Below are 57,671 nucleotides of genomic sequence, written 5' to 3'. Positions count from 1 at the left end.
GTTCGTCCTATTGATTTAGAACAAGACTACTACCGTATTCATAATAAATATTTGACTTAACAGAAATAACGAATGTTATCCAGAAGCTTCAATAGATTAATAAAGTAGAGGTATTATCATATTCGCTATAATTTAGCGATACTCGCTTCAGATACCGACATATCCCTTTCGATTTGTCGGTTGCTGCCTAAGTTACCGACATATCCTCTTCGATTTGTCGGTTACTGCCTGAGATACCGTCATATCTCCTTCGATTTGTCGGTTGCTGCCTAAGTTACCGACATATCCTTTTCGATTTGTCGGTTATTGTCTAAAATACCGTCATATCCCCTTCGATTTGTCGGTTGCTGCATCTTTTATTAAGAACTGGCAGTTTCTCAATGAGTCACCGCCATTTCCATCAAAATTTAGCAGTCACCCACACCCAGCACCACCATAAGGTCAAAAGCCGAGGCCCCAGCCTCGGCTTTCCTCCTTCTTCACCCAAAATAAGGACGGCGGGCCAGCGCCCGCCAACCCCTTCTTAGCCCAAAAGGAAAAGCACCGCCACGATGGGCGGTGCTTGACACATTACTTATCTTATTTACCTAATGCTGCTTTTGCTTGGTCGCAGATTGATGCGAAGGCATCGGCATCGTTGACTGCAAGGTCAGCAAGCATTTTACGGTTGATTTCAATGCCAGCTTGTTTTAAGCCGTTGATTAATTTGCTGTAGCTTAGGCCGTTAACGCGTGCTTGAGCGTTGATACGGGTAATCCATAGACGACGGAAGTCACGTTTTTTCTGACGACGGTCGCGGTAAGCGTACATATAAGATTTCATGACAGCTTGTTTAGCCATCTTATAATTTACGCTCTTAGATCCGTAATAACCTTTTGCTAATTTAATATATTTTTTACGTCTTTTACGACTAACTGTTCCACCTTTAACTCGAGCCATTCGAAATTCCTCCTTGTTTCTCTAGATTATTGCTTATTTGTAAGTATCTAACATTTGTTGGATACGTTTTTGGTCAGATTGATGAACCATTGCAGCTGGTTTGTGCTGACGACGTTGTTTCTTGGTCTTACCATGGAAACGGTGAGAGCGTTCTGAATGACTACGTTTTAACTTACCTGAAGCGGTAAATTTGAAGCGTTTAGCCGATGCGCGGTGTGTTTTTTGTTTAGGCATAATAATTTCCTCCCATTTTTGTTAATTGGATTATTTGTCTTCTGGCTTAGGTGCTAGCATGAGCTGCATAGACCGGCCTTCCATCTTAGGTTTTTGCTCAACAGTGGCGATATCGCTCATCTCGTCAGCAAAGCGTTCCAGTACTTCACGCCCTAAGTCCTTGTGTGTGATGGCACGACCTTTGAAGCGGATCGATACCTTCACCTTGTCACCCTTCTTGATGAACTTGCGGCCTTGGCGTAATTTCGTATTGAAATCATTGTCATCAATGGCTGGACTCAAACGGATTTCCTTCACTTGGATGGTCCGTTGGTTCTTGCGTTGTTCACGGGCCTTGCGTTGTTGTTGGTAACGGAACTTGCCGTAGTCCATGATCCGCGCAACCGGTGGCTTAGCACCTGGTGACACGAGAACGAGGTCAAGCTCGTATTCGCCGGCCTTATCAAGAGCGTCTTTCTTAGAAAGCACACCCAACTGTTCACCATCAGGATCAATCACGCGCATTTCGCGTGCCCGAATCGACCCATTGACGATGTTATCTTTTTCTTTTGCGATAATTATCCCCCTCCATAGTTCAAATTTGCATTCATCAGTCATTGAGATTTCAGCATAGAAAAAGCGACGAATCCATAAAAGTACCCGTCGCTGCTCGCACAAGGGTCGCCTTGTGCACTTGAATCTATCAACCCGAGGACGTCTTTGTCAACTCAGGTGAGAAACGGGTAGGTCTCTGCTTCTTGTCTCACCTAATCATGATATCATGTCCCCCTCCCTCGGTCAAGCATAAATTCGAAAAATATCACATCCCGATCATCTAAAAGTGGGAGGGATGTACAGTCATTCAACTTAAAAAGGCTAGGAACATTCTCCCAGCCTCATAAGCCTGCTATTTCGGTAATATCCAATAGGCTTGGCCTGATTCTTGGTTGATCTTTTCTACAGCATCTTTGACTTGGTCAGACTTGTAGGCTTGGGACACGGCCTTGACCCAGTCCTTATCCTTGTCTTCTTCTCGGACAACGAGTTGGAGCATGAATTCAGGGGCCACGTCTTCATAGGCCAGGGCAGTCTGGAAGTCGATACCAGCGTCGAATGCCCGAGAGCCCGGGATAGCAGCTATCGCTAAATCTGGTGTCGTCCGCGCAAGATTGGGAGAACTGATGACTTCGATCTTCACATGTTTAGGATTTTCTGTGATGTTTTCTACATTTAAGTTGGCCTTGTCAGCATTCGGATCTAACTTAATTATCCCTTCCTTCTCTAATAAGAGTAGGGCCCTAGACAGGTTGGATGGATCGTCCGGCACACCAACTTTGTCCCCTTCTTCCAAGCGATCGAGACTATCCTTCTGCCCAGGGAAGATAGCCATGGGAACAGTTGGCAGGGGCTGGATATTGGTCAACTGGGCATCTTTCTCCTCGTTAAAATTATTCATATAAAGGGTGTGTTGCTCAATATTGAGGTCAGCTGCCTTCTCTTCGAGGGCCACATCTGCTTCACGCAAGTCGGTGAATTCCACGGTTTCTACCTTATAGCCCTCTTCTTCGAGGATGGGTTTCACCACGTCAAGGAAAAGATCGCTGTAGGGCCCCGGCGAGGTGGCGAGACGGATATCCTGGCTATCCTCGGCGGCTGCCTGGTTCTCTGAGGACTGCTTAGAACCACAAGCTCCCAGCACCAAGAGAGCTAGGGCGGCTAGGATGATTGTTTTAACTTTATTCATACGAACACTCCTGTCTGCTTACTTTTTATAAGTTTGTACTCCTAGCTTAGCACATCCTCCCCGATTTGAGAACCGAAAGCTCCTTTCTACTGATAGTTCTTTGCCATCATTCCTGAACAAGCATGCTATAATGGAAGTAAAGCAAATGGAAAGGATGACGCAAACAGATGACAGCACGCTGCAGCTGGGCCACGACGCCCGAACTTATTGCCTACCACGACCAGATTTGGGGCAGACCGACTCAGGATGACCAGGCCCTCTTCAAAGCCCTGAGCCTGGAAATCATGCAAGGTGGCCTGTCCTGGGAGACCGTCCTTAAGAAGGCGGATGACTTCGATTCGGCCTATGATGGCTTCGACTACTGCAAGATCGCCCGCTATGACCGCTATAAATACCAAGGCCTGCTCCAAGACAGCCGGCTTATCCGCAACCGGCGCAAGATCCAGGCCATTATTCACAATGCCCAGGTCCTTCTTGACCGCTTGGAAGATGGCCAGACCTTCGCTGATTACCTCTGGGACCTGATCGATGACGCCAAAAAGCAAAGTGACTCCAATGACGCAATGAGTCAAAAGGTCCTCAAGGCGATGAAGAAGGACGGCTTCAGCTACATCGGCCCCACCACCATGACCGCCTTCCTCGAAGCCATCGGCGCCTTTAACCCCCACCAAGCAAACTGTGATTTGGCCTAATATTATAAGATTATTTCACTAATTGCATGGATGAGCCTTCGTTTCGTTTTGACTTTGGTCGTTAAAATGCCATGGCACCGGTTCGGGTCAAGGTCCCTCACCTAGCAAGACTCAAACGGCTAGTACGGCTAACGCCTACTAGCCGTAATTCGCTTTGCTTCCTTGTTCATGGCTAACGACCAAAGTCAAACTCCACTACTGCTCATAATCAAAAACCAATAAATTATTTTGAAGATTGCATACTAAAATTAATCAATCTCCAAAACAATATTAAAGCACGATTCCTCAAAGTAAGGCGCCGTGCTTTTTTGTGATATTTAATTATTAAAGTATTAAGCATTCAAGGGCCAACTTCAATAGCGGAACGGATGCTCATCTTACTGCTCCAAAATTAAGCCCACAATCTCATCGGCTGTGATGGTGCCGAAGTATTGGCTGAGGTCGAATTGCTTGAGCTGGTCGAGGAGGTCTTGGCGGCGGAGCGGGGTTCCAACCAGAGCGGATTCGATATCCGAAATCGGCTGGCTGCCGAAGAAGTCGCCGTAGATCTTGCAGTCCTTGATCCGGCCTTGTTCGATGGCCAGGCTGATGTCGAAGGTGCCGCCCTTGAAGTGTTCATTGCGGTTGTATTCGAACCGTGGGGAAGCGCCAAAGATCCAGTCCCAGTTGGCATATTTTTCTTCCATCATTTGATCAATAGCTGCCCAGTCTTCATCGGTCAGCTGGTATTTTTTGATTTGATCGTAGGAGTCAACGCCCGCTGTCTTCACCAGGATGAGTTCCAGGAACTCCTCGCTAGTTAGGTCCTTGTATTCAGGGTCTACATAGTCGCGCAAGTTCCCCACCCGGCTGCGGACCGACTTGATGCCTTTTGACTCGATCTTCTTCTGGTTGGGGCGGAGGGCGTTCACCATATTCTCCATATCCACGTCAAAGAGCAAGGAGTAGCCCCCGTAGACCCGGCCGTTCTTCATGGTCATGGCAGCCCCGGAGACCTTCTTACCGTCCACCATCAAGTCGTTGCGCCCACTCTTCTCGATCTGGTCCACCCCGATCTCACGGAGGATCTGCATCACGGGCTGGTACATCTTATCGAAATTGGAGAAGGCATTGGTGTCCTGACTGTCCATCAAGAAGCAAATATTAATCTCGCCCCGGTCCAGGTAAACCGTCCCGCCACCCGTATCCCGGCGGACCATCTGGATATCATTGGCCTCCACATAGTCCATATTGACTTCCTCCATGGCATTCTGGTAGCGGCCAATCTGGACAAAAGGATCGGTCATATAAGGAAAGAGAATGGGCTCATCCAAGAAGATATGGTTCTGGGCGTAGACCTGCATGGCCATGGCCACCGCCCCATTGTAGATCCACTCGCCATCGCGCTTCATTTCAATAATATACATCTTATCGATCACTTCTTTCGTCTAAATTCTCAAGGTCTGCTAGGAGTTGACGGATGTCGGCTTCCAGCCAGATGGTCTTGGGCCGGATAGCTGGTGGAATCCGGTAGTCCTTTAGGTTAACGGTTAGATAGAGGGCTTGAGGGAAGGCATCGGCCATGGCTTGGAAAGGATGTTTAATGACCTGGGGTGCCATATAGCCACAGCCCATCTCGAGGAGCAGGAGCTTCTTATCCTTGTTCTGGTCGAGGAAACGATCGTAGCGGGCCTTTTCCTCCTTGAAAGCTTCATCTTCCACCATCCAGTCCCAGTGGTTGCGCCGGTTGAGCTCCATCCGCTGGCCGCATTCGGGGCACTGGGGAATCAATTCTTCAGGCACCCGCATGTTTTCCTGGCGGTCCACCATTTCAAGGACCAGGTCATCAATCCGGTAGCGCTTGGGATGGCAGCCGTACATGCACTGCATGAGGATGTACTTGCCCTGGACGTCGAAGACCTTGTCGGGATCATAGTCTGCCTGTTCGAAGGCATTGTCAGCATTAGAGGTAATGATATGGTAGTTCCGCCCCTCCAAGGCCTGGCGCATCCGCACATAGGAGGCCCCCACACCCTGGTCCAAATAATTCAACTTGACAAAACGACTGAAAAAGGCCCAAGATTCCGCCTCGTCGGCAAAAGGAAAGACGCTAGCCTGGAACATATCTAACCAGCCATACTTGGCGATAAAGTCCGGGAAGGCTTCTTGGAAGCGCGGCCCCACATAAGTGAAACCATCTGCCGCCCCCATGCCAGCTCCGACGCCGACTAGAATCGCCTCTGCCTCATCCAAGGCCTCTCGCAAGAGCTCAGCCTGGGAAACCTGGTCTTGTCTCGCTAAAACTTGCCAATTTTGTGTCAAAATTGCCGCCTCCTTCTCTAACATACATCCCCTATTATAACGCATATGAGCGCTTTCTTCATGACTTTCTGCTTGTTCCTTATCTTAATCCAGCAAACTATCTTACGAGGAAGGAAAACTGGCAATAGTTACACAGCTGCTATTTTTGTCACTTGGAGGAACTGATACGGACATAACTATCATCCTTTTGTCACTTACAGGGTCTGATGCAGACACAACCACTACCTTTATGACCGTTACTGGACCAGATACGGACACTACCACTTCCCTTATGGCCGTTACGGGGCCGGATACGGTCACAACCACCTCCCTTATGGCCGTTACTAGCCCTTTGAAGCTCGCTAGCTGAGAGACCGGGGATCGATCCGTGGTGGTTAGCGGTCGGATCGTCAGCGACTTAGGGATACAATACAAGACGGCGCCAGCCATTCTTGATCCTCTTAAATTCAAGGGGCCAATTCAATAGCGCACCGCATGCCCACAGCACCAATCATCTATTATTTTTATAACGCAGAATTTTTTCACAATTCATTTCATGAGCAGGAGTGGAGCTTGAGTTTGATCGTTAGCCATGAAAAAGCAAAGTCAGGGTGTGAAGGCTAGCGGGAGAAATAGACCTCTGGAGCAAAGTCCTTTAGAAGACTGAAAGTCTTCTAAAGGACTTTGTGAAGAGGAGCTATTTCTGCTAGCCTAAACCCGACTAGAAGCGAATTATGGGGCGTAGGCATCAGCCGTACGCTCCGTTTGAGTCTCGTTAGGCGAGAGACCGAGGCTCGAGCCGTTGCCATGGCTCTTTAACGATCAAACTCAAGACGGAACGCATGCTCAAAAATACAGCTTATGAGAAAATCTAAAAAGCCCAGCCAAAGATCAGCTGGACTTCGTGTAAATCAATTATTCGTGGTTCTTAACAGCTTCTTGCAAGTTGGCGAAGAATTCTTGGAAGTCTTGGCTTTCAGTCTTCTTAGAGCCATAGCGGCGGACTGTCACTGACCCTTCTTCAATTTCCTTGTCACCAAAGACTAATTGGTATGGAATCTTATGGGTTTGGGCTTCGCGGATCTTGTAGCCCATCTTTTCATTGCGGTCATCAACCTTCACGCGGAAGCCTTTTGCCTTCATCTCTTCAGCAATCTTGTAGACATAGTCGGCATGCGCATCTTCGTTAACTGGGATCAAGACCGCTTGGGTTGGCGCTAACCAAGTTGGGAAGGCTCCCTTGTATTCTTCAATCAGGTAGGCAACGAAGCGTTCCATGGTTGAGATGACACCCCGGTGAATAACAACAGGACGGTGGGTATTTTGCCCATCTTCACCGACATAAGTGATATTGAAGCGTTCAGGCAAGAGGAAGTCCAATTGAACCGTGGACAGGGTTTCTTCAGTTCCCAAGGCGGTCTTAGTTTGAACGTCTAGCTTAGGTCCGTAGAAGGCCGCTTCCCCTTCTGCTTCGAAGTATTCTAGTCCCAAGTCGTCCATAGCTTCCTTCAGCATAGCCTGTGCCTTTTCCCACATTTCGTCGTCATCGAAGTATTTCTTCGTGTCATTAGGGTCGCGGTAGGAGAGGCGGAAGCGGTAGTCAGTGATGTGGAAGTCTTCATAAACTTCACGGATCAAGTGGAGGACCCGGGTGAATTCATCCTTTATTTGGTCTGGACGGACAAAGATGTGGGCGTCGTTCAAGGTCATTTCACGGACACGTTGGAGACCAGATAGGGAGCCAGATTTTTCATAGCGGTGCATCATCCCCAGTTCCGCGATCCGGATTGGAAGTTCACGGTAGGAGTGGATGTGGTTTTGGTAAACTTCCATATGGTGGGGGCAGTTCATCGGACGGAGGACTAATTGTTCGCCGTCGCCCATGTCCATTGGTGGGAACATGTCATCGCGGTAGTGGTCCCAGTGGCCGGACTTCTTGTAGAGGTCCACATTGGCCATGATTGGGGTATAGACATGTTCGTAGCCTTGCGCAACTTCCTTGTCGACAATGTAGCGTTCGAGAATACGGCGGATAGTTGCCCCTTCAGGTAACCAGAATGGCAGGCCTTGGCCAACTTCTGGTGATACGAGGAAGAGGTCGAGTTCCTTACCGACTTTGCGGTGGTCGCGTTCCTTGGCTTCTTCCCGACGTTTGAGGTCAGCTTTTAGGTCTTTTTCATTAAAGTAGGCGGTCCCGTAAACCCGTTGCATCATCGGACGGTCAGAATCCCCGCGCCAGTAAGCCCCAGCTAAAGAAAGCAACTGGAAGTGCTTGATATAGCCAGTTGATGGCACGTGGCCGCCGCGGCAAAGGTCAGTAAATTCCCCTTGGCTGTAGATGGTAATGGTTTCGTCTTCAGGCAGGTCGTGGATTAATTCCAGCTTGTAAGGATCTTCCTTGAAGATTTTCTTAGCTTCTTCCCGGCTCACTTCGCGGCCTTCGATTGGGAAATCTTCTTGGACAATTTTTTCCATTTCCGCTTGGATAGCTGGCAGGTCTTCTTCTTTGACTTGTTGGCCTTCGCCGTTGTCCGTGTCATAGTAGAAGCCATTCTCAATGGCAGGACCTACACCGAAGTGGATGTTTGGATAGATCCGGCGCAGGGCTTGGGCGAGCAAGTGGGCGCTAGAGTGGCGCAAGATTTCGAGAGCTTCCTCTTCATTGGACTTAGGATCAATTAATTCAATCGCTCCACCCTCTTGGATGGGTTCATCTAGGCCCTTTAATTGACCGTCTAACTTATAGGCCAAGACGCGTTTAGCCAGGCTGTTTGAGATAGATTTGGCAACTTCGCGGCCAGAAACACCGGCTTCAAATTCTTTGACTGCTCCATCTGGAAATGTAATTTGCATGGTTATCCTCCTTGTAAAATAAAAAAAGCCCTAACTGAAGTTTCCTTCAATTAGGGACGTCATCTTAATCAATACGTGGTTCCACCCAATTTTTGCCTATTTAGGCACTCGTTCATGACCGATATCGGGGTTCACCGTTCAACTTCAATCATTGAAAGCCTCCGGAGTGGTCGCCATCTCTGTTTGCGGATCTTCCACCAAACAATCCGTCTCTAGCATTCAAACAAAAACTTTGTCTCCATCACTGGCGCTTAACTAGTCTAACCCTATTAAAGCACTATTCAGATGAAAAAGCAAGTCAAGCTTTTCAAAAAAGTTAACTAGAGCTTACTCTACATATATCAGCTAACATTTGCCTTCAGCTATTCCGAGCGCAATTCGAAAGACCCAACCTGCATTCAGCAGTTCCGAGGTCAAAGTCAAGAGTGCAATTTGAATTCAACGGTTCTGAGTGCAAACCCAATCAGCTATTTAATGAAATCACTTATAAGCCGAAGCCAAATTTAGAGCCGCTAGGTGAGAATCCAAGGATCGACCCGATGCCATGCTTTAGCCGTTGGAGCGTTAGCGACTTACGGATAAAGTACAAGACGGCTTTAGCCAGTGTTGATCCTCTAAATATTTAACGATCAAATTCAAGAGCAGAACGAAAGCCCACTGCACAAGGTTATAAAGTCAAAATAAAAAGCTTGGGCTAGGAGCCCAAGCTTTGCTGGTGTTTCGTAATTATTGAACGCGTGAACCGTCTGAGTATTCACCGTCTTCGTGTGCACGACGACGTTCTTCAGCAGCTTTACGTTGTTCTTCGTTTTGTTTACGTTCCCATTCGCCACGAGTTACAACATCGTTAACGTTCATGTTAACTTCAACAACTTTTAATCCAGTCATCTTGTTAACATTGTCAGAGATTTTCTTGATTGCTGATTCGAAAGCAGCAGGAATGTCCTTGCCATATTCAGCAATAACTTCTAAGTCTAAAGCAACTTCTTTCTTACCTACTTCTGCGCTAACGCCTTTTGTTTCGTCTTCGCCGGAGCCTGAGAAGAAGCCTTTAATACCTGAAGTGAAGCCACCTTGTAATTCAAGGATTCCTTCAACGCCTTGTACTGAATAGTTCGCGATTTTTTCGAGAACCTTGTCAGCGAAAGTTAATTCATTTTCGTGTTGTACTTGGTTTTGTTCATTAGCTTTTTGTTCTGCCATGATTATCATCCTCCAAAAAATTTATTACAATTGCTTGTACTCTAATCATACTGATTTCTCAAATTTTTTCAAATAATATGCCTTCGAATTTTTATAAATTCTTGTCAAAATATTTACCAGCGTAAAAACCAGCTACCGCAAGGACGGCCACCAAAATAGCGGTCCCAATATTGCTTGCCAAACTGATGACAGTAAATAAGAAAGCTGCAGCGGTACAGATAATACGCCATCTATAGGCATACCATGACTCTGGTGGTTGTTTCATTGCAAGGCCTCCTCCTTTAACTATCTCACGCGTGGTGCATTCTGAGCTGCTTGAGCTTGAGCCGCGCGGGTATCAATTTGGTTGACTTTAACATTGACGGACCCTGGCTTGCCGCCGAGCTTACGGCCAACAGCTGCTTCCACCTGTTCTTGGACAGCTTTAGCAATGGTCGCAACGGGTGCGTCTTGGCTAACATCTACGGTAACTTCCAGCTTGGTGTCCCCTGGATGATTGCCCATCTTAGCTTCAGCTTGTGGGTGCTTGACCGCATCAACTGAGCGTGCAGCATGTGTCGCAGCTGCTTCTGCTACCGTGTGGTCAACCCTAACCTCACCATGCTCAGTGTCCACTTGCAACCAGGCCTTCTTCGAGGTGGCAAAGCAAGCATAGAGCAGGAAGATGAGCGCAATTACAGCTACTACAGCCAAGACAATAGCAACCGTGGTGCTGACTTCCGGAATGCCTAAGACATAATAGGCAACAAATTCCGTCAAGTAAGGAATCGGATACAGCACAGCGATAGCTGCAAGCAAGGCTAAGATTGCAATTAAAGCACCTAGAACTTGGATGAATTTAACAAATCCGTTCATAGGAAGGCTCCCCCCTATTCATATTCAATTTAAAAAATAACAAGTATCTCTTATATCCTTAGATTAGCCTTTATTTCCCCTAAATGCAAATTATATGACTTTTAATCCAGAAAAAATCCTAGCTATCCTTCAAAACAAAAAGTCTCCCAACTAGACCCTTGATCTAGCCTAGTTGAGAGACTTTTTGTCAGCTAAAATACACAATATTGTTCTTAATCATGGCGTCGGTTACGCCCACCGACTTCGATTTCTTCAGCGAGGAAGGCAATTCGTTCCATAATCCGCCCCGCCTTGACGTCCTCGATATCTCCAGAATTTGTCCGTGCTAGGTGGGTCTCCAATTCTTCAAAGTTAAAGTTAGAAGAAAAGAAGGTGGGTAGCTGTTCGTTCATCCGGTATTGGAGGATAACCCCCAGGATATCATCCCTGAGCCAGGCGGAATTGCTCTCAGCACCGATGTCATCGAGCATAAGGAGGGGCGCCTTCTGCAGGGCTTCCAGCTTGTCCTGGACAGTGTTACTAGCGATGCTCTGCTTGATCGATTGAGCAAACTGCGGGTAGTGGACCAGGGTCGTTTCATACCCCTTGTCCGCCAAATCATTGGCAATAGCCGCAAGGAGGAAGGTCTTCCCTACCCCGAAGGCCCCGTGGAAATAGAGGCCCTTGTGGAAGCGGTCGGGGGCCTTGAGATAGGCCGTGGTAAAGGTCAAAGCCCGGCTAGCCGCTTCCTGACGGGCAGGGTCATCGACATCGAATTGGTCGAAATTTGCTTCACGCAGAGACTTGGGCAGGTCCACCAGGGTAATCCGGCGGTCGCGCTTGAGCTCCGCTTGCTTGGCCAAATAATCCTCATTAGCCACATATTGGACATCAATATAGTTCACATTCATCTGCAATTGGGGGTGGAAATTAGGGATCTTGGGCTCATAGCCCGCTTGGATTCGCTTCTTTTCTTGGACGAATTCATAGATCTTAGACAAGCTACGCTGGATCATGGCCTCATCCACCTGGTCCTGGTGCTGGTTGATAAAGGCTTGGACGTCGGGATCGCTGAGGGCCTCTGTTTGAATTTCCTTAAGTCTTTCTTTGTAGTCCTTTTGCTCTAGGATTTTTTTGATTTCTGGTCCGATATTTTGCATCTTAACGATCCTCCTTGTGCCTTTGGGCGATTAGGTCGCGCAAGTTTTGAGACTGGTCCGTCCTTTGCTGGTTCGTCTGGTCAGCTGGCTTGGACGCCTCTTCGCCAGCTTTAAACCACTTGGGCTTGACCTCTTCGCGGCCTGGGCGTTTTTGATAATTTCTCTTTTGATAGCGGGCTTGGCGTTTCTGCTGCATACGTTTGATCTTGGCTTGTTTTTGGTGGTCGAGCCGGCCGCGTAGGTAGAGCAAGGCCGATTCGGGTGAGTCCACCTTGTGCTGGCTCCAATCATCTGCCGTGGCTTCTAACAAGGGGCGGCTCAAGCGGTCCTTGCCGTCTTCCACTAGGTAATAGTGAATCATAACATTAAGAGTAGCCGGATTGAGAATGCCCATCTGGAGGATGTCTCCAATGGCCTGGGTCTCATTCTTGGTCAAAAAGCCCCCCTGCTGGTCCTTGATCGACTTGGCAAAAGGCACCGAGGGGTAATTGCGCAGGGTCGCTGTAAAAGCCAGATCTTCATCACTCAAGCCTTGTTCTTTCCAGAGCTTCTGAGCTTCTTCCTGGGCCTGGGCTTGGACTTCCTGGAATTCCTGACTGCGTTCCTTGAGCGGGGCCTTGTTATCGGCTTCAGCCTGGGCCAGGGCAATAGCCTGGTACTTGTCCAGATCAATCTTATTTTCCTTGATATCACAGGCTTCTAGGGCCATACGCTGGAGGCTGACCTCATCGTAGCCAAAAATCTCGTGGAGGGTCTGGGTCATATCGATCACTTCTTTAGTCAGCGCCTTCTCCCCCACAAAGCTACCCTGGAGGAGCTCCTTGAAGGCCTGGAGATCGAACTTAGAGTCCTGGCTCAGGTCAAAATGCTTGTCTCCTTCATTGGTACGGACCAAGTGTTCCCGGGTCTCCTGACTGACCGGGTAGATAGCCTGGGGCAAGCGGTAGACATCACGGAAGGAAGCCGTCACGTCCCGCCAGTCCGCCTGCTCCAAAGCCTGGTAGGGCTGCCAGGAAAAGCGATCAACCAAGCGGTGAAAGCGGTCTTCACCCACATAATAAATGAGCAAGGACGACATCAGTGAATCGGTAAAGAATTTATCCGCCGGCAAGGGTGCTAACAAGTCATAGCGGGTCTGGACCTGTTTGTCGGGATTCTGGTTGTGGAAGACTTGGACCAAGCCCAGGGCCTCCAGCCGCTGCCTAGCCCGGATATACTCTTCCTTGCCCATCACCAATTGCTCCATCAAGTCCGAGTGCCGGAGAATCGAGGAGTGCCAGGCCCCGACTTCAATCTGGGCACGCAAGCTCTGGTAGAGGGCCGCACTCTCCGCCCCCAGCATAGGCTGGTAGAGGTGAAGAAAAACAGCCATATCATTTTCCGAAAGCCATTCTTTCTGGTAGATGATAAGGCCGCTCTGTGGTTCTAAACTTTCCCATGGGATAAAGGCCAAATTAACACTCCCTTCTAGTCTGTGTCTCCATCCAAGTCGAGGTTCTGCTGGCCCTCAACCTGCTTGCGCTGCAGTTGGCGGAGGGATTCAATCTCTTCTAAGAAGACAGTCGGGTCTTCAAAACGGCGGTAGACACTCGCATAACGGATATAGGCCACTTCATCAATAGCAGGCAGGCGGTCCATGACCATCTCCCCAATATCCTGGGAGGAAACCTCATCATGGGGCCGGGCCCGCAATTCAGACTCAATCTCTGACACTAAGCGCTTCAAGTCCTCCAAGGCAACGGGCCGTTTCTCACAAGACCGGACCATGCCGCGCAGTAATTTCTCCCGCGAGAATTCCTGGCGGTTACCGTCGCGCTTAATCACTAGCAGTGGTGGCTGTTCCACCCGCTCAAAGGTGGTAAAGCGGTAGTCGCAGGCCAAACAAGCCCGGCGACGGCGGATAGCACTCCCTTCCTCGGTGGGACGGCTATCCACCACTTTGGTATTATCATGATGGCATTTTGGGCATTGCATAAGATTCTCACCTATTTCTTTACAAGAAGGACGTTTTCATGCCTATTATAGCATAAGCACAGCTATTCAGCGACAGGATTTGGGCTAAAACCGCTGATTCCTAGCCAAGCATCTACTTGTTGGTAGGTATAGGACAGGTCCCTACCGTTATCGATTAGAATATCCGCCCACTCTGCCTTGCGTTCGATAGAAATCTGGGAACATATCCGCTGGAAGGCCTCCCCTTCACTGAGCTGGTCGCGGGCCATCAAGCGTTCCAATTGAACCGACTCGGAACAGTAGACCACCATCACCTGGTCACAGTCTGCCTGGTAGCCTTCTTCATAGAGCAAGGGAATGTCAAGAACAACTAAGTCGTGCCCTGCAGCATCATAGGCTTGGGCCTCTTGGATGATCCACTGACGGATATGGGGTTGAAGAAGCTGGTTCAGCTCTTGGCGGGCCCGGTCATCCGCAAAAATGAGCTGGCCTAATTTTTTTCGGTTAATGGTCTGGTTGGGAAAGATATAGTCCTCCCCAAAATGTTCCCGGATGGCTTCCAGTCCTGGCTGGCCGGGTTCAACCACAGCCCGGCTCCCCAAATCGGCATCGATAATGGGATAGCCTAGGGACTGGAAGTGCTTGCTGACCGAGCTCTTGCCCGTTGCAATGGATCCGGTTAATCCTAAATGAAATGTCATCTTATCTCCTTTCCTTCTTTAAGACTTGGCAGCGTGGACAAAAAGTTGTCCCCCTCTGACCGACCTTGATCTTCTTCATCGGGGTCTGACAGCGGGGACAGGGCAGCCCTGCCCGTCCGTAAGCATTGAGGGTCTGTTGGAAGCCCCCACTGTGGCCCAGGGCATCAGTATAAGAACGAATCGTCGTCCCACCCTTGGCCATGGCCTCCCCAATCACTTCCTCAGCATAATGGACTAAGCGGTTGGACTTCAGCCTAGACACCGTATTTGCCGGCTGCTCAGGGTGGAGACGGGCCCGGTAGAGAATTTCGTCGGCATAGATATTGCCAATCCCTGCCACCACATGTTGGTCCAGGAGCACCAGCTTAATGGCCAACTTCCGCCGCTGGAGCTGCTGGTAAAAAGTATCGGCATCCAAATTCCAAGGTTCCGGTCCCAAGTTAAGCCGGGCTAATTCATCGTCCATCTCTGCCTTGGGAAATAGCCGGATGCGGCCAAACTTGCGAACATCATGGTAGAGGAGGTCGCGGCCATCATCGAGCTGGAGAACGAGGTGGGTGTGCTTATCTACGGCCTGGTCGCTGGGCAGGACCAGCCACTTGCCTTCCATCCGCAAATGGCTGATCCAAGCCCAATCGCCCCAGTCAAAGATTAAATACTTGCCCCGGCGTCCTAAGCCCTCGAGGCGCAGTCCCGGCATAATGGCTTCAAATTCTTCAGGGCTGGGCCGGTCAATTATCTTGGGCCAGCTTAAGCTAAGCCCGGTCACCCTAGCCCCTAGCACTAAGTCTTCCAAACCCTGGCGGACCCGGTCCACTTCAGGTAATTCTGGCATCTTTCATCCTCCCTTCATCTGAAAGCGAAAAGCCTGGCCGCAAAGCTGTCCGCGGCCAAGCATTATCTATATCTTAATACTTTTAAATACAAATTTGCAGTGGTTGGCGCAATAATCGATAGATCTGCTAATGATGAGCAAAAGCGGAACGGATGCTCACCTGCAGCCTCTATATGAGCCTACGATTAGCTATTAAGCGACAAACACCTTATTTGGCATCGTACCAAGTATCGCCATAGTTACTATCCACAATTAGAGGCACGTCCAATTCAACGGCGGATTCCATCACTTGTGGCACTAATTCTTCCAGGCGGGCGATTTCTTCTTCGGGCGCCTCGAAGATCAGCTCATCGTGGACTTGGATGAGCAGTTTGGCTTGGAGTCCTTCCTCTTCTAGGGCAGCCTCCATTTTCAACATGGCTAGCTTGATAATATCAGCGGCTGTCCCCTGGATTGGTGTATTCATGGCTGTCCGTTCGGCGAAGGACCGTACGTTAAAGTTGCGCGCCTTAATATCAGGCAGGTAGCGGCGGCGGTGGAAGAGGGTTTCCACATAACCCTTCTCGCGAGCGGATTCCACAATCTCATCCATGTAGACCTTAACCTTGGGGAAGTTATCGAAGTAAGAATCAATGAAGGCCTTGGCTTGGGGCCGGGAAATATTGAGGTTCTTACTGAGTCCATAGTCGGAAATCCCATAGACAATCCCGAAGTTTACTGCCTTGGCATCCCGGCGCTGATTAGGTGTTACATCTACCTCGTCAATGCCGAGAACGCGGCTAGCCGTGGTCCGGTGAATGTCCCGGTTCTCCTTGAAGGCCTTCTGCAAGTGCTCATCGCCTGAAATATGGGCGAGGACCCGGAGTTCGATCTGCGAATAGTCCGATGAGAAGATCTTCCAACCCGGTTCAGATGGAACAAAGGCTTGGCGGATCTTCCGACCGTTCTCTGTCCGAATCGGAATATTTTGCAAGTTCGGGTCTGCCGAAGACAAGCGCCCCGTAGTGGTCAGGGTCTGGATAAAGCGGGTATGGACTTTGTGGTCCTCTTGGATAAAATTCTGAATGCCCTCGATATAAGTCGATTGCAACTTAGCCAGCTGGCGGTAGTCCAAGATTAAGTCGACGATCTCTGCCTTGCCCTGTAATTTCTCCAATTCAGATTGGGCTGTCGAATAGTGGCCGGACTTGGTCTTTTTACCAGCAGGCAAGCCCATCTCTTCGAAGAGGACATCGCTCAATTGTTGGGTAGAATTGATATTGAATTCATGGCCAGCTTCTTGGTAGATGGCAGCTTCTAGGTCATCCAGCTGGCCTTCGATCGCTTCATGCATGGCTTCTAGGGTGGACCGTTCGACCCGGATGCCGCGAATTTCCATGTTAGCCAAGACCAGGGCCAGGGGCAGTTCCATATCGCGGTAGAGTTCTGTCATCTGGTCTGCTGCCAGGCGTTCTTTGGCTATGGGCACCATCCGGCAGATCACATCAATCTTCCGGGCGAGATGGTCGTGCATCTGGCTTTCATCTTCTGGAACGGCCTGCTTTTTGCCCTTGCCGTAGACCATTTCGTCATAGGCCAGATCATCGATTCCGAATTCACGAGCCGCTTCCGCTAGGTCATTGGAATTATCCTTGGCATGGACCAGGTAGGAAGCAATCAGGACATCTTCTGATACCCCCTTGAAGTCGATCCCTTCCCGGGCCAACATCACCTTGGTCCGCTTGGCATCGAAGACCTGCTTGGTGCGACTTGCATCTTCCGCCCATTCTCGGAAGGCGGACGACGCTAAGGCCACTTCTTTGGGCAGGACATAGACCTGGTCAGAATTCCCCAATGCGAAGGCAATGATCTCCCCTTGGTGGTAGTTCTTGACAAACATTTCACCATAAAAGGCCATCTCTTCCGCTTGAAAAATCTCAGCCGTCACTTGGTCTGCTTCTGTCAAAACTTGGTAAGGAATGTCCCGAGCTTCCGCTTGGACTTGGTCCGAGAGATCGGAATCTTCCAAGAGATCAGTCATAAAGCGGTTGAAGTTCATTTCCTTGTAGAAGTCTAGCAGGGCTTCTTGGTCAAGGTCCCGCTTCTTGATGTCGTCGTAGCCAATTTCTAATGGAGCATCGTCTAGGATCCGGGCAAGTTTTTTGGATAGGAAGGCGGCTTCTTTGTCCTTAATGAGGTTTTCTTTGCGCTTTTTGCCGGAAACCTTATCAATATTGTCGTAAACGCCCTCCATAGACCCAAATTCGTGGAGGAGCTTGAGGGCTGTTTTCTCGCCAATCCCAGTGACGCCAGGATAATTATCGGAAGAATCGCCCATGAGTCCCTTCATGTCCACAATCTGTTCAGGAGTGATTTGCCAGTTTTCCTGGATTGAAGCGGGCGTATATTCTTCCAATTGGCTGACCCCGCGCCGAGTAATGTCCACGCGGATATTGTCGCGGGCCAGCTGAGTCAGGTCTCGGTCACCCGAAATAACCACCACATCGAAGGTCTCTGGATCAGCCTGTAAGGCCAGGGTCCCGATAATATCATCGGCTTCATAATTAGCCAGTTCATAATGAGCCAGACCGAAAGCATCTAATAAGACGTTAAAGAAAGGCATCTGCTCCCGGAATTCATCCGGCGCACTCTGCCGGCCGCCCTTGTAATCATCGTACATCTCCGTCCGGAAGGTGGTCTTCCCCGCATCCCAAGCCACCAAGGCATGGGTCGGTTCTTCCTTATCCAAGACCGTCTTCAGCATGGCATGGAAGGCATAGAGGGCATTGGTATGCAAGCCATTCTTATTGACAAAAGAATCCAAATTTTGAATAGCATAGAAGGCCCGAAAAGCCAAAGAAGAGCCATCGAATAAAAGTAATTTATTTTTTTTAGTCACTGTTTACATCGCCTCCATCAACACGCTTCAATTCACTCGAATCAATAATTTTGGGTTGGTCAGTCAGGGCTTCTTCGGGCGGAAGGACCATCAGCATGGCATCCAAAACCCGGTCCTCCCCGGTGGTTTCGTTATTGCCGATGACATGGATGGTCACATAACCCCGCCATTCCTCAATCCGAATCACTTCAAAATGATAGGTGATGGTCGAATCGTGGCGGATAGCCTTATTAATAGTGAAGTTCATCTCCACCAACATGGAACCCGGCCCCGGGAAATGCATGGAAACCGTCCGCGTAATCGCCCCCATCAAGGCAATCGGCGGAATCACCGTCTCCAGATCAACCTCCTGGTGGGCCTCCTCCGTCTTCAAATAGCGGGGATTAATATCATTGGTTACCCCCATATAGAGGAGAATATCCCGCTCCCGAAAACGCTCCGTCATGGTAAACGTATCCCCCACATCAATCGCATGCAGAGGCTTGCCAAAAGACAAACCATCATCATTATTATAAGCCACCATAACACACCCTCACTTCCTAATTATCTCTATATATTCTATCAAATCCCCAAAAGAAACACAAAAAAACCAGGGTGTGAGGGCGCGCGGGTAGCTTCCTTTCACTGGAGCAAGTCACCAGAGCAGTCTGCAAGACTGCGGCGGAGACTTGTGAAGTGATAAGGAAGCTGCGCGACCGAACCCGACTACACAGGGTGTGAGGGCGCGCGGTTAGAAGTGGAGCTCTGGAGCAAAGCAACAGAGAAGACTGAAAGTCTTCGACGGCGCTTTGTGAAGAGGAGACACTTCTGCGCGACCGAACCCGACTAGACAGGGTGTGAGCAGAGGCGGTAAGAAAGGAATGACTGGAGGCGAAAGGGATAAGAGCGGCTCCAGCCGGTCGTTCCCTTTCGCTGAAGTCACTTCCTTTCTGCATCTGCGAACCCAACTAAGGGTGTGAGAGGATGCGGGAGAAAGGGAGCTCTGGAGCAAAGAGCCAGAGAAGACTGCAAGTCTTCGGCGGATCTTTGTGAAGAGGAGCCCTTTCTGCATCCTCGAACCCGACTAGCCAGGGTGTGAGGGCGCGCGGGTAGAAATTTAAAATAATAAATAACCTAGTAAGGATAATTGCCTCCTTACTAGGTTATTTTCATTCTTAGACCTGGAGCAACTTTCAAATGAGGCTCCATTAGCAAGTAGGATCAGGTTAACTTTCAAATGGAAGCTTTAATAAAAAGTAGCCAAACAAAAACTCCCTAGCTATCCACACGCCTGGATTTCTAGAGAGTTTGTTCAATTGCATGCTAATTAGTCATCGGGAAATTGTTTGTAGTGGACCTTGCGATAGTCTTCTTCCGTCATGATATCGCGGACATTGACATTCACTTCCACAACTTCTAAGCCCGTTGCTTCATGGATGCGTTTGCTGACATTCTCAACAATTTCATCAAAGATCTTAGGGATTTCCTTACCGTAAGCAACGACAATATCGAGGTCCACGGCAACTTCCACATTGCCAACTTCAGCGTTCACGCCGTCTTGGTAGTGGTCCCCTTCTTCATGTCCCTTGTCCTCTTCCTGGTCTTGACCTTCTTTCTCATCCCCTTGGTCGTCATCAGAGAAGCTTTCTTGAGCTTTTTCTTTAACTTGGTCAGCGAAGTTAGCAGCTTGGGACAAAGCCGTATTGAAGGCGTTCCCTTGAGTGGTTAGGACCCCATCGACTTCTAGAACGGCACGGCTCGCAATTGTTTCAATCGCTTGCGCATCAAAATTTAAATCATTTTCTCGTTTGATTTCTTCAGCCATTTTGAATCACTCTTTTCTCTCTTTAATTAACTTGGTAGATTTATGTTTACAATAGCATAAAATCATTGAAATACCAAAGTATAAGCCTTCAAGAAAATCTTGAAAGAGAGCCTTGTCAAAAGTCGCTTATCTAAAACTTAGATGAAACTTTTGTTCCAGACGGTATTAATCCTCTCAGAATTTAAAAATCAAATTCAAAAGCGGAAGGCATGGTCATCCGCCCAATTCTAGAAGAAAAGCCCAGGACCTCTCGTCGCTGGGCATCCTGCTATTCGTAAATCCGCACATCCGCCTTCTCTGCTTCAGGCAGGGCATCACGCAAGGCTTGGATGGTCTGACCCGTACCAGGTAAGACAAAATCCGCTGCAATCTCTGCTATGGGGAAGAGGACGAAGGCGCGCTCTTGAATTCGAGGATGGGGTAATTCCAAGATTTCATGGTCAATGATTTGATCTTCGTAGGCGAGCAGGTCCACGTCAATAGTTCGTGGCCCGTTCTTAATTGTCCGCACCCGGTTGAGATCATCTTCAATCTGCTGGGCAATCCCTAATAAGGCGAAGGGATCGCAGGTGGTTTCGACTTCGAGAACCATATTCAAGAAGTCTGCTTGATCGGCATAGCCCTTGGGTACCGTTTCATAGACATGGGACTTTTGGACAACGGAGGTAGACTCATTCCGGTCCAAAGCCTTAATCGCCCGGTTCAAGAACTCCCGGCGTGGCTCAATGTTAGACCCCAGGGCAATGTAGGCATGGTGGGTTTCAACTGGCATAACAGCTCTCCTTCCTAATGGCGTTCACGGTAAATCTCGACAGCGACTGAATCGTAATGGCCCGGAATCGGTGGATCGGGTTTGGTGACCTTGACCTGCAGGGCGTCCACCAAATCTTGGCTAGCCAGAATCTCATCGGCAATGGCTTGGGCCAGACGTTCAATCAACTTGAAAGGCTCCCCTTCGACAACCCGCTTGACACTGTCATAAACTTCGCCATAGTGGGCACTGTCAGTCATTTGGTCCGTCTGCCCGGCCCGGGTCAGATCCAAGTAGAGGGCCAGGTCAACAATGAAACGCTGGCCGAGCTTGGTCTCTTCCGGAAAGAGGCCGTGGTAGGCATAGAAATTCAAACCATTTAAATAAATGCAATCTTCTTTCACAAGACCCACTCCTAAGCTCGGATCATCGATAGGACTTCTTTACGCAGTTCGGAGTTTTCCTTAAAGCAACCCAGAGCGGACTTGGTTACGGTAGAAGCTCCTTCTTTATGGACGCCCCGGATGGACATGCACATGTGCTCTGCTTCAAGAACGACAAAGACACCTTCCACTTCGAGATTATCAGCAATCGTATGCGCCACTTCTGTTGTGATCTGTTCCTGTAATTGGAGTCGGAGGCTGATATCCTCTAAGATTCGCGCCAGTTTGCTTAAGCCAACTACCTTGTCTGCTCCGGGTACATAGGCAATATGGCCAACCCCGTAGAAGGGCAAGAGGTGGTGCTCACACATGGAATGGAAGGGAATATCCTTGACTAAGACTAGTTCACTATCTTCAGCCGTGAACTGTTTTTCCATGTGTTGGGAGGGGGTTCTTTGGTAACCATCCAAGAGTTCAGCATACATCTTAGCCACCCGTTTCGGCGTTTCCTGCAAACCTTCCCGGTCGGGGTCTTCCCCAATTCCGATTAATAAGTCACGAATTGCTTGTTCAATCTTTACTTTATCCATTTAAATATCATTTCCTAACTTCTTATTGATTAGATTCCTCATGTAGCCCACATAATAGAAACTCCCGAAAATGACTAAGACATCATCCTGGCTTAAATATTTCATCGCTTTATTGAAGGCGTCTTCATAAGAATCAGATGGAACTATTGTATCATATTGTTCAGGGTATATGGAAACGATTTTATCCCTGAGTTCTTGAGCACTTAAAGCTCGGGGCGTATTTGGGCGAACAGTAACAATCTGATCCAAGATCGGAACAATCTCGGCAACTGCATGGGTCACGTCTTTATCCGCCAGCATGCCCATAATGGCAACGATTCCTTGGTCGGGAAAATAGCGCTCTAAGTTGAGCTTAAGCTGACTGACCCCATCTAAATTATGCGAACCATCGACAACAATGGTAGGCTGGTCGTGCATAATTTCAAAACGAGCTTGCCATTTCACTTGGTCCAGGCCTCGGGCAAGCGCTTGGTCAGTAACAGGATAGCCCTGCTGGCGCAAGCTCTCGACAGCTTCCAGGACCACACTAGCATTCTGCAATTGGTGGGCCTCCAGGAGGTTGAGCTGCCAGGTCTGTCCTTTATAACTAAAGACTTGCTTACGGGCTTGGTCGCTAGGCAAGTCTCGGATGTCATCAGGATCAACTTCTAAATACGGTGCGCCCATTTCTTCCGCCTTAGCTTGGATGACAGTCTTGGCTTCAGGATCCTGAGGGTAGGAAATCACGGGGCGGCCGGCTTTAATAATGCCTGCTTTTTCGCCAGCAATTTCGCCTAGACTGTGGCCTAAGATACCGACATGATCGAAGGCAATCTTCATCAGTAAAGTGACTAAGGGAGCCTTCACCAGGTTGGTCGCATCCAAGCGGCCCCCCAGTCCTACCTCCAGAACAACCAGATCGCAATCCTTGTCGGCAAAGATTAACCAAGCCATAGCGGTATAGACTTCGAATTCTGTCAGGTGGAGGTCTAAGCGCTCACAGGACCCCTTGATAGCCTGGGCTGCCCGGATAATCGCTTCATCGGAGACAGGCATCCGGTTGACCATGATCCGCTCATTGAAGGACATGATGGAAGGCGAGGTATAAAGTCCCACCTTATAGCCCGCTTCTTCTAGAATCGTTGCTAGCATCATGGCTGCTGACCCCTTGCCGTTAGTCCCAGCAATGTGGATGGTGGGCAATTGATCTTGGGGATTGCCCAAGTCTGCCATTAATTGAGCCATAGTATCCAAGCCGAGGACCATTTTCCCTTCTTCAGCTAGGGGTAAGAGCTCTTCTAATGTTTCATAATCCATAATTTTCTCCTATTGGTAGTTTTCTAAATAAGTTTGCCCTTCGTGGACAAAGGCACGGACATCTTGGAGGGCTAGCGCGACGCCTTCCTGCCAGAAATCGATCTGGGTCAGGTCAACGCCTAAGTGTTTAGCCGCCAGGTCTTCGACAGTCATTACCGCTGTATCCCTCAAGAGAGCCACATAGCGTTCAGTGAAGTGGTCCGGATCTTTCATCAATTCGGCCAAAATTCCCTGGCTAAAGAGATAACCGAAGCTATAAGGGAAGTTGTAAAAAGGCACATCTGAAATAAAGAAATGCAGCTTGCTGGCCCAGAAATGCGGGTGGTAGCTATCCAGCGCTCCCGCAAAGGCTTCGCGCTGGGCTGACACCATCAGCTGGTTCAGACGCTCTTCCCCCACATAGCCGGCTTGACGTTCACTGTAAAAATTCTTCTCAAAGAGATAACGTGCTCGGATATCCATAAACATGGCCGTCGTGTTCTCCAGCTTGGCGTTGAGCAACTGGAGGCGCTGGCCAGGATCTTTGGCTTCCGCTAATTGACTGCTAGCAATCAAGTTTTCTGCCAAGGTAGAAGCGGTTTCCGCCACATTCATGGCATAGCCCTGCTGCCAGGTCGATAAGTCCCGCATGACATAGGAATGGAAGGCATGGCCTAGCTCATGGGCTAGGGTACTGACATCTTGGGCAGACCCGGTAAAGGTCATAAAGATTCGCGATTCGCCATTGGCCAGGGGCTCCGTGCAATAACCGCCTGGACGCTTACCTGGCCGGTCTTCCGCTTCCACCCAGCCTGCCTTGAGGGCTTGGTCCGCAAAGTCCGCCATTTCTTCACTAGTCTTCCGGAAGTGGTCGACAACAAATTGGCAGGCCTCTTCCCAAGTATAGCGCTGAACCTGGCTGTCATTTAGGGTCAAGGGTGCAGCGACGTCTTGCCAATTTAACTTATCCAGTTGCAATAATTTTTGTTTGGTCTTAAGGAATTGCAGGAGGTCCGGACGAGCCGCATCTACCGCTTCCCACATGGCTCCTAAAGTATGGTAGGTCATCCGGTTCTGGCGCAGAGGCTCCTCGAGAAAGTCATCCCCATGGGCCTTCTGCTCAGTCATCCGGTAGCCTGCCAGGTGGTTTAGAAGGCGAGCAAAAACTGGCCCCATTTCAGTAAAGGCGGCTTCCCAGGCCTTGAAGAAAGCTGCCCGTTTCTTAGATTCCGGATCGTCCAGCATATGGTTCATAGCCTGGCCGACTGAATATGTAGTCTTGCTGCCTTCAGGTTGGATATGGAGGCAAGCAACCAGGCTATCATAGGTCTGGGACCAAGCTTCGATACCATCGCGATCCAAGGCCAAAAGCAAACGTTCTGTTTGCGGGTCCAGGGCCTGACTAGCTTCTCGGCGACGCTCTTCTAAGTGGAAGCGGTAAGGAGCAAGCAAGGGACTCGCCAAGACTTCTTGCCATTCAGCCTCAGACCAAGCAAGGAGCTTCTGGTCAAAGTTTAAAGCAAGCCCATCGAAGCTTTCCAGGAGCTGGCCAACTCGGTCGAGGGCTAAGACTGGTGCCTCAGCTTGGATATCGGTGTCTGCTGCCATTTGGGCAAAACTATCCAGGGTCACTAGTTCCTCTTCCAGGCCCTCCAAGTCTTGGATGAGTTGGTAGAGGGCTTGGTCCGCTTCTTCGCCTTTAGCTTCGAAGGCTTTCACTTTTTTACTTAAAAGTTCTTTTTCAATTTTGGCAGCTTCAAGGCTTTCCTTAAAAGCTGACCCTGCCACCCCGCCTGGGTAGAGGTCGTCGAGCTGCCAAGTGTTTGGATAAGTCATTGAATCCTCCTTAATTGTTGTTTGTGCGCTTAAACTAATGGTAAGTGTTTCTTGAAAATTGATTTGATTAGGCTCGCTATTTGCCTTTTGGTCGAAAAGTATGTTTTTTATTGGCATACAGGGGCATTGCGTGTCGATTGATACTTGCTACCTGCCTTTAGAGCCTCCGAGTGCAGAGCGGACACTTACTATCTGTACTCGAACCCTCTGAATGCAAATTGATCACTTGCTATTTGCACTCAGACCCTCCGAGTGCAAATTGGGCGCTCGCTATCTGTATTCAGACCTTCCGAATGCAGACCGCACACCTGCTACCTGTATTCGGGCTCTCCGAATGCAAATAGGCAATGCGCTAGGCAGTTAGAATTATACGCCTACCTTCACACCCTAGTTGGGTTCGGTCGCGCAAAAATAGCTCCTCTTCATAAAAATTCGTCGAAGACTTTCAGTCTTCTCTGTTGCTTTGCTCCAGAGCTCCACTTCTAACCGCGCGCCCTCACACCCTTTCTAGTCGGGTTCGGTCGCGCAAAAGTGGCTCCTCTTCACAAAGCGCCGTCGAAGACTTTCAGTCTTCTCTGTTGCTTTGCTCCAGAGCTCCACTTCTAACCGCGCGCCCTCACACCCTGTTTTTATAATATTTTTTCGCGGATGAGGCGTTGGCAGATGGGGACTAGGATGAGCATGAAGGCGAGGTTGCCTAGGGCGTGGCCAGTGTCGTATGGGAGGCCAGCTAGGTAGTAGGTCCAGAATGGCATGCCTAGGCCGAAGAGGATGAGCATCATGTAGCTGACAATGAGACCGTAACAATAGCCTGCGACTAGGGACCAGGCGAGAACAGCTAGGGGGTATTTAAAGAGGCCTAGCTTCATTAAGAGGTAGCTGATCAGGACGACCGCCCCATAGGCTAGGATCTGCCCCAGGGTCCAAGATCCCATACCGAGGATAAGATTGCTGAGGAGCATGATGAGAGTAGCGACAATTAAGCCCCCTGACAGGCCAAAGAGCGGCACGGCCAGGATAACCATATCCGTCACAGGTTGGACATTAGGAACACCACTGACCAAGACCCGCCCCACCACAGCAACCGCTACCCAGAGGCTCAGATTGGTCAAGCGCCGGGTTAATGAGAGCTGCTGAAAATTTGGATAGCGGACCAGGTCTAGGTCTAATTTAGGTATTTTCATTTTTGTTTTTCCTCTTCTACTTTAGAACATATTTTTGATACTTTCAATATTCTTCAATTCGATGCCAATGGTCCCATCCGGATTATTCTTAATCTCCACCACTTCAGGGTCATTGAAGAGCTCAAGGGGAATGGTCAATTCGATGCCATTATCGAATTTAAGTTTTTGCCGCTGCATCTTGGCCGATAACATGTCTGGGCTGGCAGCTTGTTGGTGGATCATTCCCATTTCTTCAGTTTCCCGCAAGTAAGTTTGTTTTTGGCTGATATTGTCGCCGTAGAGCTGGTCAGCCAGTTTGCGGTTATCGAATTCTTGGTCGTCATAAACCGCGTGGTAGAGAATATCCTTAGCCTCTGCCAAAGCTTGGTAGTCTGCTTCATTATAGTGTTTAGCCGTCTTTTCAACGCCTTTTCTTATAATTTTAATGTTTTCATTCATATTGAGATTGGCTTCGATGCCCAAAAAGACTTCGCTCAAATAAGGCATCCGCTCGCCCGTTTCTTCCATCAAATGATTTTTTTCAATCAGGAAGTACTCGCTTGTCGTAGGGCAATAGAGGAAACCCTCATCAATGGCTTGTTTGGCCTTGGGCAGGATGGACCGGTGGACAATTAAATCATTGCGCAGGACCTCCTCATCCGTGGCGACGAAGTGGGTAAAGGATTCATTGTGGTTCAACTTGAACATCCCAACGAAGGGAAAATCATTGAGCACAAGCGATACCCAGAGCAGGTCTGCCGGTGGGATGTCCGGATTTAGGCGTAGGATCTGGAAGAATTTAGAGGTCATGGGTCGGGTCGTTGCTTGGAAGTCCCTAGCCAGGCTCTGGAGATTCTCATAGATGGGTGCTGTTTCAGGAATCACACCATTCTTCTGCTTGCCTGTCTGCATGACCTGGTTCACCTTGCAGTCGACATAGTGAATAATCGTCTCATCCCGAAAGTCTAAAGCCGCTTGGGAGAGGATGGGTTCACTGGTGTTGACATCGTATATATGGAGGATAGCATCCCGAATTTGAATCATGGTCTTCCCTCTTTCTAGATAAATTACACCCCTTCATTTTAACGAATTTACAGCTAAAAAGCGAATCAAATTCGCCAGGCTCGAAGCAGGACCCCTATCCGATTTTATGCTATGATTGAAGTAAAATTAAAGGAGGCCAACGATGTCAATCGAAGCAGTTTTAAATTTTTGGTTTGAAGAATTGGGCCCGAAGAAGTGGTTTAATGGTGGCCAAAGTGTCGACCAAGCTATTGCCGACCGCTTTATCCAGCTCCACCAGGAAGTCAAAGATGGTGAGCATGCAGATTGGCGGGAAAGCCTGCGCGGACGCTTAGCAGAAATTATTGTCCTGGACCAGTTTTCCAGAAATCTCTATCGGGGGAGCGACCAAGCCTATGCCCAAGACAATATGGCGCTCGCCCTGGCCCAAGAATGCATCCGGCTGGAAGACCTCTCTTCGCTCAGTCCAGAAGCCCGCTCTTTCATCTACATGCCCTTCATGCACTCCGAATCCCTCGTCATCCACGACCAAGCCATGGAACTCTTCTCCTCAGAAGAAGCCCTAGCCAACAATCTAAAGTATGAAAAAGCCCACTATGAAATCATTGAAAAATACGGCCGCTACCCTTACCGCAACGAGGCACTAGGTCGGAAAAACACACCCGAAGAAGAAGAATATTTGAAACATAATAAGGGTTTCTAAAATACCAAGTAAGATAAGCCCCTCCATTAGATTTTTTGCTGATGGAGGGGGTTTCCTATTCTGGGATTTTTTGTGGGGGCTACTTGCTAATGAAGACGCTATTTGAAAGTTAGGTCGGTTCTACTTGCTAATAGAGCTCCTATTTGAAAGTTGGCACGGTTCTACTTGTTAATGGAGTCCTCGTTTGAAAGTAGAAGGCCGGCTGCTTACAAATGGAGGTCCCATTTGAAAGCTAGCCCAAGTTTAATAACGAAAATAACCTAGTAAGGAGGCAATCATCCTTACTAGGTTATTTAATATTTTATATTTCTAACCGCGCTACTTCTCACCCTATAGTCGGGTTCGACTTGGCAGGCTTGGAGTGATTTCACAAGTCAGAAACGAGCGAATACTTCGCTCTTATTCTGACTTGCTCCAATCATCCAAGCCTAACCGCCAAGTCTCTCACCCTTTATAGTCGGGTTCGGTTGCGCAGAAGTGGCTCCTCTTCACAAAGATCCTCCGAAGTCTTTCAGACTTCTCTGGATCTTTGCTCCAGAGGTCCACTTCTAACCGCGCTCCCTCTCACCCTTTAACTTAGGGATTATTTCGTTTTTGAGGTAGTCTTTGAATTCGGGACCGGTTTGTTTGTGGCGGAGGGCGTATTGGATGCTGGCTTTGACCATGCCTAGGGGTTCGCCGACTTCGTACCATTCACCGTTAAAAATGAGGCCGTTGACGCCCTGGTCTTGGGCGATTTGGCTGAGGGCATCACTGAGTTCGATTTCGCCTGATAGGGGATTGACTTCTTGTCCTTCTAGGGCGCGGAAGATGCTTTGGTCTAAGACATAGCGGCCACAGATGGCGTACTGGCTGGGGGCTTGGTCCTGAGGCTTTTCAACGACATTCCGGGCTGGCAGCATGCCGTCTTCAGCTTCTTGATCAGGATCTAGGATACCATAAAGTTGGGTCAATTCTTTGTCAATTTCTTGGACTAAGACAGAACTCTTGCCGGTCTTGTTGTAGGCTGCCATCAAGGCTTGAGAAGCTGGTTCTTCGCTCACCAAAATGTTATCGCTCAGCATCAAGAGGAAGGGTTCTTCCCCCACAAAGGATTCGGCTAGGGCAACCGCATCACCAAGGCCCTTAGGATAGTGCTGGCGCTTGAATTGGATGTTCTCTAATGTGGAATCTTGGACCATGGCTAGGAGTTCATCTTTGCCCTTGGCTTCCAAGTTCTCTTCCAGTTCAATATTAGCATCGAAGTGGTCTTCTACCGAGCGTTTGTGACGACCGGTAATCACAAGAATTTCTTCAATGCCAGCTGCTAAGGCTTCTTCAACGACAAATTGAACGGCTGGCTTATCCATAACGGGAATAATTTCCTTGGCCATAGACTTGGTTGCGGGGAGAAAACGGGTCCCTAAACCAGCCACTGGAATAACAGCTTTTCTAATCTTTTTCACTTGCTTGGCTCCTTTCAGCACAGTTTACGGCTCAGTCTCTAACGTGATTTCAAGGCTTCAGCGTAAGCTCGACCATACTTAGGCACATCCCCTGCTCCCATGAAGAGGACAACGGCATTGTGGTAGCCCATGAGTGGTCCCATATCGTCTAAGTTAAGAATTTGCACAGGCTTGGTCACTTTGGCAGCCAGGTCTTCACTGGAGACTTGGTGGGTATCCTGTTCGCGGGCTGAAGCGAAGATCTCACACAAGAAGACTTCATCAGCTTGGTCGAGGGCTTGGGCAAATTCATCCATCAAAGCCAGGGTTCGGCTATAGGTATGGGGCTGGAAGACGGCAATGATTTGCTTATCAGGATAGCGCTGCTTGGCGGCGTCTAGCGTGGCTTTAATTTCTGAGGGATGGTGAGCATAGTCGTCCACCAGGGTCATATCAGCCACTTCCGTCACATTAAAGCGTCGTTTTACGCCCGCAAAGCTTGACAGGGCTTCTTGGACCTTATCTGCTGGAAATTCTTCCAAACAGCAGAAACCAATTACAGCCAGGCTATTGAGGATATTGTGCTCCCCGCAGCCCTTGATCCGAAACTGGCCGTAATGCTCACCTAGAACTTCTACATCAAATTGGCAGCCGGTCGTATCGCGGACCACATGATGGGCGACAATATCATAGTCCCCGTCAATGCCGTAGTAGAGCACATGGTCCTTGTCCGCTAATCGTTGGAGATAAGGGTCATCCCCGTACATGATGGCTTTCTTTTGCACCTGGTTAGCGAACTGGCTATTAGCATCAAAAACCTGTTCAATATTTTGGTAGTAGTCGGGATGGTCGAAATCAATATTGGTAAAGATAGCATAGTCGGGTTCATAGGCGAGGAAGTGTTCCCGGTATTCATCCGCTTCTAGGACAAAGTATTCTGCCTGCTCATCGCCATAACCTGTGCCGTCCCCAATTAGATAAGAGCTGGGAACATTGAGGGAGAGGACATGGGACATGAGCCCAGTGGTTGAGGTCTTGCCGTGCGAGCCGGTAATGGCCACACTGGTATAATTCTTGATAAATTGTCCTAAGAACTTATGGTAGCGGGTAACTTTTAACCCGAGCGCCTCAGCCTTCTTCACCTCAGGATGGTCATCGGGGAAGGCGTTGCCTAGGATAATTTCCATACCTTCATGAATATTATTCGGATCGAAATCTAAGATACGAATATCTGCCGCTTCTAAACCTTGTTGGGTAAAGAAATAGGTCTCCACATCTGAGCCTTGTACCTTATAGCCTGCTCCGTGTAAAACGAGTGCCAGGGCACTCATCCCTGAACCCTTAATTCCTGTGAAGTGATAGATCGTTTCTTTATTCATGGTTATGCTTATCTCCTGTTCCTTGGTGTTTCGAATAATAAGGGGTCTGCTCACTGTCCTCATCGCTCAGGCCAGCAAAGACACTCCCCTTGGCGTAGCGTGGTCGCTCTTGGGCCATAATCGCTTTAAAATCTCGGTTAAGGCCCCCCTGACGTGGCTTGGTCTGGGCCGGCTTCTGTTCACTCGACTTAGCCGGTTGACTAGCTGCCTTACGCGTAGCATTGGCTTTGTTTAGCTGCTGGCTAACCGAATTTGACTGGGCCTTGGTCCTCCCCTGCCTTCGCTTCTTGTCTCGTTCATGGTCATTTTTTTCCGAGCTCTGGACTGCATGTGACTGGGCCTTCTGCTGGATCGAAGGGACTTCCGAGGGGCGAAAAGGCCGCCGGAATTGATAGTTCTCGTAAGCGCGCAAGTCTCGCCGAATCTTCTCATAGCGAGCTTCCCGGTCCTCATCCCGGTAGAGGGCATAGTCTTGCTGGCCCTCATGTTGGCGATTGGGCCGGCGATGATTCGAAGTTGGCCTTTGTAAATTATTGAGCGGCTGTTGGCGGGCCTGGTCGAAGCGGTGCTGGCGTTTAGCTTCCTGTTGATGGCTTTGAGGGGTCCACCAATTCTCATAATTCTGTGGCTGACGATCGCGCTTCTGCTCATTGAGGTCAGACCGCCAGTTCATATAATTTGGAAAGTAGGGTTTCTTCACGTCATCGGCTAAGAGCTTGTCGTCCTTCTTTTGGTAGAAGGGCTGAAAATGCTCTTCACGCTCACGCTTCAACCGTTCATCATTCCATTTCAAGGCTCCCCCTCCTTAGCTTCTTAGGTCTCTTCTAATCGGTCGTTAAACTTGATAGGTCAAGTTCTGAAAATGGTGTTCCAATTGGCACATCGTCTTTAATTTCAATAATGCCTTGGAGCTTATGTTCAGGGTCAACGCCCAATTCATAAGCTGAACACAGCATACCTGAACTCTGCACGCCGCGCAATTCGCTTGGCCAAATCACCAAGCCATCTGGCATCACGGCACCCGGCAAGGCCACAACTACCTTCATGTCTTGGTGGACATTGGCTGCCCCACAGACAATCTGATAAGTTTGGTCTTCGCCAACCTGGGTTTCCGTAATATGGAGATGGTCCGAATCCTCATGATCAACGCAGGACTTGACATAGCCCACCACAATCGCTGGGTCATTATTGGTACTGATTGTTTCAAAGCCCTTCTCATAGAGCAATTGATTAAGGGTATCGAGCTGCTCATCGCTCAAACGAACTTGGCCTGAGCCCTCTAATTTAATATAGTCAGAGATGGAATGGAAGTTATAGCCCATGGTATTATCCGTCTCTTTGTTATAAATCCGTGTAATTCCTGCAATAGTTTCCGTTGCAATTTGGTCTTTTTGTAATTGGCCGCGTGTCACCATCAAGACATCGCCGACGCCCTTCGGATTGTAAAAACAGATCCACATGAATAATTTGCTCCTTTTCTTCATTTACTGGCAGCACTTGCTGCCTTGCTTTGGCTTCATCCCTAGATGAAAAAATAGTCTAGTTAATTTCTAAACTAGACAAGCCTTCTCAATATAAAGCATCAGATCATTCCTTTCAAATTATATACTTTTTACCTAAAAAAGGCAACGCCCCTCCATCATAGGCTGGAATTATTCAAGAAATTCGCCAAATTTCAGCTTTCCTAGACTTTCCATCTGTTAGCGTTTTAATTTAAGCTTTTTCTTGCTATAATAGGACTAATAGAAGAGAGGAGTGTTTCTTTTGGTATTTGATTTAAAAGATAATTTAAAAAATAAGGCCTATGCCCTAGCTGGTACCTTATTCGTCTGTGGCGCTGTCATTGGGGCTGTCTCGACTGCCCTCTACATCGATAGCCGGGACAAGAATGAACGGGCCAAAGTAGACGGTCAGAGCGTGATTGAAGAAGTCAAGGCCCTCTTAGCTCAGGATGGCGAGATTGAAGGCTCTTGGATTGAACTCCAACCCCTGAAGAAAGAACGCTACGGCCAAGAACAAGTGCTCTACTTCGGTGGCGTCTCTCGCCAAGAAAAAGGCCACTTAGTCCAATATGAATTCATTGCAGACGCCCAAAGCGGTCAAATCATCGACCTCTACCAAGTTTAAAAACAAAGAAAAGATTTTAAAAAAAGTTCTTGGTTTAAAAAGAAGCAGAAACTTTTGTACCAGCCTCTTCCCGCATCAATAAAAAAGTTCGGCAGTTAAAATGCGCCGAACTTTTTTGTGTTTTATTTAACTTTCATGTTGAGGATAGTAAGCCTCCAAACGATAAATCGGCTGGCCCTTAGCCGCAAACTTCTCCTCATACTCCGTCATGATATTGCCTTCAAAATCACTGGCATGGAGGTCTAACCAAACTTGGCGGAAGGCCATGCCGTATTGGGACATACTGGCCAAGGAATATTCAAAAAGTCCCTGGTTATCCGTCTTGAAGTGGATCTCCCCTTCTGGCTTGAGGACTTCCTGGTACTGGGCTAAGAAATTAGGGCTGGTCAACCGGCGCTTGGTGTGGCGGCGCTTAGGCCAGGGATCAGAGAAATTCAAATAAAGACGGTCTAGGCTGCGGGCTTCAAAAAAGTTGGAAATCTCACGGCCATCTGACCGAATAAAGCGCAGGTTAGGCAAGGCTTGGTCTTCATCCAAGACCTTCTGCAAGGCCATGACAAGGACGTCTGAATACATCTCAATCCCTACATAGTTAATCTCTGGATGGGCCTTGGCCATACCAATCAGGAATTGGCCCTTGCCCGTCCCCACTTCCACGTGGAGGGGCTGGGCCTGGTCAAAGACCTGGTCCCACTTGCCCTGGGCCTGGTCTGGTTCTGGAATCACAATATTAGGGTAATCCTTAATCATATCGATTGCCCAAGGTTTATGTCTTACACGCATAGTGCGCCTCCTTATATCTCTTTCAATCCTAGATCTATTTCTCAAATGCTATCTAAGTAGCTACAAAAGCTAGCCTTATAGCCTCTCTTAATGACAAAATAAAAGCGGGCCAAGCGCTCTAAAAGAACCTGCCTGCTTCTATTCCGATCTAAAGTTAATACTGGTCTTGGAAATACCGGTTATCGTAAATATGTCTCAATTTTAAAATTGCTTCATTGACATCCACTTGCCGATCCTTGCGGTAGCTTTCCTTAATTAAGAGTAACAGATTAATTAAAGCAAACCACTCGATCCGCAGATAAGAACTTTCATCCACCTGGAGGCCATAGCGCTCCCACCAGCTCTCCCAGTCTTCACTCGGGATATATTGGACAAGAACCTGGGTCAAGTCCGAGATGGGATCCGCAATCCGAACCGATTCCCAGTCGACCAGGTAGAGGCGGTTCTGTTCAGATAGTAAGAAATTCTTACGGTTGAGGTCGCCGTGGCAAACCGTCTTAAGGGATTGCTTAATGAAGGGAGCGGTCTCTTCTAAATAGGTCAAAACCTCATTCAAGAGGCTATGGGAAGCCAAGTGGTGGTGGAGCTGGTCTTCATAGTCAGCGATAAAGTCGCTGCACCCCCATTCCTGGCCCCCAATCTTCACTAGCATCTTATAGAGATGGTCCGAGTGTTGGTAGCGATGGATGAGCTTGATAACCTGGCTTTGGTGCATCTCTTGTTCCGTCAGAGTGTGGCCGCGCAGCCATTCTTGGGCCGAGAAGGTGTCTCCCGTACTGGTCCGTTTTGACCAGATCAAGCGCGGCGTAATTCCCTCCATGGAGAGAGCAGCAAGGAAAGGAGAAGAATTGCGCTTGAGGAAGACACGTTCCTGCTTATGGGTGCCCATGAAAGCCTGGCCCGTATCCCCACCAATCGGATGCAAGGTCCACTCCTTGTCAAATTGATATTCCAATGCTGTTCCCTCCTTTTTCTTTAAGATGATTTTCCTTTCTCAAACAGCGAAAAAGAAAAACTAAAGCATTCATTATTGTAGTCATTATTTTCCATATAGTCAATCATTTCGTTGGATCTTTTAGCTCTTTCTACCGCGCCGACGTCCTGTCTTTTTCTTTTGGAGCCTAGCCGATAAGTAGAAACGGATAAAAAGAAATTCTAAGATGAGACCAGCCACTAGGTAGAAAGCAGCCAGAAGCCCAAAACCTGCTAAGAAGAGAGCCAGACTCAAAGCGAGCACTTGGAATGTGTACACTTGCCAGAGTAAGCTTTGGAAGGCCTGGTGCCCTGCTTCTTCTGCTTCTGGGTAAATCTTCAGCATAGTCTGCCCCTGCTTGAGGCTAGCCAGGGGTAAGAGTTGGAAATGGCTAGCGTAATTTAAGAGGAGGAAGACGAAGAGGCTTAAAGGATGTTTAGGAAGGGTGAAGGCCAGTAAGAGGCTCAGCAGGGTCAAGCGCCGCCAGATAGGAAAGAGGTCCGTCGACCGCCAAAAACTGCGGCTATAGAGATAAGCATGGGCAGAAGGCGCCTTAGTCAAGGGCAGGGTCAAACCATCGAGATAGGCCCGGCGCTTGGTCTGTTTTTTGCCAGCTTTTAAATCGACGAATAAAGACAGGAAGGCAGTCATGGCTTGCTTACTCTGTCCTTCGCTCACGAGGAGACTCTGCCAATCCCAGCGGTCGCCCCAAGTCAAATGACCGCCTTGCCAAAGACAGAAAAGAGTCGCCAAGCCCAAGGCCCAAGCAGGATGGTCGGTAAAGGCTAAGAGATAGGTCAGGAGGGGGAATACCAAGCCTAGCCCATTTGCTTGCTTGCCTTGGTCCTGGAAGCCACGGATTGTCCTCATCAGACTCGCCGCCTTCAAAAGCACAAAACTTGCGCCGAGAGCTAAGACTTCCCAGCCTGTCCAGTGCTGGCCCCATTTAAGATAAGGCCAAGCAAGCAAGCAGACCAGGGGTGCCAGCAAAGCTTGTTTAAGAAGTGATGACTTGAACGCTTCTTTAAAATAATACCGCCATTCCCTTTCTAGGGGCAGGAGGAATTGGATATCCGCCTCTTTTAGATAGGTCCTAACCCCCCCTGCCCAAGTCAGCAGGGTAAAGGCTAGGACCAGGATGCCATCTGCAACCAGATCCCTGCCTTGGAGTTGGTGGACCCAGGTTGAATAATTGAGTGAGAGGGCCCCAACAAGGAACATCAGGGCAATGACAAAGTGGTCATTAAAGATATAGCGACTGTAGTGGAGAAAATCTTGAAAGGCTTTTTCTTGACGTTTTTTGAAGAGTTCTTTCAAATTTAACCCTCCCTTGCCAGTTGGATATAGAGTTCTTCTAGGCTAGCCTCTTCTTGGCCGAAGACCTGGCGGATGTCTTCCAAGCTCCCCTGGGCGCGCAAATAGCCCTCATGGAGGAAGAGGAAGCGGTCGCAATAAGATTCTGCATTGGCGAGAACGTGGGTAGACATCAAGACCATGGCCCCAGCTTCCCGCTTGGCCTCCAGGATTTGGATAAAGTCATGGGTAGCTAAGGGGTCCAAGCCCAGGAAGGGTTCATCAATAATATAGAGGTCAGCTTCAACCATCATGGCACAGACAATCATCAATTTCTGCCGCATCCCCTTAGAGAAGTGCTTGGGCATCCAATCGAGTTTCTCATCCAGGCGGAAAGTCTTCAACATGGGCATGGCTCGGTCTAGAATTTCCCCCTTTTCGATCTGGTAGGCGAGGCCAATCATATTCAGGTGTTCGCGCAGGGTCAGCTCATCATAGATCATCGGCATCTCCGGAATATAGGTGAAAGCCTGGCGATAGGCCCGGTTATCTTCTTCCAAAGTCTGGCCATTAAGACGGATTTCTTCGCTCTGAGCTTTAAGTAGGCCAATAATATGCTTGATCAGAGTCGATTTGCCTGCCCCGTTCAAGCCAATCAGGCCGATAATCTCCCCCGCTTGGATATCAAAACTTATGTTATGGATGACGGGCCGGTTGAGATAACCGCCTGTCAGCTGCTTAACGCTGAGACTCATCTTGTCTTCCTCTCCTCTTTTTTCAATTTAAGTCTAGTTTATCAAAGTTTGCTAGTGAATTTAACTTTAAAGTTTAAAATTTTAGCTAAGACAGGGGCCTTGCTGGGTCGCGCTTCAATTGTCCCATTCCCTAGATTATGCTAAAATGAGCCTAGTATACGAATTAACAATTGAAAGTGGTGGATCAAATGACTGATTGTATCTTTTGTAAGTTAGCCAATGGGGAAATCCCGACCAATATCGTCTATGAAGATGAAGTTGTGACTGCCTTCTTGGACACTAGCCAAGTAACGGAAGGCCATACCCTCATTGTGCCTAAGAAGCACCTTAAGGATATCTATGACTATGACATCAAGGATTCTGGCGCTATCTTCCGTCGTATTCCGATTGTTGTTCAAGCCCTTCAAGCTGCCTTGCCAGATATGCAGGGGGTCAATATCCTCAATAACAATGGAGAAGTCGCTTACCAAAGTGTCTTCCACTCCCATATCCATCTGATCCCTCGCTATAGCCGCGATGGCGATGACTTCAAAGTTGTCATGCCGGATAATGGTGACCAATACACGGACGAAGACCTCGCTAAACTCGCCCAACGCATCCATGAAAAGGTTGAGGTGTAGGATGGCCATGAGTTTTTTTAAAGGTTTATTGACCGGTGCTCTTCTGGGCGGTGTCACAGCCCTGCTCAAAAACCCTAATACTGGTGAAGAGAACCGACGCAAGTTACGCGCCTACAGCCAAGATATTACCGCGGCTTCCCGGAAGCTGGAAGGCAGTCTTGCCGAAACCCAGATTGCCCTGTCAGACCTAGCCAACCAAGGTTTGTCGACGGCTAAAGTCGCTCGTGACGACCTCAGTGAAGCCATTCGTGACTTCCAAACCTCTACCCTTCCCCATCGCAATGCCATCCAGGAGAAACTTGCCAAGATCAATGCGGACCTTGAACAGACCCAAATGAGCCTAGAAGACCTAGAAGAAAGACTCCAAGCTGATAAAGAGTAAATTTCTTTAAAGGATCCTAGAATACTGCTCAGCATGAGTCGACTTATGTTATATTTAAGCTACAAAAAAAGAATTTTGATCAAGGAGTCATCGCATGAATTGGAATAAAAAATTAAGCTTAGGCGCCCTTACTTGCGCCGCAGTCCTCAGCCTCGCCGCTTGCTCCAGCCAGAATGAAGCAGGCCAGAATGTTATTGCCAAAGGTGAAGGCATCGAGGTAACGGAAGATGAATTAGTTAAAGAACTTAAGGCTTCAGCCGGCAATGCCGCTGTCCAACAATTGGTTTTCGGCGAAATCTTTGAAAATGAACTAGGCAAGGACCGGGTTAAAGAAATCGAAGATGAAGTGGACGCCGATACGGTCAAACTCGTGGCCCAGTATGGCAATGAGGACAAGTTCAAAGAAGTCGTTGCCGCTAATGGCTATAGCAGTGTGGATGAATACAAGAAAGCCCTCCGCTACTTCAAGCTATTAACAGAAACCATTTCTAAGAATATCAATGTTTCTGACGACGAAGTGAAGAAAGCCTATGAAAACTACGAAGCCCCTCGTAAGGTCTCCCACATCCTGGTCAAGGACGAAGACAAGGCTAAAGACCTGATTAAACAAATTAATGAGGGCGGCGACTTCGCCAAATTAGCAGAAGAGAATTCTGAAGACAAGGGCTCAGCCAAAGAAGGCGGTAGCCTGGGAGAAGTCACTAAGGGTATGATGGTTAAAGAATTCGAAGAGCCTGCCTTCAAGCTCAAGGCCGGTGAAATGACCCAAGAACCTGTCAAAAGTCAATACGGCTGGCACATTATCAAGGTAGACGAAGTTGGCAACAAGGGATCTTTCGAAGAGGAGAAGGAGAAACTTGAAAAACAACTCCGTAAAGAAAAGATGGATGACCCTAAACAAGTCCAACAAGTGCTTAAAGATGTCTTGGATAAATACCAAGTGAAAATTACTGACAAGGACTTCAAGAATGCTCTAGACACCTTCCAAACTTCGAATGACCAAGAAGCCGCTAAAAAACAGGCTGAAGCTGAAGAAGCTAGCGAAGAAAGCAAGTAACTCTATATATAAAAAATATAATCTAGCTAAAAGCCAGGAAAACAAGCTCATTGAGCTAGTTCTCCTGGCTTTTTTGCTTGGAATGATGACTTCGCACTTTCTAATGAGGGGGATTCTACTCATATACCTTGGCAAGTTGCTTATAGCGTTGGTATTAGCAACTAGGGTATTGGCAACTTGCGAATGGCGCCGCTGTTTGCGAGTAAGACATCGGCTACTTGCTAATGATGGCCCCGTCTGCGAGTTAAGCAGAGTCTAGTTTCAAATAAGGATCCCGTTAGCAAGTAGGACAAGGGCTACTTGCAAATAAAGGCCCCGTTTGTGACTTGCCGATCAGGAACTCTCAATTGATCCCTCAATTCACAACTTGCTCATTTAAATTCCCTTCTTTTCCAAGAATGAAAACACTCTAGCCCGGCTGTACTGCGCCGAGCTAGAGTGTTAGTCAATTATTTATGTATTATGAGCTTTTGCTCACATCCTAGTTGGGTTCGGGCTGGCAGCTTTCCTGTCACTTCACAAGTCTCCGCCGCAGTCCTACAGACTGCTCTGGCGACTTGCTCCAGTGAAGGAAAGCTAAACGCCAGCCCTCTCACCCTTTTCTAGTCGGGTTCGGTCGCGCAGAAGTGGCTCCTCTTCACAAAGCGCCGCCGAAGACTTTTAGTCTTCTCTGTCGCTTTGCTCCAGAGGTCCACTCCTACCCGCGCGCCCTCACACCCTGTATAGTCGGGTTCGCAGTTGCAGACTTGAAGTGACTTCACCCAACCGGAACGAACGGCTGGGGCCGCTCTTTTCCGTTTGGGCTCCAGTCATTCAAGTCTGGACGCAACTGCTCACACCCTGTCTAGTTGGGTTCGACTTGGCAGACTCGGAGTGATTTCGCAAGTCAGAAACGAGCGAATGCTTCGCTCTTATTCTGACTTGCTCCAATCATCCGAGTCTAAACGCCAAGTCTCACACCCTGTTATCCCCAGACTTCTTCTGCGATGGAGCGGACGAGGGCGAGTTTTTCCCATTGTTGGTCTTCTGTTAGGCTGTTGCCTTCTTCTGTTGAGGAGAAGCCGCATTGGGGGCTGAGGCAGAGATTGTCTAATGGAATATATTTGGCTGCTTCGTGGATACGCTTGATGACCGCTTCCCGGTCTTCTAATTCCCCTGTCTTCGAGGTGATTAGACCGAGGACGACTAAGCGGTCATCACCCACCTTAGCTAGGGGTTCGAAGCCACCAGCCCGGTCTGAGTCGTATTCCAGGTAATAGGCTTGGGCGTGTTCCTTAGCGAAGAGTTCGTCTGCTACGGAATCATAGCCACCTTGGCCAAACCAGTGTGACCGGTAGTTCCCCCGGCAAACGTGGCTAGTGATAGTTAGGCCTTCAGGTGCCCCGTCGATCGCCAGGTTATTGACATAGCGGTAGAGGCCTGCTAAATAGGCTTTTTCATCAGCCTTAGCCTGACGTTCGTCTTCTGGATAGTCTTCGAGATGAATATCCACCAAGCGTCCCCAGGTGCAGTCATCGAACTGGATCACTTTAGCGCCTTCAGCTGCGAAATCTTCTAAGACATCGATATAAGCCTTGGCGATGGCTTGGGCTAATTCGCGGTGCTCATTTTCTCCATAGAAAGCTTGGGTGGTCTCTTGGTTGTGTGGTTTAAGTAATTCTTGTAACAATTGGGCAGGTGCTGGAACTGTTTGCTTCACTTCACAGTCGGCCGACTTATGGTCGCGGACGAATTTGAAGTCTTCCACAAAAGGATGCTTATGGCCATCTAATTCGCGGCTCGTTAGGGAAGCAGTTTCTGCCCGGGTCTTCATGTCGTGGAATTGGCCACCTTCATCGATAAAGCGCTTTTCAATCCCATTTAAGCCCCACATGAAATCGTAGTGCCACCAGCTGCGGCGGAATTCACCGTCGGAAACAGCTTGTAAGCCTGCTTCTTCTTGTTTATGGATTAATTTGATAATTTCTTCATCTTCAACCTGACGTAAAGCTTGGCCATCAATTTCTCCTGCTTCATAGGCTTTGCGTGCTTCTTTTAATCGAGCTGGGCGCAAAAAGCTCCCCACGGTGTCAAAGCGATAGGGTTGTTGTTGACGTTTTGTAAATTCTCCCATTTTGAATCCTCCATTTTTGTTCGTTAGAACCGATCAAGTGGTTCAATATAAATTCTAGTATACGGCTAATTTGACCGATTTAAAAGCTATCTCTCGATACAGCTTATAGAACAAGTGTGTTCGCTTTTATTGATCACTTAAGCGGTCATAGCTCTTTACTTGACGAACTTGGTAGTGGGCCAGGATATCGTTGAGATCAGACAGGTCGGAAATGAAATTAATCCGCTCATAGTCCTCCTGGGCCAGAAATCCTGCCTGGCACATATTCATGAAAAGCTCCTGCATGGGCCGGTAATAGGCAGCTACATTTATAAAGACGCAAGGCCGGTCCGATTGGCCTAAACGAGCCAGAGATATGGCTTCCGAAATTTCTTCCAGGGTCCCTGGTCCACCAGGTAGGGCCAGGCAAGCATCGGATAGGTCCAGCATCCGCGTCTTCCGCTCGGCCATGGTGTCCACAATTTCTAATTGCGTGAGGCCTTGGTGGGCAATTTCATGGTCCTTAAGAAAGGCTGGCATCACGCCATAGACCTCTCCTCCCTGGGCCAGGACCTCATCTGCTAAGATCCCTATGAGCCCTGTCCGGCCGCCACCATAAACTAAGCGGTGGCCAGATTGGGCGATCCATTGCCCCAGTTCACGTGCAGCCTCTGCATAGATGGGATCTTTCCCAGGATTGGCCCCACAATAAACAAGTATATCCATTGATTATCACTTCTTTCTCTTAGAAGAAAACAGACCCAGCACCCCTTCAACAGGGACTTAACTGGGTCCTCTTTTCTGTTTATTTGTTTTAATTTATTAAAATCGCTGACCAAGGTCAATCAAATATACTAAGCTAGCAAGGCTGCTGACGCAGCCTTGAACTTCATCTCTGGCCAGCATACGATATCTGTAATCTCACGCTGTTCGAACAGCTATCACATAAGTCGCTTCGCTCCAAGAGCTGAAGCTGCTCGAGCCGGTGGTGTTTAGCTATCCGAGATTTAGTGACGTACGGATAAAGTACGAGACGGCACTAGCCGTTCTCGATCCCCTAAAATTCAAGGCCTAAATTCAAAAGCGGAACGGATGCTCATCAGCACATTGCTTAGTCTTGGTCTAACTTAGGCCGGTAGAAGGGCCGGCCGTCCATCCCTGGAATATAGGCCGAGAATTCACCCGGAGCGGTCTTCTCCAGAGCGGCGCTAACCATGTACATGGAAGCATCCAAGTCATCAATGCGGTGGAGAACTTCTGCTTCTAAGACATGGGGTGTTACAGGACTCCCGTACTCCTTCTTACCGTGGTGGGCAAGGACCATATGCTTCAAGAGCATGAGTTCTTCGCTAGTCTGGTCTAAGCCGAGTGCCTGGATGGCCAAGCTCAATTTCTCTGCCACTAAGGAGATATGTCCTAAGAGATTGCCTTGGACCGTATAATTACCGCTGAGCGGATCGGAGAGCTCGCTCGTTTTGGCGATATCATGGAGGATAACGCCGGCATAGAGGAGGTCCGCATTGAGAATAGGATAGAGCTTCTGGATAGCCTTGGCCAGGGCCAACATAGAAACCGTATGATAGGCCAAGCCCCCGACAAAGGCGTGGTGGTGCTTCTTCGCGGCTGGATAATAGTAGAAGTCATCCCCTACTTCATCGAGGATATAACGAACCACTTGTTGAATCTCCAACAGCTGGAAGTCAGCCAGCGTTTCTTCGATTTCTTTTTGCATCTCTTCCTTAGTCATAGGCCCTTCTGGCATATAGAGCAAGGGGTCATTGGGTTCGTGCTGGTCGGCCAGGCGCATCTGCTCAATCCGAAATTGTGGTTGACCATTGAAGAGCTCCCGCCGGCCGTAGAGGTAGACCACTCGTCCGACTTGGAACTTTTCTGCGTCGGCGTCCGTCATGCCCCAGAGCTTGCCATCTAGGATGCCTGACCGGTCCTGGAAAGTCAAAGCAAGGTAGTCCTTGCCATTCCGGTCTTGTCGAATATCAGCATTTTTAATCAAGGCAAAGCTTTTAAAGTTGGTATCCATCGCAGCGTCAAAGAGTCTTATCGTTTCCATTCTCCCATCCTTTCACAACTAGGTCTTCGTAGTTAAATCCGGGTAACTTCCTTGCTGGCACGGTTGAGGGCTGCACTCTCATCAATTGTTAGCAGGATGATTTGTTGGTCCTGGCTCCGTTCATCGAGGAAGCGGTAAATATTTTGCCGGTAGTAGTCATCAATATGGGCAAAGGCTTCATCAATTAAAATCGGCATATTCAACTGGCCAAGCTGGGCATTCAAGAAGGCAAAACGCATGGCGACAAAGAGTAAGGCCTTCTCTCCTCGTGAGAGTTGGTCCACAGCAAGCCAGAGATTGTCTTCGCTAAGGACTTCCACCGTTTCATTCTGATAGCGCAGTTTCTCCAATTCTCCATTGGACAGGTCATAGAGATAGCGGTTGGCATGGCCTAAGACACGTTCTAAAGCCTCGCCTTCCTCACCCACACTGGCCTGTTCGAAGGTAGATACAGCCATCTTATTGGCTGCCCACTCGACCGCTGAATCATAGGCTTGGTCGACATCACTGGCATGGTCGGCTTGAAGCTTGCTGACTAGGCCACTGGCTTCGAGTTCGCGAATCTGCATTTCTAACTGGGCATTACGTTGGACCAAGTCTTGGATGCGCTGGGTCAATTGCCCCAGGGTATGGACATTATCCTCTAATTGTTGGTCGATGGTCTCATCCTTGTCATGCAGCTGAGCAGCTTGGGGATTGAGCGAGTGGTTGAGGAGGTCGAAGCGTTCCTTCTTCGCCAACATTTCCGCTTCCTTAGCCAGCACATCTTCCACCTCATCCGCTGATTCGAAGCCATAGCGGTCCAAGAAGTCTTGACGGGCCCGACGTAGGCTTTGGATGCTTTGATGGAGTTCTTGCTTTTGGTTCTTCTCAGCTTGGTAGGTCTGAGCCGTAAAAGCATGGTCCATTTCCAACTGACGCAGGCTATGGTAGTCATCCTCAAAAGCTTGGAAAACAGAATCCTGAGACAGCGGATTGTTGGAAATAGCCTGGGCATAATCTTGCCATTCCTGGTCATGGGCGGCTGCATACTGGGCCGCTCCTGTCGCCTGGATTAATTGGTTGCTTTCGGCTTCCAAGGCATTAATTTGAGCCACATAGTCATGGTCCAACCAGATCAAGGGCTGGATATATTCGGACCCACCCTTTTCTTGAACGAGGGCTTGGAGTTCCGCCATAAAGTTCTGTGATTCATTCTCTAATTCCGCTAACTGGTCGTTTTGGATATCGATCCGGCGTTGGATTTCTGCTTGTTCGCTTTCAATATCGCGCAAGTCGAGGTCGAAAGCCTGGGATTCTTTCTTCACCGAACGTTTGCCCAGGCCACTCTGTAAGAAACCAATAATGGTAAAGAGCGCCCCCAAAGCCCCTGCTGCAAGGCCTGATCCCATCATGAAGGGTTTATCGGTTACAAAGTAGAGGATAGCGAGGATCAGGGCAAGAACAATTAGAATTAAGCCAAAAGTCTTCAACCATGAACTGGTCCGCTCTTTAATGGTCCCCTTGAAGCTATTGTATTCCGATTGGACTTCATCGTACTCATCATGGAGGTCCTGGTTTTCGGCCATGAGGTCCTGGAGGTCATGCTTGGTATTCTCATAGAAAATCCGGCGATTATCCAATTCCTGCCGGCGATTTTGCCATTCCTGACGCTCACTTGCCGTTAACTCTTCCGGTAATTCATCAATAGATTCAGCACCCAGGGCAGCCAAGAGCCGGTGCTCTTCATAGCGCTTCTGGATGAGCTGTTCCTTGAGCGCCTCATCACTGTTCAACTGTTCCCGGTAAGCCCGGGCTTCAGCTAACATCTGGTCAGAAACATGGTCATGGTTCAATACCCACTCTTGACCAATCGTCAGCAAGCTATCCTGGGCTGGCTCTTCTTCCGCCTGGTCTTCATCGAGAACCAAGAAACCATCCGTTTGGTCCATCTGGTCTTCATAGCGGGCCAAGTCTTGGTTCAAGTCATGCCAAGTCTCTGCCGCTCCTTCTGGGAAATTGTGGAAGTCATAACCAGCCAATTCAAAGCCTAAAGCATTTTTCTCTTCCACCGAACCGGTCTCTTGCGAAGCAATCTGCAATTTAACCTGTTCATCTTGGGCCTGGGATTCTTGCTGGCGCAGATCTTCGAGCTCGGCTTGGTTGGCTTGGAGCTCTTCTTCTAAGGCAAAATAATTCTGCTCATTAGCTGCGGCTTGGTCCAGGCGTTGGCTGCTCGCAGCGACTTGGTTGAGTTCTTGGTTCAGCTGGGGCTTTTGACCATTAGGCAGGTAAAGGTCTGCAGCTTGGGCTTCCAATTCTGGCGTAATGCCGTTGAGGACTTGGCGACCGCTAACCCCCAAGCTGACCAAACTCTTAGCGAACTGGTCTTCATCCTCCCAAACAAAGGCCATCAAGTCTTCCTCATCAAAGCCAAAGTAGGTCAGGTAGTCTTCCTTGGACAGGCCTTCAAAGAGTTCATCGAAAGAAGAGACCTCCTCACGGGGATTGTCATTCACCGTCATAAATAATTGCTGGCGGCCTTGTTGTTTAATCCGTTCAATCATCACCTGGCCGTAGATGGTATCCGTCAAATAGAGACGTCCCCCGTAATTCACATTTGGGTTAACATCATAATTGCGGCTGTGCTTGCGCCGCATATTCGGAAAGCCAAACATAATCGAGAGAATAAAGCTCATCAAGGTCGACTTACCTGAGCCATTCCCACCAATAAAAACATTCAAATTTGGTTCCAAGTAGAAGGTCTGGTCAACCCACTTTCCGTAACCAAAAATTTCAATTTTTTGAATTTTCATTTTTTACCCTCACTTAATTTTCTTTTTGTTCCACCGCTTGGCGAACGATAATCTTTTCGACAGCTCGGTTGAGTACATCCGCCTTGAAGGTCTCCCCGTCAATCTGGGGCAGCATATAGCGTTGCCATAGCTGGTTTTGCATCAGGGGCTGGATTAATTGTTCCCATTCGCCCTCTGCTTGCAAGCGATGGAAGCTCTGCTGGAGCGCATCCTGGAAGGCCTTGGAATAGGACCAGGTGCTCCTTTCATCAATGACAAGCTTCAGGTCTGCCAGGTAGATCTCTTGGTCGCGGTACTGGTCCTGGTTACTCAAGCTCCACTGCAACTGGTCGCGCAATTCTTCAGCATAACGGTCCCACCAGTAGAGGCTCTCCTCATCACCATCTGTACGGAAGGCTAAACGAATCACCAGGTTCACCGCCTCGTTCTTCGCATACATGACTTCTTCATGGAGGGCACGCTCCACCACATTGCGCAAGTCTTCAATATTTTCAAGTTTTGGTAGGTCTCTTAAGGGAGAACTGAACTGCCAATCGGTGGTTTCGACAAACTCGAGTTCCGCTTCTTGGTACTTCTGCAAGCTAACCAAGTAGACCCCCTTAGGTCCGCTTTCCTTGAAGCTAGAGCCTTGGATGTTCCCCGGATAAACAACCGGTGGATGGTCGGCTAAGATTTGCCGTTTATGAATATGGCCGAGTGCCCAATAATCATAGCCCAGGGCCGTTAAGTCAGAGACATTGAAGGGCGCATAGTGGTGCTTGCCTTCATGGCGCTGGTTTTCCCCGTGGATGACCCCGATTTGAAAGTCAATACCCGCTTGGCGTTGGGGGAAGTCTTGGACCATATCCCGCTCAATCCAAGCTTGACCGTAAGAAAAACCGGTCAGCATCACGTGCTCGCCTGACTTAGCCTGGAAGTGGTAAGAATCAACATGGTCGGGGAAGATATAGACATTGTCTGGCATGGCCAAACGATGGGCATCTCCTTGAACATAATCGTGGTTACCATGGCAAACAATGGCTGGAATTCCCGCTTGGTCCAAACGTTCCATTCCCTGGCGGAAGGTAAATTGGGCTTGGAGGGAAGCCGGTTCATTGTGGTAAATATCCCCACTCACCACCACAAAATCAACGGTCTCATTTATCGCTGTTTCAATAATATTATTGAAGCTAGCTGTGGTGGCCTGGCGGAGTTTTTCATATAAACTGGGATTCGTCTTTGATATTTTCTTAAAAGGCTGGTCTAAGTGCAAGTCAGCCGCATGTATAAATCGTATCATTGTATTTGATTCTCCTAATGGCTTGAACTGGGAATAGTTATTTTTATATTCTTAGATCTTTTTCTAGCTAGGGCAAAGTCCCCGCTAGCCTACTACTCCTACCTTACAAGTTTACCATATCAAAAGCCCTGCTTACAATAATTCCGAACAAACTTTCGTTCTTCGCTAAGCCAGAAGCAAAGCACCAACTAGCTGATCTCAGACAAGAAAAAATGCCCCCACAAGCTCTTGCTGAGCTAGGGGGGCACTCTCTAATTCTTAGGCTTGGTCGCCTTTTTGTTCATTGGCTTTTTGGTAGACTTCATAGATTGGTTCAGTGACCACCTTGTTAATTTCTTCCACCAACTGGTTCAATTGCTTCTCAGCTTGTAAAAGTTTGCTGATGGTTTCATTCGCACCCATTTCTTTCTCCAAGTCTTGGGCTTCTTTGATTTCTTCTTGGCTGATTTCATTGCCTAACTGCATCTTGGTTTGGACATCCACTTGGAGTTGGCGGAATTTATTATAAAGGGCGAAGGCCTCTTCGTCTTTAACAACTGCCTCCATGGCATTTTTTAAGCCCTGGTAGTCCTCATGGGCCCGCACTTCACGTTCTAGTTGGTTAATGGTGTCATAAATATTGGCCATTCCATTTCCTCCTTTATTTGTCTTCATTGGCTTAATATATCACGTTCAACCAGTTTTGAAAAGTGATTTGGCCGGAAAATGAAGAAATCAGGTCGCGGGCCCCTTCCATCAAGCGGTCTAAGAGGCTGGCCGCATTATCTTCAATCGTGGCCTGGTTGTTGGTGGTCTCTTCCCCATCATTGGACGCAATCCCGTTCACTTCATTATAGTAACGGGTCGAAGCAGCCTCCAGGTTGAAAGGCGTATTAGGGCTGTTGACCAGGAGTTCCGCCATAATATTTTGGAAGGTATTGCCCGATTGGACAGGCGAACTATTCCAGAGATAGTTTTCTGAGCTTGTTTGGTCAAAACCATACCAGCTAGCAACTACCATGTCTGGCGTATAAGCAACATACCATTCATCATTAACTCCGTCGCCGGCCCCGCTATTACCAGCCTGGCTGAGTTCAACTGTTCCGGTCTTACCCGCCAGTTCATAGCCTGCTGGTTCAACGGCCGCCCCGGTGCCGCCATCATTATAGACATCGAGCATCATCCGGGTCATTTCCTTGGCATCGGACTCAGAGAGGGCTTGGTTCTGTTTGGGTTTCTGTTCTCCGACAATGACATTACCGGAGCTGTCCACAATTTTTTGGATAAAGACGCCTTCTGACCGCTTGCCCTTATTGACAAAGGCCGTATAGGCGCTAGCCATTTCCATGGGCGAGGCCCCCTTAGACAAGCCACCTAAGGCAGAAGATAGGGTCTTATCGCCATCGCTATAAGGGATGCCAAAGTCATCCAACTTGGCCATAGCGGTATTGACACCGATCTTATTCATCAGCCAAACCGCTGAGGTGTTCTTACTCTTAGCCAAGGCCTGCCAGAGGAGAATTTCACCCTGGCTCTGCTTGTCGTGGTTTTCAGGCTTGTACTTGTCTGTCCCGTACTCTTGGACTTCATCTGGAATCACATCATTGGCTTCAAAGCCATTCTCTAAGGCTGGGGCATAAACGTTCAAGGGTTTCAAGGTAGACCCTGGTTGGCGCTTCATCTGGGTAGCCCGGTTAAAGCCCCTAAAGGAGTGGCCCCCAGTGCCGCCAACTGTAGCCAGGACGCCCCCACTATAAGGGTCCATAACAACCGTTGCCGATTGAGCAGTATTCCCCGCTGGTGAGACAGGGAAGAGATGGCTCTGGTCATAGATACCTTGGAGGCCTTCTTGGTAGTTGGGATCTAAGTTGGTATAGATCCGGTAGCCCCCCTTCATCAAGTCATCCTCACTGAGCCCGTGCTTGTTAATAGCTTCTTCAATCACCGCATCGAAGTAGTAAGGGTACTTGTATTGGTCGCTGCCTACATCATTATTCTGCTGGGGCATGTCAGAGGCCATGGCAACTTGGGCATCGTCTTGAGAAATGAAACCATTATCAGCCATCAGTTGAAGAACCGTATTGCGCCGGTTGAGGGCTTCATCATAATTATCAACCGGGTTATAGATACTCGGCCCCTTCAAGGCCCCCGCTAGGACTGCCGCATTGGCTAAGTCCAAATTAGCAGCTGAGGTTCCAAAGTATTTCTGACTGGCATCTTCCACCCCATAGACCCCGTTCCCGAAATAAGAGTGGTTCAAATACATTTCCAGAATCTTATCCTTGGGGTAGGTTTTTTCGATTTCAAGGGCAATAAAGAGCTCCTTAAACTTCCGCATCAGACTTTGCTCATTGGTCAGGAAGGAATTCTTCACTAATTGCTGGGTCAAAGTCGACCCCCCACCGACGACCGAACCGCCGTGGAGGACATAGCCGACCGCTGCCCGGGCAATCCCAATGGGGTCGAAGCCCCGGTGCTTATAGAAACGCTTGTCTTCCGTTGAAACTACCGCGTTTTTAACATTATCTGAAATCTGATCGATGGTTACATAGGTCCCGTGGTCTGACGACAGGGTCCCCGCTAGGTTGCCTGAATTATCATAGACCTCAGTCGTAACCTGGAGTTGTTTTTCCAGATTATCAACATCGGTCATCTTGGCACTAATTAATAAATAACTTTCAAAAATCAAGGCAAAAAATAAGCCAATAAAGATAAGCCATTTGGTCAGGCGGAATTTTTTCCAATAGGCTTTAAACTTCTCCTTAAAGCCCTGGCGCTCTTCCCCCTTTACTGGTTTCGCTTGGCCTTTATCACCGCGCATAAATAATCTCCTACTCTCTCTTCTATTGAACTAAGGCGGATTAAACCACTCTCCTATTCTCCCATGTTGGGCTTGGAATTGCAATTTCTGCTGGGGGAACTTAAACGAAACTTATCCTCCTAGTCCAGCTTATCATGGTCGTAATGGTGGCTCTTCTCCAGCTGGTTGAAGTCTTGCTGGCGGAGCACTTCGTAGATCACAATGGCGGCACAATTCGACAGGTTCAGGGCACGAACATGGGTATCATCCATGGGCAGGCGTAAACATTGAGCCTCATGGTCGCGCATGAAGTCTTCAGGAAGGCCTGTTGTTTCCTTACCAAACATCAAGAAGAGGTCCTCATCCGCTTGCTGGCGGTAATCAACTTCTGTATAGGTATGGTGGGCAAACTTAGTGATTAAGTAGAGCTTGCGGTCTCCTAAATAAGCCATAAAATGGTCTAAATCCTTGTGCAAGGTCACATCCACACTATGCCAATAGTCCAGACCGGCCCGCTTGAGGTGCTTGTCATCCAAGGAAAAGCCCAGGGGTTCGATGAGATGCAGGTGGGTGTCAGTCGCAGCACAGGTCCGGGCAATATTGCCAGTATTTGGTGGAATCAGGGGTTCATATAATACAATATGGTTGGTCATCTTGATCGCTTCCTTTGTCTTTTATTTCTTTTCTTTTTGAGCCTTTCAACGGCTTGGCTGAATTCAACCACTGTCTCTTGGTCGGGGGCCGGCTCAGCCTGCTCAGCCTCCAGCCTCTCTTCCATGAAGCTCAGCAGTTCTGGGTTAAAATGCCGCTCGATGATGCTGACCGCATAGGCGGCTGTTCCTCGGATCATGGGGCGGGGGTCTTTCTCAATCAATTCCAGTAAGAGTGGAATCGACGACCGGTCCCGGTAATTGGCCAAGGCTAGGATGGCATTGCGCTGGAGAGGTTTCTTCCCCCGCCAAGCACCTGCTAGGTGGCCAAACTTGTCCTTAAATTCCCGGTTGGACATGGTCAGCATGGGTTGAAGCAAAGGCTCCACTTCTTCGCGCTCGGGTTCCATGGCCCCATGATAGTGGCTGTCCACATCTTGATTGTAAGGACAAACCTGCTGGCAGATGTCGCAACCATAGATTTGATGGCCCACTTGACGCCTGAATTCTTGGGGAATATAGCCCTTGGTCTGGGTGAGGTAGGAAACACAGACCTTGGCATTCATCTTGCCGTCCCCGATCAAGGCCCCTGTCGGACAGAAGTCCAAACACCGTGTGCAGTCCCCACAAGCATTGACCTTGGGCGTATCTGGAACTAAGGGCAGATTAGTAATAATTTCACCCAAGTAGATAAAAGAGCCAAATTTTTCATTAATGATCAGACCATTGTGGCCGATAAAACCAATGCCTGCCCTCTGAGCAACCGCGACATCAGGCAGCTCTCCCGTATCGACCATGGTTTTAGTCTCGATATCAGGATAAAGCCCTTCTAAACGCTGGACCAAATCGCTAGCCGCCCGGTGGAGGATACTGTGATAGTCTTCCCCCCAACTAGCGCGAGCAAATTGCCCCCGCCGTTCACCGCGGCTATGTTCCTTAGGGTAGAGGGGCTTATTGGGATAGGCCATAGCAAAACTAATAATCGAAGCAGCCCCTTCCATCAAAGCTTTAGGGTAGAGGCGTTCCTCAATCACTGGGTGTTCAAAGCCCGTGGTCCGCCCTTCTTCCTTAGCTTCTATTAGGGACTGGCGGATATGGGTAAAATCATCGGCAGTGGTAAAGCCGACAAGGTTCATGCCGATTTCATCTACAGCCAGCCGGCGAATTTTTTCGGTTTCAACTTGCCAATCCATTGCCATTTGTCCTCCTCCCTTCTAAATGAGCTTGCTGATCTTTACAATTATAATGGATTCCCTATATTTTGCAATCTAACCCAGGTCTGATTTTCATGAGAATTCACTAAAAAATTGAGGCAATTTGATAAAAGATCGATTTTTTTACCTTTTTAGGGGGGCTTTGTGCTATGATAGAGTAACACTTAATGTCCATACAGGCAATCGATTCAATAAATTATCTATGAGGGGAGTTCTGAAAGTGAATATTTTACAGCAACGAATTATTGATGATGGCGAGGTTTTTCCGAATAATGTCTTGAAGGTTGATTCCTTCTTAAACCATCAAATTGATCCGCACATCATGTACAGCATCGCCAATGACTTCTACCAACACTTCAAGAGCGCAGGCATCACTAAGATCCTAACCATTGAAGCCTCCGGTATTGCACCCGCTATCTTTGTGGCCCAGAAGTTTGATGTACCGATGCTCTTTGCTAAGAAAAAAGAACCTTCTACCCTACAAAACCAAGAAGTCTATACCGAATTAGTCCATAGTTATACAAAAAACACGGACAGCAATATTATTGTCTCCAAACAATTCCTCAATGCAGATGATAAGGTCCTTGTTGTGGACGACTTCCTCGCTAATGGCGAAGCAGCTATGGGCTTGATCTCCATTGCTGAACAAGCAGGAGCAGATGTCGCCGGTGTCGCTATCTGTATCGAAAAATCTTTCCAAAATGGCCGCCAACGCATCCTAGACCACGGCTACGAAGTCTATTCTGCTGCCCGCATCGCCTCCCTTGAAAACAATCAAGTTCGCTTTAATGACGGGCATTAATCTCGGTTCTTTACAAAAAAATTACAAAGAGGCTGGAATACAAGCTCCAGCCTCTTTTTTTGCGCATTCTTTTTCTTATTTTATTACATTCTGTGGCTGTCCTTCCGCAAAGGCTAAGGCATTCTCAAAAGCCGTGTTCGCCCGGAGGACCATGGCTTCATCGGTCAGATAGCCGATATGGGGAGTTAGGATGGTATTCTTCGCTGACAACAAGGGCTCATCTTCATTAAGGGGTGGTTCCTGGTCGAAAACATCAATGCCTGCCCCGGCAATGGCTCCTTCATTTAGCGCGTCTGCCAGTGCTTGACTATCTACGATCGGGCCTCTTGCCACATTGATCAGGATGGCCTCTTTCTTCATTTTACTGATCATTTCTTTAGAGATGAGGCCCTCTGTTTCAGGAGTAGCTGGCAGGTGGATGGAAATAATATCGGATTCCGCCATGACTTCCTCTAGGCTAGCATAAGACATGCCCAAAGCCTTGGCTTCTTCCTTCTCTGAACGATTATAGCCCATAAGCTCAGCCCCCAGAGCATGGTAGAGCTTAGCTGTTGCTAAACCAATAGCCCCCGTCCCAATAATACCTACCTTAGCTTGGCTAATTTCCCGTCCTTGGATAGGACCTGGAAAATCAGTCGTTTTGCGGGCATCCTGGTTACTGGCTGGCAGCTGGCGGAAGAGCGATAAGGCAAGACCAAGAGACAATTCCGCAACAGCCTGGTTGGCATAGCCAGAAGCATTACAAATGGCAATTCCCTTGTTGGCTGCTGCCTCTTGGTCGACATGGTCCACACCCGTAAAGGCCACATCAATCAACTGGGTTTGGTCTAATTGTTCAATCACTTCTGCTGGATAAGGGGTGTTGCCGATAATGACAATATCAGCGTCCTGGCTGCGGGCGAGGAGTTCATCTGGATCCGTGGTCCGGTCTTTATAATAAGTAAAGTCATGCCCCGCTTCTTTCAGCTTTTGAGCTAGTTCTTCGATATAATTGTCGTCAACTTTTAAATTTTCAAGTAAATTAATCTTCATAAGGGCCTCCTTCGTAGCTTCTTCACTTGCTTATTCTGCTTCCATTATACCCAAAAAATTCCATTAAAAAAAGCCAACCCCCTTGAGTTGGCTTTTCTTGTGTGTTATCTAGTTGGGTTCGGTTGCGCAGCTTCCTTGTCACTTCACAAGTCTCCGTCACAGTCCTAAAGACTGCTCTGGTGACTTGCTCCAGTGAAAGGAAGCTAACCGCGCTCCCTCACACCCTTAATAGTCGGGTTCGCAAGAGCAGACTTGAAGTGACTTCACCCAATCGAAACGATCGGCTAAAGCCGCTCTTTTTCGTTTGGCTTCCAGTCATTCAAGTCTAAACGCTCTGGCTTACACCCTATCTAGTCGGGTTCGAGGATGCAGAAAGGGCTCCTCTTCACAAAATCCCTTCGAAGACTTTCGGACTTCTTCGTGATTTTGCTCCAGAGGTCCACTTCTACCGCGCTCCCTCACACCCTTAATTAAATACTACGACTGGCATGCCGACGTGGACAAGGGAGTATACGGTTGGCATGACGGAGGGTTGGACGTTGATGCAGCCGTTTGAACCGTTTTGGTGGTACCAGCCGCCGCCGAAGACGGGTTGCCAGTTGGCGTCGTGGATGCCTTGGCCGACATAGTCAAAGGGTACCCAGTAGGAAACGGGAGAGGCATATTTGTTGCCTGTCTTTGGATCGTAGCCGCGGAGGACTGATGGTGACTGCATGTTGTTCACTGCGAAAGCCCCTGGATTAGTTGGGGTCATGTCGTGTCCAGATACAATATCCGTGCTCAATTGCAATTCGCCATTGAGATAGATGAACATCTTTTGGTTAATCATATCGACTTCCACATAGTCCTGACCAAAGAAGTTATCTTGGCCGTAACCGGACCCAGCAATAGATGGTTCAATGACAGTATCTTTACCTTTTAAGGCTGCTTGGGCAACTTCATCAGCTGCTTTGGAGCGGTCGATATACCAGCCATAAGTTCCTGGCTGAACCGTCACGACGCCGGCCATGGTGGATTGGAAGTCATGAGAAGTTAAAAGACCAGAAATTTCTTGGTTTAAGCCTTGGAGATAAACGTTAACCTGGTCCATATCAACAGCGGGTTCACCTTGGTCATCAATATACAACCAGCTAGCAATTTCTTCTTCAGGAATCTGGTGTTCCTTACCATCAACTTTAAGGACCAATTTTGAACCCTTAATATCATCGAGTTTTTTGATCTTAGATTGCAAGCTCGGGTCATCTTCTTTAAGGGTTGGCTGGATATAGGCATCTGCTAAGTTAACCTGGTAATTGCCGTTATCGATATTCTTATTGAACAAATCTTGCAAGGCATCTGCTGAAATTTGATTCCCTTGGACCGAGTCAACAACTGTGAAACCTTGGTCTGAAGAATTCTCCAAGCGAGCATTTTCGGATTCTTTACGTTGAGAATTATCAATCCCTAATTGGTTCATAATCTTATCAATAGTTGCCCCATCCAAGTCTCCATCAACATACTTACCTTGAAGTTGACGGTCTGTAAAGAAGGCGAGCGGCCAAGCCCATTGATTTTGTTCATCGAGCATTTTTTTCAGTGCGATTTGGCTTTCAATCGGCAGTCCCAAACTATCGATTGGGAGTTGGGCAACTTCCTTGTCCCCTTCTTTCACATCAATGGTTTGACCCGCAATTTTTTCTGAAACTTTTTTATCCGCTTCTTCTAAGTTCATATTTGAAACCTTCGTAGCGGAAACCTGGGTACGGGGAAGAAAATGCTGACTATAATAGTAAGCTCCCCCACCATATAGTCCCAATACAGCCACAAGGGCGATAACTAGTCCCCACACTAGTCCCTTCGAAGACTCATTCTGCCTAGACATATATTTCCCTCCATTTTCTTCGATAAATAAAGGACCTCCTTTTAAGGATGTCCTCATGAATAAACTTTCAGTTATTTCTACACTTTATAGAATACACGATTTAGTGGTCTTTGTAAAACATATTAGACCTTCTGAATAATTTTTTAAACTTTTAGCTTGCCTTTCCTAACAATAAAGGTCATCATGAAAGAAAAGCTATAGAAAGGAAGTTTCCATGCCTCCACAGTCCAAATTTCAAGAATTTCTACTCATTCTATCCAGTATTATATTAATGGTTACTGCTGTTTTTTCAGGTCTATATATCCTCAGCCTCCAACCCAGCCTGGGTGTTCGTCTACTGGTTTACCTGATGTTTCTTATCATTTTCCTCAGTGCTGGCCTCTCCATTTACTGGTTCGCCTTTCGCAAAAAATCCTAATCTTGGTCTTCTAAGTGCTGCTCATACTCATTAAGAGTCATCCCATCATGACTTTCAATAAATTCTTCCCGTCTTTCCTTGCGGTAGACATCCATTTTCTTTTTGAAGAGCTCACCTGTCGTAGGTGGCGTCCAAGAAATGGCATTGGCCCCCGCCGCAATGACTTCGCGAATGCTGTCATCAGTCCTCCCCCCTGTCGCAATGATGGGAACATCAGGATAGCGTTCACGGATCCAGGCTACCAAGTTAGGGGTATCCTTGCCACTCGCAACATTAAGAATATCCACACCTGCTTTGAGACGGGCATCGATATCATTGTAGGCAGACACAATCGTCGCGATGATGGGAGAATCAATGGTTCTTTCAATCATCTCGATGGTTTCAACTGGCATTGGGGCATTAACAACGACACCCATAACGCCCTCCGCTTCTGCAAATAAAGCAATATCTGCGCTGCGCTTACCACTAGTTAAGCCGCCACCAACGCCTGCAAAGACTGGGGCTGTGCTGACAGTTGAGATGGCTGAGACAATAGATGGATGCGGCGTTTGCGGATAAACAGCCAGGATGGCATCCGCATTGCTATAGCAAATTGTCGCAACATCCGTTGAAAAGAGAAAGGATTTTAAGCGACGCCCATAGATCCGGATACCAGAAGCGTCACGAGTCACATCAGGAACTTTGAGGGTATCTTTTCTTAAAGCCGAGCTCACACTCGGTGTTTTTTTGGGTATTTTCACGTCTAATAGCTCCTTTTTTAAATTCAGTTATATTTTATCATCTTTTAGAAGACAAAGAAAAGCTTTTTGACTAGTAAAATAAAATGATATTCTTTGATTCTTTTTGATTTTCCTAAAATAAAGAACATCCTAGAAACATTGATTTAACAATATTTCTAGGATGTTCTAAATTTTCTTTGACGCTCTTATTTGAGCTTAGAATGCCGACGGTGGGGGTCGAACCCACACGTCCGGTAAAGGACATTGGATTTTGAGTCCAACGCGTCTGCCAATTCCGCCACGTCGGCATATCGTATGAAGGCAAAGAAAGGCGGTAGTCGGATTTGAACCGGCGATCAAGGTTTTGCAGACCCATGCCTTACCACTTGGCTATACCGCCATACTTTAAAATATAAAACTGGGGTAGCTGGATTCGAACCAACGCATAACAGAGTCAAAGTCTGTTGCCTTACCACTTGGCGATACCCCAATAATAAGGGCGAATGAGGGGAATCGAACCCCCGAGTGTCGGAGCCACAATCCGATGCGTTAACCACTTCGCCACATCCGCCATATTAAAATGGATAAAACAGGGACAGTAGGAATCGAACCCACATTGACGGTTTTGGAGACCGTAGTTCTACCGTTAAACTATGTCCCTATTCAATTAAATCCCTGACAACCTTTAAAAAGATTGTAATGGTGGGAATAGGATTCGAACCTATGAACCCGAAGGAGCGGATTTACAGTCCGCCGCGTTTAGCCACTTCGCTATCCCACCAGAGTGGTCCAAGACAGAGTCGAACTGCCGACACCTTGAGCTTCAATCAAGTGCTCTACCAACTGAGCTATTGGACCTTTTTTTAAAAGTTGTACGGTCCCGACGGGAATTGAACCCGCGATCTCCTGCGTGACAGGCAGGCGTGATAACCCCTACACCACGGGACCCTAGTAGCTTTAAGAAACTACTTATGGAGAATGAGGGGTTCGAACCCCCGACATCCTGCTTGTAAGGCAGACGCTCTCCCAGCTGAGCTAATTCTCCGGTGTATTGACAACTTTTAATGACCCGTACGGGATTCGAACCCGTGTTACCGCCGTGAAAGGGCGGTGTCTTAACCGCTTGACCAACGGGCCAATACACTTAATATTTAAATGTTACGGAGAGTAAGGGATTCGAACCCTTGAAACAGTTTCCCGTTTACATGATTTCCAATCATGCTCCTTCGGCCTCTCGGACAACTCTCCAGGCTGGATTGCAGGATTATCCTCACTCACCAACTCCGCAAGTAGGACTCGAACCTACGACATCTTGATTAACAGTCAAGCGCTACTACCAACTGAGCTATTGCGGAA

General features: G+C 48.3%; 53 protein-coding genes and 12 tRNA genes (1 of these 65 running past the window's edge). 8 read left to right on the top strand and 57 right to left on the bottom strand.

What is annotated here, in order from left to right; genetic code table 11:
* A protein-coding gene (locus QP339_RS05135) for a nuclease-related domain-containing protein (protein ID WP_284910664.1) crosses the window boundary here: on the top strand, positions 1–60 show its end. It extends 921 nt beyond the left edge of the window; 60 of the gene's 981 nt are visible here — the last part of the coding sequence; its start codon lies beyond the left edge, outside the window; the stop codon is at positions 58–60.
* A gap of 519 nt (positions 61–579) precedes the next feature.
* On the opposite strand, the gene rplT is transcribed toward QP339_RS05135, so the two are convergent.
* The 4 genes from rplT to QP339_RS05115 form a co-directional block, all read right to left on the bottom strand.
* A complete protein-coding gene (gene rplT, locus QP339_RS05130; RefSeq protein ID WP_284910663.1) occupies positions 580–939 on the bottom strand; it encodes a 50S ribosomal protein L20 in 360 nt (119 codons plus the stop codon).
* A 33-nt stretch (positions 940–972) separates the two neighbouring features.
* Positions 973–1,173, bottom strand: coding sequence for a 50S ribosomal protein L35 (gene rpmI / locus QP339_RS05125; RefSeq protein WP_067975318.1), 201 nt, complete (start codon positions 1,171–1,173; stop codon positions 973–975).
* Positions 1,174–1,203: 30 nt separating this feature from the next.
* Complete coding sequence (gene infC / locus QP339_RS05120; RefSeq protein ID WP_502869654.1) at positions 1,204–1,770, bottom strand: translation initiation factor IF-3; 567 nt, start codon at positions 1,768–1,770, stop codon at positions 1,204–1,206.
* Positions 1,771–2,059: 289 nt separating this feature from the next.
* Complete coding sequence (locus QP339_RS05115; protein ID WP_284910662.1) at positions 2,060–2,896, bottom strand: MetQ/NlpA family ABC transporter substrate-binding protein; 837 nt, start codon at positions 2,894–2,896, stop codon at positions 2,060–2,062.
* 167 nt (positions 2,897–3,063) lie between these two features.
* On the opposite strand from QP339_RS05115, the gene QP339_RS05110 reads away from it, so the two are divergent.
* The gene (locus QP339_RS05110) at positions 3,064–3,588 is read left to right on the top strand and encodes a DNA-3-methyladenine glycosylase I (protein WP_284910661.1); all 525 of its coding nucleotides are present in this window, start codon (positions 3,064–3,066) and stop codon (positions 3,586–3,588) included.
* A gap of 377 nt (positions 3,589–3,965) precedes the next feature.
* Here QP339_RS05110 and lplA read toward each other — a convergent pair whose 3' ends face one another.
* The 21 genes from lplA to QP339_RS05005 form a co-directional block, all read right to left on the bottom strand.
* Positions 3,966–4,994: a lipoate--protein ligase gene (gene lplA / locus QP339_RS05105; RefSeq protein ID WP_284910660.1), complete on the bottom strand. Its 1,029-nt coding sequence runs from the start codon at positions 4,992–4,994 to the stop codon at positions 3,966–3,968.
* A 1-nt stretch (position 4,995) separates the two neighbouring features.
* Positions 4,996–5,889, bottom strand: coding sequence for an SIR2 family NAD-dependent protein deacylase (locus tag QP339_RS05100; protein WP_284910659.1), 894 nt, complete (start codon positions 5,887–5,889; stop codon positions 4,996–4,998).
* An 894-nt stretch (positions 5,890–6,783) separates the two neighbouring features.
* A complete protein-coding gene (gene thrS, locus QP339_RS05095; protein ID WP_284910658.1) occupies positions 6,784–8,721 on the bottom strand; it encodes a threonine--tRNA ligase in 1,938 nt (645 codons plus the stop codon).
* 726 nt (positions 8,722–9,447) lie between these two features.
* Positions 9,448–9,924, bottom strand: coding sequence for an Asp23/Gls24 family envelope stress response protein (locus QP339_RS05090; protein ID WP_070430420.1), 477 nt, complete (start codon positions 9,922–9,924; stop codon positions 9,448–9,450).
* A 91-nt stretch (positions 9,925–10,015) separates the two neighbouring features.
* The gene (locus QP339_RS05085) at positions 10,016–10,189 is read right to left on the bottom strand and encodes a DUF2273 domain-containing protein (RefSeq protein WP_083272369.1); all 174 of its coding nucleotides are present in this window, start codon (positions 10,187–10,189) and stop codon (positions 10,016–10,018) included.
* Positions 10,190–10,209: 20 nt separating this feature from the next.
* Positions 10,210–10,779, bottom strand: a complete 570-nt coding sequence (amaP, locus tag QP339_RS05080; protein ID WP_284910657.1) for an alkaline shock response membrane anchor protein AmaP — start codon at positions 10,777–10,779, stop codon at positions 10,210–10,212.
* A 212-nt stretch (positions 10,780–10,991) separates the two neighbouring features.
* Positions 10,992–11,918, bottom strand: a complete 927-nt coding sequence (gene dnaI / locus QP339_RS05075; protein WP_284910656.1) for a primosomal protein DnaI — start codon at positions 11,916–11,918, stop codon at positions 10,992–10,994.
* A gap of 1 nt (position 11,919) precedes the next feature.
* Positions 11,920–13,371, bottom strand: a complete 1,452-nt coding sequence (locus QP339_RS05070) for a DnaD domain protein (protein ID WP_284910655.1) — start codon at positions 13,369–13,371, stop codon at positions 11,920–11,922.
* 14 nt (positions 13,372–13,385) lie between these two features.
* Positions 13,386–13,892: a transcriptional regulator NrdR gene (gene nrdR / locus QP339_RS05065; RefSeq protein ID WP_067975287.1), complete on the bottom strand. Its 507-nt coding sequence runs from the start codon at positions 13,890–13,892 to the stop codon at positions 13,386–13,388.
* A 62-nt stretch (positions 13,893–13,954) separates the two neighbouring features.
* Positions 13,955–14,572, bottom strand: coding sequence for a dephospho-CoA kinase (coaE, locus tag QP339_RS05060; RefSeq protein ID WP_284910654.1), 618 nt, complete (start codon positions 14,570–14,572; stop codon positions 13,955–13,957).
* 1 nt (position 14,573) lies between these two features.
* A complete protein-coding gene (gene mutM, locus QP339_RS05055) occupies positions 14,574–15,407 on the bottom strand; it encodes a bifunctional DNA-formamidopyrimidine glycosylase/DNA-(apurinic or apyrimidinic site) lyase (RefSeq protein WP_284910653.1) in 834 nt (277 codons plus the stop codon).
* A gap of 208 nt (positions 15,408–15,615) precedes the next feature.
* A complete protein-coding gene (gene polA, locus QP339_RS05050) occupies positions 15,616–18,285 on the bottom strand; it encodes a DNA polymerase I (protein ID WP_284910652.1) in 2,670 nt (889 codons plus the stop codon).
* Entirely contained in the window at positions 18,278–18,808 is a 531-nt protein-coding gene (locus QP339_RS05045; RefSeq protein WP_070617165.1) for a hotdog family protein, read from the bottom strand. The genes polA and QP339_RS05045 overlap by 8 nt, the downstream gene beginning before the upstream one ends.
* Positions 18,809–19,591: 783 nt before the next feature.
* Positions 19,592–20,089 carry an Asp23/Gls24 family envelope stress response protein gene (locus tag QP339_RS05040; protein WP_284910651.1) on the bottom strand — a complete coding sequence of 166 codons (498 nt, stop codon included), beginning with the start codon at positions 20,087–20,089 and terminating at the stop codon, positions 19,592–19,594.
* Positions 20,090–20,357: 268 nt separating this feature from the next.
* A complete protein-coding gene (gene folK, locus QP339_RS05035) occupies positions 20,358–20,861 on the bottom strand; it encodes a 2-amino-4-hydroxy-6-hydroxymethyldihydropteridine diphosphokinase (protein WP_284910650.1) in 504 nt (167 codons plus the stop codon).
* A gap of 14 nt (positions 20,862–20,875) precedes the next feature.
* On the bottom strand, positions 20,876–21,244 hold the full coding sequence (folB, locus tag QP339_RS05030; protein ID WP_284910649.1) for a dihydroneopterin aldolase: 369 nt from the start codon (positions 21,242–21,244) through the stop codon (positions 20,876–20,878).
* An 11-nt stretch (positions 21,245–21,255) separates the two neighbouring features.
* The gene (gene folE, locus QP339_RS05025) at positions 21,256–21,813 is read right to left on the bottom strand and encodes a GTP cyclohydrolase I FolE (RefSeq protein ID WP_070617154.1); all 558 of its coding nucleotides are present in this window, start codon (positions 21,811–21,813) and stop codon (positions 21,256–21,258) included.
* Entirely contained in the window at positions 21,814–23,109 is a 1,296-nt protein-coding gene (locus QP339_RS05020) for a bifunctional folylpolyglutamate synthase/dihydrofolate synthase (protein ID WP_284910648.1), read from the bottom strand. It lies immediately after the preceding gene.
* A gap of 9 nt (positions 23,110–23,118) precedes the next feature.
* Positions 23,119–24,924, bottom strand: coding sequence for a M3 family oligoendopeptidase (locus QP339_RS05015; RefSeq protein ID WP_284910647.1), 1,806 nt, complete (start codon positions 24,922–24,924; stop codon positions 23,119–23,121).
* A gap of 629 nt (positions 24,925–25,553) precedes the next feature.
* Positions 25,554–26,108 (bottom strand): ECF transporter S component, encoded by a 555-nt coding sequence (locus tag QP339_RS05010; RefSeq protein WP_284910646.1) that lies wholly within the window; start codon positions 26,106–26,108, stop codon positions 25,554–25,556.
* 21 nt (positions 26,109–26,129) lie between these two features.
* A complete protein-coding gene (locus QP339_RS05005; protein ID WP_284910645.1) occupies positions 26,130–27,131 on the bottom strand; it encodes a nucleoid-associated protein in 1,002 nt (333 codons plus the stop codon).
* A 142-nt stretch (positions 27,132–27,273) separates the two neighbouring features.
* Here QP339_RS05005 and QP339_RS05000 point away from each other — a divergent pair, with 142 nt between their 5' ends.
* Entirely contained in the window at positions 27,274–27,813 is a 540-nt protein-coding gene (locus tag QP339_RS05000; protein ID WP_284910644.1) for a DUF924 family protein, read from the top strand.
* Between the two features lie 548 nt (positions 27,814–28,361).
* Here QP339_RS05000 and QP339_RS04995 read toward each other — a convergent pair.
* From QP339_RS04995 to ytpR, 4 genes are read right to left on the bottom strand one after another with little or no spacing between them, the layout of a single operon-like run.
* Positions 28,362–29,258 (bottom strand): UTP--glucose-1-phosphate uridylyltransferase, encoded by an 897-nt coding sequence (locus QP339_RS04995; protein ID WP_284910643.1) that lies wholly within the window; start codon positions 29,256–29,258, stop codon positions 28,362–28,364.
* A 38-nt stretch (positions 29,259–29,296) separates the two neighbouring features.
* Complete coding sequence (gene murC, locus QP339_RS04990) at positions 29,297–30,616, bottom strand: UDP-N-acetylmuramate--L-alanine ligase (protein WP_070620007.1); 1,320 nt, start codon at positions 30,614–30,616, stop codon at positions 29,297–29,299.
* Positions 30,609–31,409 carry a hypothetical protein gene (locus tag QP339_RS04985; protein ID WP_284910642.1) on the bottom strand — a complete coding sequence of 267 codons (801 nt, stop codon included), beginning with the start codon at positions 31,407–31,409 and terminating at the stop codon, positions 30,609–30,611. Before QP339_RS04985 ends, murC begins: the two co-directional genes overlap by 8 nt.
* A gap of 31 nt (positions 31,410–31,440) precedes the next feature.
* Positions 31,441–32,076 carry a YtpR family tRNA-binding protein gene (gene ytpR / locus QP339_RS04980; protein WP_070620012.1) on the bottom strand — a complete coding sequence of 212 codons (636 nt, stop codon included), beginning with the start codon at positions 32,074–32,076 and terminating at the stop codon, positions 31,441–31,443.
* 304 nt (positions 32,077–32,380) lie between these two features.
* On the opposite strand from ytpR, the gene QP339_RS04975 reads away from it, so the two are divergent.
* The gene (locus QP339_RS04975; RefSeq protein ID WP_067975236.1) at positions 32,381–32,743 is read left to right on the top strand and encodes a hypothetical protein; all 363 of its coding nucleotides are present in this window, start codon (positions 32,381–32,383) and stop codon (positions 32,741–32,743) included.
* A gap of 126 nt (positions 32,744–32,869) precedes the next feature.
* On the opposite strand, the gene trmB is transcribed toward QP339_RS04975, so the two are convergent.
* The 4 genes from trmB to QP339_RS04955 form a co-directional block, all read right to left on the bottom strand.
* Positions 32,870–33,526, bottom strand: coding sequence for a tRNA (guanosine(46)-N7)-methyltransferase TrmB (trmB, locus tag QP339_RS04970; protein ID WP_284910641.1), 657 nt, complete (start codon positions 33,524–33,526; stop codon positions 32,870–32,872).
* A 154-nt stretch (positions 33,527–33,680) separates the two neighbouring features.
* Complete coding sequence (locus QP339_RS04965; protein WP_070620020.1) at positions 33,681–34,481, bottom strand: phosphotransferase family protein; 801 nt, start codon at positions 34,479–34,481, stop codon at positions 33,681–33,683.
* A 120-nt stretch (positions 34,482–34,601) separates the two neighbouring features.
* The gene (locus tag QP339_RS04960) at positions 34,602–35,816 is read right to left on the bottom strand and encodes an ABC transporter permease (protein WP_284910640.1); all 1,215 of its coding nucleotides are present in this window, start codon (positions 35,814–35,816) and stop codon (positions 34,602–34,604) included.
* Positions 35,817–35,818: 2 nt separating this feature from the next.
* Positions 35,819–36,547 carry an ABC transporter ATP-binding protein gene (locus tag QP339_RS04955; RefSeq protein ID WP_284910639.1) on the bottom strand — a complete coding sequence of 243 codons (729 nt, stop codon included), beginning with the start codon at positions 36,545–36,547 and terminating at the stop codon, positions 35,819–35,821.
* Between the two features lie 188 nt (positions 36,548–36,735).
* Here QP339_RS04955 and QP339_RS04950 point away from each other — a divergent pair, with 188 nt between their 5' ends.
* The 3 genes from QP339_RS04950 (at position 36,736) to QP339_RS04940 (ending at position 38,606) form a co-directional block, all read left to right on the top strand.
* A complete protein-coding gene (locus QP339_RS04950; protein ID WP_067975213.1) occupies positions 36,736–37,167 on the top strand; it encodes an HIT family protein in 432 nt (143 codons plus the stop codon).
* Between the two features lie 7 nt (positions 37,168–37,174).
* Positions 37,175–37,549 (top strand): YtxH domain-containing protein, encoded by a 375-nt coding sequence (locus QP339_RS04945; RefSeq protein ID WP_070620070.1) that lies wholly within the window; start codon positions 37,175–37,177, stop codon positions 37,547–37,549.
* Between the two features lie 94 nt (positions 37,550–37,643).
* Complete coding sequence (locus QP339_RS04940; RefSeq protein WP_070620030.1) at positions 37,644–38,606, top strand: peptidylprolyl isomerase; 963 nt, start codon at positions 37,644–37,646, stop codon at positions 38,604–38,606.
* Positions 38,607–39,570: 964 nt separating this feature from the next.
* On the opposite strand, the gene QP339_RS04935 is transcribed toward QP339_RS04940, so the two are convergent.
* The 9 genes from QP339_RS04935 to queG form a co-directional block, all read right to left on the bottom strand.
* Positions 39,571–40,719 carry a 5-methyltetrahydropteroyltriglutamate--homocysteine S-methyltransferase gene (locus QP339_RS04935; RefSeq protein ID WP_284910638.1) on the bottom strand — a complete coding sequence of 383 codons (1,149 nt, stop codon included), beginning with the start codon at positions 40,717–40,719 and terminating at the stop codon, positions 39,571–39,573.
* 126 nt (positions 40,720–40,845) lie between these two features.
* Positions 40,846–41,424, bottom strand: coding sequence for an LOG family protein (locus QP339_RS04930; protein ID WP_284910637.1), 579 nt, complete (start codon positions 41,422–41,424; stop codon positions 40,846–40,848).
* Positions 41,425–41,809: 385 nt separating this feature from the next.
* A complete protein-coding gene (locus QP339_RS04925; RefSeq protein WP_284910636.1) occupies positions 41,810–42,766 on the bottom strand; it encodes a 3'-5' exoribonuclease YhaM family protein in 957 nt (318 codons plus the stop codon).
* A gap of 32 nt (positions 42,767–42,798) precedes the next feature.
* Positions 42,799–45,561 (bottom strand): ATP-binding protein, encoded by a 2,763-nt coding sequence (locus QP339_RS04920; protein ID WP_070620046.1) that lies wholly within the window; start codon positions 45,559–45,561, stop codon positions 42,799–42,801.
* A gap of 13 nt (positions 45,562–45,574) precedes the next feature.
* The gene (locus tag QP339_RS04915; protein ID WP_070620050.1) at positions 45,575–46,840 is read right to left on the bottom strand and encodes a metallophosphoesterase family protein; all 1,266 of its coding nucleotides are present in this window, start codon (positions 46,838–46,840) and stop codon (positions 45,575–45,577) included.
* Between the two features lie 258 nt (positions 46,841–47,098).
* Positions 47,099–47,467 (bottom strand): YlbF family regulator, encoded by a 369-nt coding sequence (locus QP339_RS04910; RefSeq protein WP_070620052.1) that lies wholly within the window; start codon positions 47,465–47,467, stop codon positions 47,099–47,101.
* A 31-nt stretch (positions 47,468–47,498) separates the two neighbouring features.
* Positions 47,499–49,640, bottom strand: a complete 2,142-nt coding sequence (locus QP339_RS04905; RefSeq protein ID WP_284910635.1) for a transglycosylase domain-containing protein — start codon at positions 49,638–49,640, stop codon at positions 47,499–47,501.
* A 119-nt stretch (positions 49,641–49,759) separates the two neighbouring features.
* Positions 49,760–50,272: a tRNA (uridine(34)/cytosine(34)/5-carboxymethylaminomethyluridine(34)-2'-O)-methyltransferase TrmL gene (trmL, locus tag QP339_RS04900; protein WP_070620055.1), complete on the bottom strand. Its 513-nt coding sequence runs from the start codon at positions 50,270–50,272 to the stop codon at positions 49,760–49,762.
* Positions 50,269–51,468 carry a tRNA epoxyqueuosine(34) reductase QueG gene (queG, locus tag QP339_RS04895; protein ID WP_284910634.1) on the bottom strand — a complete coding sequence of 400 codons (1,200 nt, stop codon included), beginning with the start codon at positions 51,466–51,468 and terminating at the stop codon, positions 50,269–50,271. Before queG ends, trmL begins: the two co-directional genes overlap by 4 nt.
* 235 nt (positions 51,469–51,703) lie before the next feature.
* Here queG and QP339_RS04890 point away from each other — a divergent pair, with 235 nt between their 5' ends.
* Positions 51,704–52,285: a xanthine phosphoribosyltransferase gene (locus QP339_RS04890; protein ID WP_067975167.1), complete on the top strand. Its 582-nt coding sequence runs from the start codon at positions 51,704–51,706 to the stop codon at positions 52,283–52,285.
* 75 nt (positions 52,286–52,360) lie between these two features.
* Here the strand turns inward: QP339_RS04890 and QP339_RS04885 are convergent, their stop codons facing one another.
* From QP339_RS04885 to QP339_RS04815, 15 genes are all read right to left on the bottom strand, one after another.
* Positions 52,361–53,317, bottom strand: coding sequence for an NAD(P)-dependent oxidoreductase (locus QP339_RS04885; RefSeq protein WP_284910633.1), 957 nt, complete (start codon positions 53,315–53,317; stop codon positions 52,361–52,363).
* Positions 53,318–53,783: 466 nt separating this feature from the next.
* Positions 53,784–55,178: a L,D-transpeptidase family protein gene (locus QP339_RS04880; RefSeq protein ID WP_284910632.1), complete on the bottom strand. Its 1,395-nt coding sequence runs from the start codon at positions 55,176–55,178 to the stop codon at positions 53,784–53,786.
* Positions 55,179–55,592: 414 nt separating this feature from the next.
* A complete protein-coding gene (locus QP339_RS04875; RefSeq protein WP_284910631.1) occupies positions 55,593–56,336 on the bottom strand; it encodes a beta/alpha barrel domain-containing protein in 744 nt (247 codons plus the stop codon).
* Between the two features lie 201 nt (positions 56,337–56,537).
* Positions 56,538–56,623, bottom strand: a tRNA-Leu gene (locus tag QP339_RS04870).
* Positions 56,624–56,644: 21 nt separating this feature from the next.
* A tRNA-Cys gene (locus QP339_RS04865) sits at positions 56,645–56,715 on the bottom strand.
* Between the two features lie 18 nt (positions 56,716–56,733).
* Positions 56,734–56,805 (bottom strand) — tRNA-Gln (locus QP339_RS04860).
* Between the two features lie 8 nt (positions 56,806–56,813).
* Positions 56,814–56,886, bottom strand: a tRNA-His gene (locus tag QP339_RS04855).
* Between the two features lie 19 nt (positions 56,887–56,905).
* A tRNA-Trp gene (locus QP339_RS04850) sits at positions 56,906–56,976 on the bottom strand.
* Between the two features lie 39 nt (positions 56,977–57,015).
* A tRNA-Tyr gene (locus QP339_RS04845) sits at positions 57,016–57,096 on the bottom strand.
* Positions 57,097–57,100: 4 nt separating this feature from the next.
* Positions 57,101–57,173: transfer RNA gene (locus tag QP339_RS04840), tRNA-Phe, on the bottom strand.
* Positions 57,174–57,190: 17 nt separating this feature from the next.
* A tRNA-Asp gene (locus tag QP339_RS04835) sits at positions 57,191–57,263 on the bottom strand.
* A gap of 24 nt (positions 57,264–57,287) precedes the next feature.
* Positions 57,288–57,360: transfer RNA gene (locus tag QP339_RS04830), tRNA-Val, on the bottom strand.
* Between the two features lie 20 nt (positions 57,361–57,380).
* Positions 57,381–57,452 (bottom strand) — tRNA-Glu (locus QP339_RS04825).
* Between the two features lie 24 nt (positions 57,453–57,476).
* Positions 57,477–57,563: transfer RNA gene (locus tag QP339_RS04820), tRNA-Ser, on the bottom strand.
* 33 nt (positions 57,564–57,596) lie between these two features.
* Positions 57,597–57,670 (bottom strand) — tRNA-Asn (locus QP339_RS04815).
* Between the last annotated feature and the right edge of the window lies 1 nt (position 57,671).

Origin of the sequence: Aerococcus sp. UMB7834 (assembly GCF_030215145.1) — a bacterium.
In the GTDB taxonomy this organism is placed as follows: domain Bacteria; phylum Bacillota; class Bacilli; order Lactobacillales; family Aerococcaceae; genus Aerococcus.
Note: the sequence above shows the minus strand (reverse complement) of the source record. Positions and strands in the feature narration are given on the sequence as shown.

Coding starts and splice junctions, on each gene's coding strand:
- folK (WP_284910650.1), bottom strand. CDS start 20,861: ATGCCAGTTGAAACCCACCATGCCTACATTGCCCTGGGGTCTAACATT.
- infC (WP_502869654.1), bottom strand. CDS start 1,770: ATGACTGATGAATGCAAATTTGAACTATGGAGGGGGATAATTATCGCA.
- QP339_RS04910 (WP_070620052.1), bottom strand. CDS start 47,467: ATGGCCAATATTTATGACACCATTAACCAACTAGAACGTGAAGTGCGG.
- murC (WP_070620007.1), bottom strand. CDS start 30,616: ATGAATAAAGAAACGATCTATCACTTCACAGGAATTAAGGGTTCAGGG.
- QP339_RS04885 (WP_284910633.1), bottom strand. CDS start 53,317: ATGAAGATTAATTTACTTGAAAATTTAAAAGTTGACGACAATTATATC.
- queG (WP_284910634.1), bottom strand. CDS start 51,468: ATGGCAATGGATTGGCAAGTTGAAACCGAAAAAATTCGCCGGCTGGCT.
- QP339_RS04940 (WP_070620030.1), top strand. CDS start 37,644: ATGAATTGGAATAAAAAATTAAGCTTAGGCGCCCTTACTTGCGCCGCA.
- rpmI (WP_067975318.1), bottom strand. CDS start 1,173: ATGCCTAAACAAAAAACACACCGCGCATCGGCTAAACGCTTCAAATTT.
- coaE (WP_284910654.1), bottom strand. CDS start 14,572: ATGACATTTCATTTAGGATTAACCGGATCCATTGCAACGGGCAAGAGC.
- QP339_RS04880 (WP_284910632.1), bottom strand. CDS start 55,178: ATGTCTAGGCAGAATGAGTCTTCGAAGGGACTAGTGTGGGGACTAGTT.
- QP339_RS05005 (WP_284910645.1), bottom strand. CDS start 27,131: ATGATTCAAATTCGGGATGCTATCCTCCATATATACGATGTCAACACC.
- QP339_RS05090 (WP_070430420.1), bottom strand. CDS start 9,924: ATGGCAGAACAAAAAGCTAATGAACAAAACCAAGTACAACACGAAAAT.
- thrS (WP_284910658.1), bottom strand. CDS start 8,721: ATGCAAATTACATTTCCAGATGGAGCAGTCAAAGAATTTGAAGCCGGT.
- folE (WP_070617154.1), bottom strand. CDS start 21,813: ATGGATAAAGTAAAGATTGAACAAGCAATTCGTGACTTATTAATCGGA.
- lplA (WP_284910660.1), bottom strand. CDS start 4,994: ATGTATATTATTGAAATGAAGCGCGATGGCGAGTGGATCTACAATGGG.
- QP339_RS05010 (WP_284910646.1), bottom strand. CDS start 26,108: ATGAAAATACCTAAATTAGACCTAGACCTGGTCCGCTATCCAAATTTT.
- QP339_RS04915 (WP_070620050.1), bottom strand. CDS start 46,840: ATGATACGATTTATACATGCGGCTGACTTGCACTTAGACCAGCCTTTT.
- QP339_RS05115 (WP_284910662.1), bottom strand. CDS start 2,896: ATGAATAAAGTTAAAACAATCATCCTAGCCGCCCTAGCTCTCTTGGTG.
- mutM (WP_284910653.1), bottom strand. CDS start 15,407: ATGCCAGAATTACCTGAAGTGGACCGGGTCCGCCAGGGTTTGGAAGAC.
- QP339_RS04920 (WP_070620046.1), bottom strand. CDS start 45,561: ATGAAAATTCAAAAAATTGAAATTTTTGGTTACGGAAAGTGGGTTGAC.
- QP339_RS04925 (WP_284910636.1), bottom strand. CDS start 42,766: ATGGAAACGATAAGACTCTTTGACGCTGCGATGGATACCAACTTTAAA.
- QP339_RS04945 (WP_070620070.1), top strand. CDS start 37,175: ATGAGTTTTTTTAAAGGTTTATTGACCGGTGCTCTTCTGGGCGGTGTC.
- nrdR (WP_067975287.1), bottom strand. CDS start 13,892: ATGCAATGCCCAAAATGCCATCATGATAATACCAAAGTGGTGGATAGC.
- QP339_RS04955 (WP_284910639.1), bottom strand. CDS start 36,547: ATGAGTCTCAGCGTTAAGCAGCTGACAGGCGGTTATCTCAACCGGCCC.
- QP339_RS04950 (WP_067975213.1), top strand. CDS start 36,736: ATGACTGATTGTATCTTTTGTAAGTTAGCCAATGGGGAAATCCCGACC.
- QP339_RS04930 (WP_284910637.1), bottom strand. CDS start 41,424: ATGGATATACTTGTTTATTGTGGGGCCAATCCTGGGAAAGATCCCATC.
- ytpR (WP_070620012.1), bottom strand. CDS start 32,076: ATGTGGATCTGTTTTTACAATCCGAAGGGCGTCGGCGATGTCTTGATG.
- trmB (WP_284910641.1), bottom strand. CDS start 33,526: ATGCGTGTAAGACATAAACCTTGGGCAATCGATATGATTAAGGATTAC.
- QP339_RS05045 (WP_070617165.1), bottom strand. CDS start 18,808: ATGGTGGCTTATAATAATGATGATGGTTTGTCTTTTGGCAAGCCTCTG.
- QP339_RS04935 (WP_284910638.1), bottom strand. CDS start 40,719: ATGGGAGAATTTACAAAACGTCAACAACAACCCTATCGCTTTGACACC.
- rplT (WP_284910663.1), bottom strand. CDS start 939: ATGGCTCGAGTTAAAGGTGGAACAGTTAGTCGTAAAAGACGTAAAAAA.
- QP339_RS05040 (WP_284910651.1), bottom strand. CDS start 20,089: ATGGCTGAAGAAATCAAACGAGAAAATGATTTAAATTTTGATGCGCAA.
- QP339_RS05110 (WP_284910661.1), top strand. CDS start 3,064: ATGACAGCACGCTGCAGCTGGGCCACGACGCCCGAACTTATTGCCTAC.
- dnaI (WP_284910656.1), bottom strand. CDS start 11,918: ATGCAAAATATCGGACCAGAAATCAAAAAAATCCTAGAGCAAAAGGAC.
- QP339_RS05000 (WP_284910644.1), top strand. CDS start 27,274: ATGTCAATCGAAGCAGTTTTAAATTTTTGGTTTGAAGAATTGGGCCCG.
- QP339_RS05085 (WP_083272369.1), bottom strand. CDS start 10,189: ATGAAACAACCACCAGAGTCATGGTATGCCTATAGATGGCGTATTATC.
- amaP (WP_284910657.1), bottom strand. CDS start 10,779: ATGAACGGATTTGTTAAATTCATCCAAGTTCTAGGTGCTTTAATTGCA.
- QP339_RS05020 (WP_284910648.1), bottom strand. CDS start 23,109: ATGGATTATGAAACATTAGAAGAGCTCTTACCCCTAGCTGAAGAAGGG.
- QP339_RS04905 (WP_284910635.1), bottom strand. CDS start 49,640: ATGCGCGGTGATAAAGGCCAAGCGAAACCAGTAAAGGGGGAAGAGCGC.
- trmL (WP_070620055.1), bottom strand. CDS start 50,272: ATGACCAACCATATTGTATTATATGAACCCCTGATTCCACCAAATACT.
- QP339_RS05015 (WP_284910647.1), bottom strand. CDS start 24,924: ATGACTTATCCAAACACTTGGCAGCTCGACGACCTCTACCCAGGCGGG.